Source organism: Devosia sp. Leaf420 (assembly GCF_001425445.1).
Classification (GTDB): Bacteria; Pseudomonadota; Alphaproteobacteria; order Rhizobiales; family Devosiaceae; genus Devosia.
The window spans coordinates 112,463-168,307 of record NZ_LMQU01000009.1 but is presented as its reverse complement, the minus strand read 5'-3'; the positions used below and the strand labels follow the sequence as shown (position 1 = coordinate 168,307).

Sequence of the window (55,845 nt, the reverse complement as noted above, 5' to 3'; positions counted from 1 at the left end):
TCATCGTCTTTTCGATCTTTGCCGGCGGGCTGACAGCGCGGCGCGTCCTCAAACGCATCGACACCATTCGCGATACCTCGACCAAGATCATGTCGGGCAATCTGTCCGAACGCGTGCCGATCACCAAGCGCAATGACGAATTCGATGGGCTGGCGCGCAATCTCAATGCCATGCTTGATCGCATCGAACAGCTTTTGCAGGGGCTCAAGGAAGTCACCGACAATGTCGCGCATGACCTCAAGACGCCGCTGACCCGCCTTCGCAACCAGGCCGAGGGCGCGCTGCGCGATACGGCAAGCCCCGAAACCAAAGAAAAAGCGCTCGAAACGGTTATTGCCGAAAGCGACAAGCTGATCCAGACCTTCAATGCGCTGCTGATGATCGCGCGTGTCGAAGCCGGCGCGCCCTCGGGCGCTTTGTCGGAGATCGATGTCAGCACGATCGTCGCCGACGTGACCGAGCTTTATACTCCGGTGGCAGAGGACGAAGGCATTACCATCGAGGCCACTATTGCCGAGGGCGTGACGCTGCGCGCCAATCGCGAACTGATCGGCCAAGCCATGGTGAATCTCCTCGAAAACGCCATGAAATATGCCAAGCCCGAAGACGGACGCGATGGCAAGATCACGGTGGATCTCCGGCGCGAGGGGACGCAGGTGGTGCTCGCAGTGGCGGATAATGGGCCGGGGATTCCCGAGGCGGATCGGCTGCGGGTGCTGGAGCGGTTCGTGCGGCTGGAAAAGAGCCGGTCGGAGCCGGGGTCGGGGCTGGGCTTGGCGCTGGTCAATGCCGTGGCAAGATTGCACGGCGGGACGTTCAGGATCGACGATAATGGGCCTGGAGTGCGGGCGGTGTTGGACCTGCCTGAAGCATGACGGCGACGAGCCCTTTCTCGCCTCTCTTCCCGTGCTTGACCCGAGGGTCTCTGACCACGCCACTTGGCTTTTGGCCCCCCAATAGGCCCTCGGATCAAGTCCGAGGGAAGAACGGTGATTGGGGTGACAAAGCGAAACTCAACGGAAGCGTAAGCTAAATTTGCGTCCGCGCCCGCAACGCTTGGCTCAGCGTGCCCTCGTCCAGATAATCGAGCTCGCCACCAATCGGAACGCCGTGCGCAAGGCGCGTCACCTTGGCTCCCGGCCCTAGCCTGTCGGTGATGTAATGCGCCGTCGTTTGCCCATCGACCGTTGCATTCATCGCGAGGACAATTTCGGAATAGTCCCATGCCCGTCGCGCGAGACTATCGAGATTGAGATCATCGGGCCCGATGCCATCGAGCGGGGAGAGCACGCCGCCAAGCACATGATAGCGCACCTGCCCTGCCCCGGCGCGTTCGAGTGCCCAGAGGTCGGACACGTCTTCGACGACGATCAGGATGCCGCTTTCGCCGCGGCGCGGGTCGGAACAGATCGAGCAGGGGCTGATCGTATCGACATTGCCGCAGACTTCGCAGGTGCGGACCGCCGCGACAGCGCGATCGAGCGCCGCCGAAAGGGGCAGCATGAGCTGCTCCTTTTTCTTGATCATATGTAGGACGGCGCGCCTGGCCGAGCGCGGCCCCAAGCCCGGAAGGCGGGCCAGAAGCTGGATCAGTTGCTCGATTTCAGGTCCGCCGGACATTTTTGCGACTTGGCTCAGAGGTTAAACCAGCCACGGCGTCATCCCCGCGAAAGCGGGGATCTCAGAACGGGATTCCCGCTTTCGCGGAAATGACGCTGTGGTTGGGAAAGCTTTAGAACGGAAACTTCATGCCGGGCGGGATCGGCAGGCCGGCGGTTACTTCGCTCATCCGGCGCTGGACTTCGGCTTCGCTCTTGCCCTTGGCGTCGTTAAAGGCAGCGACGATCAGGTCTTCTAGCACTTCAATCTCTGACGGATTGGCCAGAGACGGATCGATCTTGAGACCCTTCAAATCGCCCTTGCCGGAGAGTGCCACGGTGACGAGGCCACCACCGGAGCGGCCTTCAACGACCATGTCGGCAAGTTCGGCCTGCATGGCCTCCATCTTGCCCTTCATTTCGCTGGCGGCCTTCATCATGCCCATGATGTCTTTCATTCGTCGTCCTCTTCGGTGGGTGCGGGGGCGATTTCTGGCAGGGCAGCATCTTCGTCCCTGACGGTGACGTTAACGAGCTTGGCCCCGGGAAAGGTTTCCAAAATAGCTTTGACCAGTGGATCTTCGTGCGCCGCAGCCGTTGCCTCGACCTTACGCTGATCGCGCTCCTGCCGGATGGTCATGCCTTCGGGCGGCTTACTTGAGACCATGACGAGCCAGCGTTGACCCGTCCAGGTCTGGAGGCGCGCCGAAAGCGTCGCGATCATGCCGGGATCGGCATTCTCGGCCAGGGCCACTTCGATGCGGCCCTGCTCGAAGGAGATCGGGCGCATCTGAGATTCGAGCGCGAGTTTTACGAGGACATCGCGCTTGGCGGTCGCGAGAGCGATGAGGTCCTTGTAGGTCGCGACGGTCGCTAGCGCCGGCTGGGGTACGGGCTGGGGCGTGACCACCCGAGGCTCAACCGAAGCGACAGCCTGCGGCTGCGCCGTGGTGACCGCCTGTGGGCGCGTGACAGGCTGCGGTTCGGCAACGGCGATAGTCATGGGCGCTTCGACACGCATTGCCGAGGCGCCACCGCCACCGGACGGCAGGCCGCGCGGAGCGGGCGGGCTGAGCGGCGCATTGGAAAGCACCTGGCCGGAAAGCTTGGCGATGACTTCGTCAGGGCTCGGCAAATCGGCCGCATAGGCAAGCCGGATCAGCGTCATTTCAGCCGCCTGCAGGGCATTGCCGGCGCGACCGGTTTCTTCATTACCCTTGAAAAGGATCTGCCAGGCGCGGGTCAGTGCGCGCATCGGCAGGCGCTGGGCCAGATCGCGGCCACGGCTCTTTTCGTCGGGGGTCAGCGAAGCATCGTCGGCCGCCGCGGGCACGACTTTTATGCGCGTGACGAGGTGGGTGAATTCGGCGAGGTCCGCGAGCAGCGTCTGCGGATCAGCGCCGAGATCATAGAGTTCGCGCAAAGCCGTCAGCGCTTCGGCGACACGGCCACCCATGACGTCTTCGAAGAGATCGATGATGCGTGCGCGATCGCCGAGGCCCAGCATGGTCTTGACAGTTGCCGCGGTGACAGTACCGCCCCCATGGGCAATGGCCTGGTCGAGGAGCGAAAGCGAGTCGCGGGCCGAGCCTTCGCCGGCGCGGACGATCATGGCGAGCGCGTCGGCTTCGAACCCGATGCCTTCGAGCCCGAGGATTTTTTCGAGATAGGCCGTCATCACATCCGCCGGAATACGGCGCAGATCGAACCGCTGGCAGCGCGACAGGATGGTGATCGGAACCTTGCGGATTTCGGTCGTCGCGAAGATGAATTTTACATAGGGCGGCGGCTCTTCGAGCGTTTTCAGGAGGCCGTTGAAGGCCGCCGTCGAGAGCATGTGCACTTCGTCGATGACATAGACCTTGTAGGGCGCCGAAGCCGGGCCGTATTTGACCGAGTCGATGATCTCGCGGATATCGCCGATACCGGTATTGGAGGCCGCGTCCATTTCGATGACGTCGACATGCCGGCCCTCGATGATGGCGCGGCAGTGCAGGCCTTCGGTTTCGAGATCGAGCGTCGGGCGGCGGCCGTTTTCATCCTCATAATTGAAGGCACGGGCCAGAATACGCGCCGTCGTGGTTTTACCAACGCCGCGCACCCCGGTCATGATGAAGGCGTGGTGGATGCGGTTTTGCGCAAAGGCATTGCCCAGCGTCTGCACCATGGCGTCCTGCCCGACGAGGGTCGAGAAGTCGCGCGGGCGGTATTTGCGGGCCAGCACCAGATAGGGCGTGGTCTGAGCGTCAGCCATTTTTGCCCTCCATTGTCGGTGCTCGGTGGAATCTGCGTGAAGTCATGGCGCAACCATAGGGCAATGGCACGCAACCCGCAAAAGCATGGGCACGAAAACATCGGATTCAAACAGGGAATTGAAGTAGGAGGCTGGCATCGACCCGTGAGGATCTCGTTGGGGCTGCTTCCTTCCGGACCTGACCCGGTTGGCGAGGAACACGTCCGCGCCAACCTCCCGATGGGCTATATGCGGATTCTTGGTGCAAGATGCAAGAGGCGTCTACCCAGGTAAGGCCATCCCGAAGTCACCAATCGAGGCAGCAAATTTGTGATGCCGTTTGACTATGTGCGACGGCACAGAGCTTGATCAGTTCAGGAGAACTCCATCTTTGGAATATTGACGTGGCTGGTGAACGAGCGTGACCAACACAACCGAAATCAGCATCAACAGGTACCAGGAGCCAAGCTTTTCCCAACTGACCAGTGACCAACCGTCAGCTTGGCTCGGATAGATCCACGCTCTACTCCACGTGCCGATGTTTTCCGCAATCCAGATGAACAGGGCGACGAGCATGGGCATGCGGTGCCGGAAGCGAAAGACGCGGTAGTGCATGAAGCTGCGCCCGTAGAGAACCACCACCGCGGCAAAGAGCAGCCAGCGGAAATCATAAAAATAGTGGTGGGTGAAGAAGTTGACATAGATGCCGAGCGCAACGATCACCGTCATCCACACCGGCGGATAGCGCGTGAAGGTGATGTCGAAAATGCGCTGGATACGCGCCATATAGGAGCCGACGCAGGCATACATGAAGCCGGAAAAGAGCGGCACGCCGCCAATGCGGAAGAGGGCATCGTCGGGATAAATCCAGGACCCGACAGAGGTTTTGAACAATTCCATCCCGGTGCCCACGAGATGGAAGATCAGGATGACGCGGACTTCGTCGAGCGTTTCAAGCTTGAATAGGACCATGCCGACCTGAATGGCGATGGCCGCGAGGAACCACAGGTCGTAACGGTTGACCCCGATTTCTGGCCACCACAGGCGGGTGATGATGATCATGCCCAGCATCAGCCCACCGAACAGACACGCCCAGGCTTGTTTGAGACCGAAGACGAGGAATTCGACAGCGCCATCGCCGACCTTGCCGCGCGGCAAGCGTGAGAGCAAAACGCGGGCGGCCGCATCGATCCTGGCTTCCACACTCGTGAAGTGAATGGCACGCTCCGCCCTTGCCCCCTGCCCCAGCACTGGATAAGCCCTGATCAAATGCGCCGAATTGTGGCGCGCCGGCTTGGGCCGGATCGGAACGGAGAAGCTTCTTGGCCAGACGTCACCCGACACCTTTGCGCACGTCCGAACAGGATATTGCAGCCGCGAAGAAGGCTCCATCAACGCCGCAGACGGAGAATCCGGCTTATCGGCTCGCCTTTGCCGACGATGAATTCCTGACCTCGGAAGACACGCGTGGCATTCGCTTCCAGCTCGAATACCTCAAGACCGAGCATCGCCTGCGCGAGCGCGGGATTCTCTCGACGGTTGTGCTCTTTGGCGGTGCGCGCATTCCCGAGCCGGGCAAGCCGGCATGGGCGGCGAAGAACGAAACGCAAAAGCGCAATCTCGAAGCGGCTTCGCGCTATTATGAGGAGGCACGGCGTTTCGCGCAGCTGGCGAGCGAAACCTCGGCGCAGTCGGACTACAAGGAATATGTGGTGGTGACCGGCGGCGGCCCGGGCGTCATGGAGGCAGGCAATCGCGGTGCGGCTGATGTCGGCGCGCCCTCGATCGGGCTCAATATCGTTTTGCCGCACGAGCAGGCGCCGAATATTTACGTGACGCCCGATCTCTCCTTCAACTTCCACTACTTTGCGACGCGCAAGATTCATTTCCTGCTGCGCGCCAAGGCAGTGGCCGTGTTCCCCGGCGGGTTCGGGACGCTCGATGAGTTCTTTGAAACACTGACGCTGATCCAGACTGGGCGCATGGCGAAAGTGCCACTCTTGCTGTTCGGCAAGGAATTCTGGACCAGGGTGATCAATCTGGAGGCCCTTGCCGAAGCCGGGACAATCGCGCCGACCGATCCTGAGCTCTTCACTATCGTCGATACGGCTGAAGAAGGATGGGATGTGGTTCGTGCATTCTACGAGCTACCTAAGGCCGAAGGGCACAGCCAGTAGGCAAGTCGTCTGCTAGGAATATATCCCGGCAGCAGGCACTTCAGTTTAGTCTAGCTCGTCAACACGATCCGCATGAGATCGGCGGTATTCTTGGCGCCGAGCTTCTCCATGACGCGGGCCCGATGCACCTCGATGGTGCGCGGGGATATGCCGAGATTGCGGCCCGCTTCCTTGTTGGATTGACCATTGGTGATCAATTGCAGCACTTCGCGCTCACGCGGCGTGAGCTGGGAAAAGCCCCGCACCTCCACCGGCCGTCGACCGGCTTGCATGGCACCGAGATGGACGTCCAGGCGCAGGGCATCACGGATGACGGTAAGCAGATGCTCGCTGTCGATGGGTTTGGAAACCACATCAGTGGCGCCCAGCTTCATCGCCGTTACAGCCGCTTCGAGCTGCGGCGCATTGGACAGCATGACGACCGGAATACCGGCGTGGAGCGCCTTGATCCGCCGCAGCAGCGGCAGGCCACTATCCTGCCCGACGGCCAGATTGATCACCGCCACATCGATACGCCGTCGCTCGAGCATGGCAAAGAAATGGGCCGCATCGAGCGAAAACGCCGTCTGAAACCCTTCGAGCCTGAACAGAACGCTCAGGCCCTCGCAGATAACGGGGTCGTCGTCCACGATGTGGATCAACCGGTCCCGGTTTAGAAATGAATGATAATAGGTGTCGTCGTTCATCGTGCCCAAAGCCCCTTTGGCAGGTTCGAATACCTTCCGGGCCGGAGCCGCACTGGCAGGGAGCAAACGTTTCCACCGCCCTCCGTCCCAAGTCACCCCGGTATTTTGCTCTAGGTGGTGATGCCGTTCGATATGGGATGAATACGTAGGGGCCACTACCTATATATTTAGGTATATTTGCCTATTATTAATCTGTCAATGACGATATTCCTAAATTGGATGTACGGAATCTCTCCTCCGGTGGGCGGCAATCGAAAGCAGCTACCTAGCCCTGGTGGCCGATCACACTCCTGTTTCGTGCTCGGGTGCGGCGTGCATGAGTTGCACCTCCGGAGATTGCACCAGCGCGAGATATCGCTCGAACTGAACAAGCACATCTCCGATCAACTGATCGCGATTCATGCCCATGATGTTGTATCCGCGCCCGCCGCTCGAAAAATAGGTTCGGGCCTCGTAGCGCTGTTCGGGCATTTTCGCGCTCATGGGAGACAGTGTGGCCTGCGGGTGCGATACCAAGCTTACGCCGTAGACGAAATCGCGTACGCCTTCTGCCGGAGAGCGCAAGGCGATGGCACCATTGGCTTCTTCCACCACCTGCGTTTCGCGTTCACGGGAGCTCAGTTCGGCTGCAACTTGTTCGAGCGCTGGCCGCACTTGGTTGGCAATGAATTTTTCGACCTGTACTTTGGTTGGAGCATGCATCATCAGCCCCAGGCGCCTCTGCCAGGTCAGCCCCGAGGCAGGTTGTGCCATTGGAACATGTGCATTTCCGCCATGAGCTTCCTGCTGGGCAAGATCGGCCCGCATACCAACATAGAGCGACCAGACAAGAGCAAGCATCACGATGCTGAACGGCAAGGCACTGGCGACCGTCACCGCCTGTAGGGCACTGAGACCGCCGGCCAGCAACAGCGTTGCGGCAACCACGCCTTCGAGAACGCACCAGAAAATGCGCTGTCCTATTGTCGTTTCCGTTTCCCCGCCTGCCGAGATGGCATCGATCACGAGCGAGGCGGAGTCTGCCGAGGTCACAAAGAAAATAGCGACGAGAATGACGGCCAAAGTTGATGTGATCAGCGGGAAAGGCAGATATTGGAAGAACTGAAAAAGCCCAACCGAAATATCGTTTGAGATGGCAGTGCCAAGCTGGCCGGCGGCAACGCCCATGTCTACGGCAATCGCGGTATTTCCAAACACCGTCATCCAGATAAAGGTGAAACCGGCCGGGATGAAAAGCACCGCGGTGACGAATTCACGCACTGTGCGCCCGCGCGAGATGCGGGCTATGAACATGCCCACAAATGGCGACCACGAAATCCACCACGCCCAATAGAACAGCGTCCAAGCGTCAATCCACGGCGTAGGACTATAGGCATAGATGTTGAAAGTGCGCAGCACCAAGGTGTCGAGATAAAGGCCAAGATTTTGGACAAAGTCGCGAAGCAAGTCTGAAGTAGGCCCAACTGCCAGCACGAACACCATAAGCAATATCGCGACGACGAGGTTCAGTTCGGAGAGAATGCGGACGCCCGTATCAAGTCCGGTGGTGACCGACAGCGTGGCAGCCGCAGTGACGATAGCAATGACCGGAAGTTGGACTTCAGGTCCGATCGGCCAACCAAAGAGATAGTTGAATCCGGCGCTAATCTGGGAAGCACCGGTGCCGAGCGAAGTTGCGAGACCGAACATGGTGCCAACCACGGCAAAGATATCGACGGCGTGGCCGATCGGCCCGTGGATGCGCTCCTTGAGCAGCGGATAGAGGCCGCTGCGAATGGTCAGCGGCAGATTGTAGCGATAGCCGAAATAGGCGAGCGAGAGGCCGACGACCGCATAGATGGCCCAGGCGTGGAGCCCCCAATGAAAGAACGTCACCGTCATCGCTTCGCGGATCGCCGCGGCAGTGCGCGGATCGGCCGTCGGTGGCGCCATATAATGCGTCATCGGCTCGCCGACGGCATAGAACATGAGGCCAATGCCCATGCCCGCTGCAAACAGCATGGCGATCCAGGAGACGAAGCTGAAATCGGGCGTCGCGTCATCCGGCCCGAGCTTCAAGCGCCCGAAGCGTCCGAGGCACATGAGGAGGACAGCCACGAGAAAGATGCCGACGGAGAGCAGGTAAAACCAGCCGAACTGGTTGAGAATGCCTGCCTGGAGCGAGCGGAAAATCTCTTCGGCGTTGGCGGGGAAAAGCACGCCAACGGCGAGGAAGAGAAAGATGATGATCAACGCGCCGAAGAAAACCGGCGGGTTGATGATGAAGGGTTTGAACATCGACGCTCGCAAACCGGCTGCCCATCCCCCAGGGATGTCTACACCTCAGCCGATATGATCTATGTAAAACCCTGCCCTCTCTCAGAGTTCCAAGACGCAAGCGATTTTGGTGGCTTGGCCCGAACGGAATGCGCCTCCATTCGGGCCAAGCCGAAGATGACTAGATGCGTGGTGTCGCGCGCAAGGCGTCGCGAATTTCGGTGAGCAGCACTTCTTCCTTGGTTGGCGCAGGCGTCGTTTCGACCGGCTCCTTTGCGGCTTCGCGCTTGAGGCTATTGATGCCCTTGACGACGAGGAAGAGCACGAAGGCGATGATGGTGAACTTCACCACGGCATTGATGAACAGGCCGACATTGAGCGTCGAAACGCCAGCGGCCTTGGCAGCAGCGACGGACGGCACGGCAACATTGTCGGGATTGGAAAGGACAACGAAAAGATTGGAAAAATCGATGCCGCCGATGATCAAGCCGATCAGCGGCATGAAGATATCGTCGACGATGGATGAGACGATGGCGCCAAAGGCGGCGCCGATGATCACGCCGATGGCGAGATCGATCATATTGCCTTTGACGGCAAAATCCCGGAATTCCTTCAATACGCTCATGGGTTCGACCCTCCCGATCCCTCAAAGAGCCGCTTCTGCATGACGCGGCAGGAGTGCCAGCATTTCCGAGCCTGCGCCGTTTTGCAATGGTCCGTCTGTCGAACTTGCACGCTATGCTGTGGAGGCCGATAAACAGCCAGCAATTCCAGCTTCCGGTTTCCCATGACGCCTTCCTTTGCCGACAGTTCGGCCAGCATCCGGCTTGCCATCGACTATCTGCCGCAAGGCGTCGCGGTGTTTGATCCGGGGCTACGGCTCGTCGTGTCCAATCGGCGCTACAATATGCTGCTTGGCGTGCCCGAGGATCTGGTGCGTGCCGGGACAGCGCTGTTCGACATAGCGCTGTTTCTGGCAGAGCGAGGCGATTTCGGTATTGGCGATGCGGCAAGGCTCGCCATCGAGCGGATCAATGTGCTGACGTCAGCACCGATCACCGTGACCCAGCGCATGGGCAATGGCGGTCAGGTGCTAGAATTTCACTCAAGCCGCCTGCCCGATGGCGGGCTCGTCGTCAGCTTTACCGAGGTCACGGCGCGCGTCAAAGCCGAGCGGGAACTTGAAAGGATCAACCAGACGCTCGAGGGCCGCGTCGAGCAGCGCACTGCGGATCTGACCCGGCTCAATAGCGAGCTCGAAGTTGCCCGCGCCAAAGCGGACGCAGCCAATCATGACAAGACGCGCTTTCTCGCGGCCGCCAGCCATGACCTACTGCAGCCGCTCAATGCCGCGCGGCTTTACACCTCGACACTGATCGAGCGCGCGAAATCCACCGCCTTTGCCGAACTCGCGACTTCGATCGAAGCCTCGCTTACCGCGGTCGAGGAGATCATGTCGGCACTGCTCGATATTTCACGCATCGATAGCGGCAATCTCAAACCCGCACCGACGCCCGTCGCCGTCCAGGAACTGTTGCGCAAGGCCGAGGTGGAATTCGCGCCCCTTGCCCGGGAGCATAATGTGAAGCTGCGGATCGTGCCGACGCGTACGACCGTCATGGCCGATCGCGCGCTTGTTGGCCGTATCGTCCAAAACCTTGTGTCCAATGCCATCAAATATACTCCGGCGGGCGGCAAGGTTTTGGTCGGCCTGCGGCGCCGGGGCAATCGCCTCAGGCTCGATGTCGTCGATACCGGCATCGGCTTCAACCGCGACCAGCATCGCCTAGTCTTTGCCGAGTTCTCCCGGCTCGACCGGGCGGCCCGCATGGCGCAGGGGTTGGGCCTTGGCCTTTCCATCGTGCAGCGCCTCGTGACGGCGCTCGATCTAACGCTCGAACTCGACAGCCGGGAGGGTCGCGGGTCGCGCTTTTCGCTTTACCTCCCCATCGTGCGCAATGCGCGCCCGGCGCAAGGCGAGCGCCGTTTGTCCTATGAGGACCAGGTGGGCACGCTCAATTTCAAGGTGCTTTGCGTCGATAATGAAAAGGCCATTCTCGAAGCCATGCAGGGCTTGCTCGAACATTGGGGCTGCGATGTTCGCGTCGCTCTATCGCTCAAGCAGATCGACCGCGAGCGGCTCCTCGAAGGCTGGTATCCCGATCTTGTGCTGATGGACTACCATCTCGATCAAACGTCGGGACTCGATGCCATCGAGTGGCTACGGCACAATCTCGGCGGCCATCTGCCGGCGGCGCTCGTCACCGCTGATCGCAGCCCCGCCGTCCGGGCTCTCGCCGAGGATCGCGGCATTCTCGTTGTCACGAAACCTGTTAAGCCCGCAGCGCTGCGCGCGACGATCAGTGGGCTTGCCAACCAATCGGGCCGCAGCACGCGACCGACCAAATAAAAAGGCCGGAACCCAGGGGTGCCGGCCGCAATATAAATTCGGTGAAAAATCTTCAACAAAGGGACTGGTTATTAAATGGGCGAGGCGACCGGAAGGTTCCGGCCGCCAGGAGAAAAATTTAGATCCAGTATGGCGTCACGCCATAATAGTCGTAGACGCGACGGCCATTCTCTTCGGTCCAGTACTCGTCGTCTTCACGCTCATAGCGCGGTGCGCCTTCGAGTTGGTCCTTGGTCACATCGACGCGGTAGCCGCCGAGACCTTCATCATAGTTGAGCTTGGACCAGGGCAGCGGATAGTGATCATTGCCGATTCCGAGGAAGCCGCCAAAGCTGAGAACAGCGTAGGATACCTTGCCCGAGCGCTTCTCGACAAGAATGCGTTCGATAGAGCCGATATGCTCGCCATTGGGGTCATAGACCTTGGTGCCTTCAACCTTGTCCGAGGCGATCAGGTCATGGGTTTCCTTGACATTGGCGTCTGCGGTGCGAACGTCATCATAGGCCATTTTGGTCCTCCTTGGTTAGGATGAGACCGGAAAACGCGACCTACCGCGTGAAGTTGCAGACAAAAGGTTTTGTGATCACGCGACAAGCCGAGTGGGTTTGTCGCCAAAGCGTTCTTCTTCGGCAAGGAAATGGGCAAAGGCCGGCGGGTTGAGCGGCCGCGAGATATAGTAGCCCTGAGCGATATCGACTTTGCCAGTATTTTTGAGGCGAGCGAGACAAACTGCACTTTCAACGCCCTCGACAACGACCTTGCGCCCCGCCGCCTGGACGAGATCGATCGCGTGATCGAGCATATTGGCCATGACCGAGCCTTCCGGCGCCATGGCAAAGCTGCGATCGAGCTTGACGCCATCGACCGAAAGCCCGGCAAGGGTATGCATGGACGAATAGCCCGAACCGAAATCATCGATGTAGATGCGGGCGCCATAGCGGCGCAATTGCTCGATTTCGGCCTGTGCCGTGCTCAGATCGATGGCGCCGGTTTCGACGATCTCGATGACGAGATCGAAGGCGGAATCGGGCATCAGAAATGGCGCAAAGATTTCGAGCAGCAGCGCGGCGTTGAGATCTTGCGGGAAGATATTGAAATTGACCTGCAGGCGCTGGCCGGGCGCCATGATCGCCAAGAGATCGGCATAGGCGTGAGCGACGATGTTGGCTGTGAATGGCATGGTTAGCCGGTGTTTTTCGACCAGTGGAATGAACCGGTCGGGAAAGACCATCGCGCCATCGACATCGCGCCAGCGCGCGAGCACTTCGCAGCCGACGATCCGATCATCATCGAGACCATAGAGCGGCTGATAGGCGCATTCGAGCCCCTGCCCTGCCTTAAGCTGGCGGAGAAAGCGCTGTTCGAACGACCAGCGGTGCGCAAGCAACTGACAGGCCCTGCCGGAAAGCCAGGTCGCCAGAATAGCGCTGACCAAGGCGCCGAGTGCCAGCATGGGCGCACCGCGCTCAATAACATAGGTCGGCGCCGCTCGCGCGGCGATGCAGTTGAGCCCGCCAAGATCACACTGCACATCCGTCAGCCCCGACTCGATCAGCCCGAAGGGCCCGGTCTTTTCAGCCACGGCTTGAGCATAAAGCCCGTTAGTCCCGCCGATTGGCCAATAGCGGCCATCGTTTGCGTGGATGACCACTTGCATATCGAGCGCATCGGTCGAAACGCGTGCCGGCTTGCTCATGGGGAGGACGAGCCCGAAATTGCCATCCACGGCAAAAATGCCGCGCATGCCCGGAAGGCCGAGAAGTCCGAGATCCCGATCGATCCAAAGGGTCGGCATATCATCTGTAGCCGGAATGTCGGCCATTTCGAGCATTTGTGGCGTCTCAAGGCGCCCATTATTGGCCGAACAAAGGATCCGGCCATTCTCAAAATAGAAGAGTTCGTTGATGCCATCGGGCAGGAAGGCGACGCGGCGGAGCTGAGAAATATAGGCATCCGAGCAGATATCGGCCGTCAGTTCCTCTTTCATCACCCCAAGCGTCTGGGTCGAGGCAGAACGCGCACGCGTCACGCTTTCCATGGCGCGAGCCACTTCGTTTCCCATGCCCTGGCGCAGATCGCGGAAGACGAGAAGCATGGTCATGGCAAAGAGCAGCACGAAGCTCAGCACCCACAGCGCGGTTCTCACCCTGCGCTGCTGCTCCGCCGAAATCAGAAAGCTTACGAAGCTGCTCATTCTTGCGCCCCTGCCCGATCAAAGCATGCCCAAGAGAGTCTCAAAGCCCAGTTAATCCGGGCCGGCACTTTGTCCGCATGGAACTGTCCGCCACGCCAAGACATTTCCTTCGCAACACTGAAACTGTTTGCGGAGGAAGGACATGGTTCTCGGTAGTCTCATCGCCCAGATGACTGGACGCGATAACCTGACCCCCATGCAGATTGCCCAGCACAGCCTCTTCACCGCGCGTGAGAAGCTCGACCTGCTCAATCAGCTCAAGGCCGACGCGACGAGCGCCGCGGCCGAAGGCAAGGAATTCGGCTTTACCGCCGGCGAAGTAGATGAAGCCATCACCCATGTGCGCGAGGGCGTGCAGGACGGCGTTGGCACCGAAACCGTGCTCAAGGGAGATTTTTGATGGCCAGCCAGGACGTTCCGCCGGTTGCAAGCAGCGCCAATGTCGATTTTCTCGTCGATGAAAAGGGATCGCGCATCGATGTGCCCCCCGATTCAGCCATTCATGCCACTGGCGATGCGGAAGCGGCCATCGGCGGCACCAGCCCGACCAATTGGTGGCTCTATGGCCTGATCGGCCTTGGCATCGTCATCGCGCTAGTTCTCGCCATGCAGATGTTTTCGGGCGCACCGGGCACCGATGTGCAGCCGGGCACACCCACCGCCGAGCCCGTCGCGGAACAGGTTACGACGCAATAAGCACTCCGTAACCACAAACAAAAACGCGGCCCACCGGGCCGCGTTTTCTTTTTGAGTAGAACCGATCAGCCGCGGATCGGGGAAATCTGGATTTCGACGCGGCGGTTCTGCGCCTTGCCCGCTTCGGTTGCGTTCGAAGCGATCGGGCTCGAAGCGCCCTTGCCCTCGATATAGAAGCGGCGCTGGTCGATGCCCTGGCTCGACAGGATCGTCGCCACCGAAACGGCGCGGCGCTGGCTGAGCTCGTTATTGTGCTGCGCACTGCCGGTCGAGTCGGTGTGGCCGTAAACGTCGACGATGGTCTTGTCGAACTTCTTGAGCACGAGCGCCACGGAAACCAGGGTCTGGTTGAACTGTGGCTGCACCGTCGACTGGTCGGTCGCGAAGGTGATGTTGGACGGCATGTTGAGGATGACCTGATCGCCGACGCGGGTTACGGAAACGCCGGTACCCTGAAGCTGGGCGCGAAGCTCGGCTTCCTGCTGATCCATATAGGAGCCGATAGCCGCGCCGCTGAGGCCACCGACACCAGCGCCGATCAGCGCGCCAACGCGCGGATCACCGCCGACTGCCGCGCCGACGATGGCGCCCGCAATGGCGCCGCCGCCGGCACCGATCAGGCCGCCGCCTGCCGTGTTCGAAAGCTGGGACTGGCCGGTATAGGGATTGGTGGTGGTGCAAGCGCTGAGCGCCAGGGTGGCTGCAAGCGCGACGAGAACCTTGGACTTCATCTTTTCCCCCGAAGGAATCTAAATCTGGCCTTGATTGGCTGTGGAATACGGCAGGAGCGTGATGGGGCGAAGATGCTGAACATTGGATGAACGCGGGCCAAATTAGCCCGATGCACGCTTTCAGCCGAGCAACTGCCGCGTCACCTGTTGCGACCGCGCCGCATCAACGAGGGGGGGGTCAGGTCGCTGGCCTGGTCGATCGCGCCCATGATCGGCAGCGAGCGCAGCCCCAGATCCTTGATCGCTGCCATGGCCGCTTTCAACGCGTCGTCGGTATTGATGGTGACGAAGGGGCGCTCGTGATATGGGCCGATAACAGGCGCAAAGGGCGCGATCCCTCGCTCCTTCTGGACAGTGGCGAGCGTGAGATAGGCTCGGGCCAGCGCTTCGCCGCGTTCATTCCACGCCATGGCCTGCAATGCCGCGTCAAGGTCCGGCGTCAGCACAGCAGCGATCGGCAGGCGTGAGAATCCTGTGCCGAACCATTTGGCATAAGGCGCATAGCGCCGCTCAAGGAGAAAACCCAGCGCCATGACATCTCGGACCAACCGGCCCGCGACGAGGCGCGAGCCCAGATCATCGCCCGCTTGCCCCGCGCGCCCGACAAAGGCCTGCTCCTCGGCAATCCGCCGCCACTGGCAGGCGATACGATAGTACCAGACATCGTGGGGGAAATAAGCGAGCGCCTGCCGCGCCGCCGTCAGCCGGCCATCGCTATCGTGAAAAACTGCGCCAGCCGTAAAGGCGAGCAACTTTTGTTCGGGAAAGCCGAGCCAGTCGAACGGCGTCAGGTTTTCGAGCGAACGCCGATCCAAATGGGCTTCGAGCTTGCCCTCGATCGTATGAAACTCCAGCCCGTGCTCGAAATCCCCCGCGGCATCGGGGCCACTCGCAGCCGGATGTGGACGCGCCCGCCAACCGATAGGCTCGCCGGCAAATGTCTCGAGCACTACATCGGCAAATGCAGCGAGCAGCGGCTGGGCTTGAACGCGAAAATCCGCTTCCGAGAGATGAATGTGCACCCTCGGACCCCAGTTGTGGTCCTTCGATTGCTCATCATCAAAACCCAGCAATTCCGAGCCATAGCCGATCAGCGCCGCCGCATAAGACAGGCCCGGCGCCGCCGTTGCCAGAAAGGGCGCGACGATCTCTTCGTAAAACGCCCGAGAAAGCGCGATGCCTTGCATTGTCTCCGCTCTCTCTAGCGTTCCGACCAGCCGACAGCCACGGCATAGCTGATCAGCGCGAGTGGAAGGCCGCCGAGGATCGGCGTGAGATAAATGAACTCAAATCCGTAAGTGTGATCGATAACGCTGCGCCACGTCCAGAAGACGGCTTGTTCAATGGCGAAGATTAAAACGCTTAGCCCGACGACCCAGAGCCATTCGTCGAACCGGTCGGATGCCGCGACGAAAAGTGTTACGACGGCGGCCGGCAGCAAGGCCGGACCAAGCATTGGCACCAACACTTCCGGCCTGAAGATGATGGCCGGCCCTGGGAACCAAAACCATAGTGCGAAATGAACGAAGACGCCAATGGCGACCGCGACAAGAAAGATGCGCAATGCCAACGCCACCCTTCCTAGTTCCGCTCTCCAATCCTGCAAATGCTCTTCCTTTCTAAACCAAGCCCTCAGCGCAACCGCTCGACACTCGGGGCCATCTGATGCGGCGTCACGTCTCGCCGCTCCACATGATCGAGCACCGCCAATATCTTCTCCACATTCGCCAGGTGGCGCTGTTCCATGGAAAAATTGAGCGTCACATAATCCCGGCCGGGGCAGAAGGTGCAGATATTGACCGCCGCATGCCAGGCGCCGCAATAGAGTGGCTCGATCATGCCGTGGGTCATCGGGCCATAGGTGCGGTGCGGGGGCACCAGCGTCAGCACGATGTGCATGCCGCCGTTAAAGCGCCAGAAGCGCTTGTTAGGCAGCGCGGGAATGAAGCGATTGAGCGTGCGCATGGCCTTGAACATAGCCATGATCATCACCTGGAAAGAGGTGATATCTTTCTGCTCGATGCCGGCGACGGTATTGTCGACGGCGCGGACATAGTCGACGAAATCGTCCATGACCTGGAATTTGGCTTCGAGCGCGCGGACGCGGAAGAAATCGTCGTCGGTATTGTTCCGCTTGGTATCGAGCATGGTGTAGGCCGCGCCGATCACCTTCTTGCTCATCAGCTTTTCAGCGCCCTCGCCATTGAGCGCCTGGGTGACGAGCGCGAACATCAGCGAGCGCTGGCGCACGCCGAGCTTATTGGCGAGAAGCCGCAGCCGGTGCCGCTCGATGGCGAGGGTTTTGAAACCCCAGGGCTGTTCCTTGGGCGCGAGGATATTGGCGAGGACCAGATAGATGAAGGCGGTCATGCCACCGCGCAGCGCGCTTTTGAGCCGGGTCCCAAAGGGCAGCTTGTTGGTCTTGTCCGATTGCACCCCGTGCCCGGCGGCAGACGAGCGGGTCAGGAGCGCTGAATCCGAGCCTTCGAGCAGGGCGTGGCTCGATCGCACCTGCAATACCGCCGCGCGGCCTTGCGCATCCGGCCCATCACGGCGCACCGCCGCCATGACACGGAACAGTGGCAGGTCGTCCCGCTCGAAAATGTCGGTCGATTTGCTGAGCCATTTGTCGGGAAAGCCGTCGAAATCGTCGACGATTTCAAGCGAGGTGATAGCATCGAGCAGATGCTTTGGGAAAGGTTGGCCGGGCTCGGCGCCGACAAAGCCGTGGGTCAGTTGCGGTGCCAGCGCCACCATTTCGGCGACCATATTGGCAAGGCCGTCCTTGTCGTAAGTCTCGGTCGAAAAGGCGGTGAAAAACACCGTGTCGCGGCCCTCGTACAGGAACCACTGAAAGTCGGTGAATAGGGCCTGCGGATCGCGTCTGACTGCGGCATGAGCCAGTGTCAGTGCATCGGCATGCTGGCCGGCAAAGCTTGACGACGAGAAGCTTTTCACGATGTCCCCTCCGTGCCGTTCCCCCTTGGCACAGAGGGGATTTAAGCGCAGTCCGGACGTTCCTGCAACGGGGTGGCTGGAGCACCATAAAAGGAGTGATCGCATCGCGAAAAAGCGCTCTGGCCAAACTGCGTCAACGGGGCAATTCACCAGTTGGCAGATCACCCTCAAAACTTTAGAATGGTTCTCGAATAGCGGACATGTGTCTTTAGTCCGCGCGTCGAATTGACCTATGTCAAATCGGGCTTGCCGCTTCTAGTGAAGGTGCGACGGAGCCAGAATGGCATTCCTGCCGACCCCACCGGCAGGCGTAAAGGAACGACCCATGGACTATCGCGGTATTTTCGAGGATGCAGTGGACACGCTGCGGGCGGAAAAGCGCTATCGCGTTTTTGCCGATCTCGAGCGCATCGCCGGTCGCTTCCCCAAGGCGCTCTATCGCGACGATGCCGACAATGCCCGCGAAATCACCATCTGGTGCTCCAACGATTATCTCGGCATGGGCCAGCACGATAAAGTCGTGAAGGCGATGCAGGAAACGGCGGGCAAGCTCGGCGTCGGCGCCGGCGGCACGCGCAATATTTCGGGCACCAATCGCCCGCTGGTCGAGCTTGAGCGGTCGCTCGCGGACCTTCACCGCAAGGAAGCGGCCCTCGTCTTCACCTCGGGCTTCGTCTCAAATGAAGCAGCGCTCTCGACCATTGCGCGGCTTCTCCCCGATTGCGTAATCTTTTCCGATCAGCTCAACCACGCCTCGATGATCCAGGGCGTGCGCCAGTCCGGTATGGAAAAGAAGATTTTCCGGCACAATGATGTCGCCCATCTTCGCGAACTGCTCGCCCAAGTCGATCGCAAGCGGCCAAAGCTGATCGCCTTCGAATCCGTCTATTCGATGGATGGCGATATCGCCCCGATCAAGGAAATCTGCGATCTCGCCCAGGAATTCGGCGCGCTGACCTATATCGACGAAGTCCATGCCGTGGGCATGTATGGCCCGCGCGGCGGCGGCATTGCCGAACGCGACGGGTTGATGGAGCGCATCGACGTCATCGAAGGCACATTGGCCAAGGGTTTTGGCGTCATGGGCGGCTATATCGCTGCCAATAAGGCCATTATCGATGCCGTGCGCTCTTATGCGCCCGAATTCATTTTTACCACCGCCCTGCCCCCCGCGCTCTGCGCCGCCGCGCGCGCCTCGATCGAACACCTCAAGGGCAATGGCCAGGAGCGCATGATGCATCAGCGTCAGGCGCGGCTGACCAAGGCGATCTTGGCCGATGCCGGCCTGCCCGTGATGGAAACCTCGACCCATATCGTGCCGCTGATCGTGGGCGATGCGCGGGCTGTGAAGGCTGCGAGCGACATGCTGCTCGACAAGCACAATATCTATATCCAGCCGATCAACTACCCGACCGTCCCCAAGGGCACGGAGCGCCTGCGCATCACGCCGACCCCGCTCCACACCGACGAGATGATCTTCGAGCTGCGCCATGCGCTCGTCAGCGTCTGGACCAGCCTCGAATTGCCGCGCGAAAAGGCCGATGCCGCGATCACGGCCAGCAAGCTGACCTCGGGCGATCTGACCCTGCCCAGCCTTGGCGGCTAACAGCCTCCACGTCTCTCCAGTCTGCAGCAATCCCCGCGAAAGCGGGGATTTTCTTTTGGGCTGCTAGTCTCGAATCCCGCGGTGCCGGGACGACCCGAACTCCGGTCAAGCCCTCAAAACTGCAAAAACATCAACTGAAACAAATATTTGTCAACATGCATCCGGTTTGGAACTTCGGCGTTTTGTTTGCGAGTTCAAGTCGAACTAAGGCGCGTGCAGGCGCGAATGGGCGGGGTTCGTCACCCCGTCATTCGACTCATGCATAGAGGCGCCAACCGTTCGGCAGGTCGTTAGTTTTCGGAATTTGCTTTATGCCTCCTCAGTTCGTCGCCTTCAGAACGGCCACCCCGGAAGACGCACCGGCTATTCGCTCGCTCGTTCGGGCTGCCTATGCCAAGTGGACACCCGTTATCGGCCGCGAACCGCGTCCAATGCTCGCCGACTATAGCGAAGCCATCCATGATTTCCGCTTCGATCTGCTGACGGTCGATGGTCAGCTTGCCGGCCTTCTCCAGACCTGCCCCTGCGCCGATCATCTCTGGATCGAAAACCTCGCCGTTCATCCGCACCACCAGCGTCGCGGCCACGGCCAGTCGCTGATGATCCTTGCCGAACAGCTGGCGCGCCACGCCGAGCTCGATACCATTCGCCTGCTGACCAATGCCGCCTTTACGAGCAATGTCGCGCTCTATCAAAAGCTCGGCTATGAGGTGGAGCAGACCGAAGCCTTCATGGGCGGCACGACGGTCTATCTCAACAAGCGCCTCGCGCCCTCCGGTTCTTTCCCCATTCGCCCAGCGCATAGCTGGACTGAGGTTAGCCGCACTACCGCTTGAGGCCATCAAGGCTCATTTAGGTGTCATGGAAGCGGCCCGGGATGATCCAGGGTCCAGTACAGGAGACCACCATGAGCACCCCGCGCAAGAACAAGTTCTTTGCGACCCTCGACACCTTCGTCACCGTTTTCGGCAGTGCCGTCGCGGTTTCGGCTGCCGTCGAAGGAGGCCGGGCGCCCAAGGCCAAGCACCTGCGGACCCTCGGCATCAACCCGACCGACTTCCCATCGAACGGCCACTAAGCTGCGCAGGGCGCCAACCTCCTGGCTTTTACTCCGGTAAAACGCCAGGCGACCTGCAGCGCAAGTAGCCGACACAGAAAGCCCGGATGCCAGTCTCCCTCCCTGGCCTCCGGGCTTTTGTTTTTTTCGGGTATTTGGGGTAATTCGTCCATGCGTCAGGTGCATGGCGGGGAAGAGATCGTAGAAGCCTTAGCGGGCCACCGCTGTCATCTTGGCTTTGAGCCGGGATCCATCCTGAGATCTCAGGATGGGCCCCGGGTCGAGCCCGGGGTGACAATAGGGGTTTAGGGGACGTCAGCGCACGTCTAAGAGAGCCCGGCCATGAAGGCCGAGCCTAAGTGATCAATCTTCGTCGCTCGCCAACTGATTCAGCACATCACCCTTACCGCGCATGCGGAGGATGAAGGGCAGTGCCACGGCGATGATCGCCAGGGCATAGAGCACCAGCGAGATCGGCGAGTGGAAGAGAATGCCGGGATCACCCTGGCTGATCGAGAGCGCGCGGCGCAATTGCTGCTCGGCCATGGGCCCAAGGATCAGTCCCACGACCACCGGCGCGATCGGATAGCCAAAGCGGCGGAGGAGATAGCCGAGAATGCCGAAGACCAGCAGCAGCACCAGTTCAAACGAAATGCGCACTGGGCCAAAACCCATGGACATGGCCCCATTGGCGCCCAGCGTACCGAGCGTCGCAAAGACCAGAATGCCAGCATAGAGCCAGGGTTTTGGAATGGTGAGCAGCTTTACCCAAAGTCCGATCAGCGGCAGGTTGAGCACCAGCAACATGAAATTGGCGATGAGCAGGCTCGCGATCAGCGACCAGACGAGCGGCGCATTGTTGGCGAACAACAATGGTCCGGGCTGGAGGCCGAACTGCTGGAAACCGGCGAGCATGATCGCCGCGGTTGCCGTCGTCGGCAGGCCGAGGGTCAAGAGCGGCACGAGCGTCCCGGCGGCCGAAGCATTGTTGGCGGCTTCCGGACCTGCGACGCCTTCGATGGCGCCATGGCCGAATTCCTCTGGATTCTTGGCAAAGGTCTTTTCGGCCGAATAAGAGAGGAAGCTTGCGACATCGGCGCCGCCGGCCGGCATGGCGCCGATCGGGAAGCCGATGAAGGTGCCGCGCAGCCAGGAAGCCCAGGAGCGTTTCCAGTCGTCGATCGTCATCCAGACCGAACCCTTGACCGCCATGACCTCGGCCTTGATCTGCTCGGGATCGGTCGCGGTTTTCAGCGTTTCACCGATGGCAAAGAGCGCCACGGCGAGCGTCGTCACTTCGATGCCGTCGAGTAGATCGAGCACGCCAAAGGCCAGGCGGGTCTGGCCCGTCTGCTGGTCGATGCCGATGAGCCCGAGGCCAAGCCCGATAAAGAGCGCAGTCAGGCCGCGCAGCGCGCTGTCGCCGAAGGCAGCAGAGACGGTGATGAAGGCCAAAACCATCAGCGCGAAATAATCTGCAGGGCCGAAAGCCAGCGCAAATTTGACGACGAAGGGCGCGACGAAGGCAAGGCCAAGCGTGGCGATCAACCCGGCGACAAAGGAGCCAATGGCCGCTGTCGCCAGCGCAGGACCTCCCCTTCCCCTGCGGGCCATCTTGTTGCCCTCGAGCGCGGTGACGATCGAGGCGCTTTCGCCCGGCGTGTTGAGGAGGATCGAGGTCGTCGAGCCGCCGTACATGCCGCCGTAATAGATGCCGGCAAACATGATCAGCGAACCGGCCGGATCGAGCTTATAGGTGACGGGCAGAAGCAGCGCCACGGTCAGCGCCGGCCCGATGCCGGGGAGAACGCCGACGGCCGTGCCGAGGGTCACGCCAATTAGCGCATAAAGGAGGTTCTGCACCTGCAGAGCCGCTATAAGGCCCTGGGCGAGAAGTTCGAAAGTTCCCATTTTTTTCAGAAACTCCCCGTGGTCAGCAAGCGCTCGAGCGGACCTTGCGGCAGCGAGAGCTGCAGCCCGCGAGCAAAGAGAAACCAGACGATAAACGCAAAGACGACGCCGATCGGGATGGTCTGCCAAAGCGGGGCGCGGCCAAAGCCTTTTGCGGTCAGCGCGAACAAGACGCCAGTGGCAATCGAGAAGCCTGCGATCGAAAGCAAGAGAATCTGCGCGACGAGGCCGCCGACGATCCAGGCGATGGGGCCGAACTCATCCTTGCTGCGCGCCGGAAAACCATTGCGGAAAGCGGAGAAAACCGTGCCGATGGCAAGGAATGCGAGACTGGTCGCTACCACATAGGGAAACACTGTCGGGCCGACGCGCTGCTGCACGGGGGGCACGCGCATCTGGCTGGTTTGCCAGAAGATGATGATCGAAATGGCGGCCAGAATGACCGCGATGACGAGCGCCGCCCCATCGGGGCGGCGCGTGCTGTTGATTTCGCCAGCGCTCATTGCACCAGGCCAATGTCTTTCAGGATAGCCTCGGTGGCCGAGATATCCGCTGCCAGCTGCGTGTCGAAGGCTTCGCCATCGAGGTAGGTATCGACCCAGCCCTTGGTTTCGAGCGTCTTCTTCCAAGCGTCCGATTCAGCCATCTTCTTGATGTCTGCGGTGATCGACGCCTTCTGCTCGTCGGTGATCCCGGGCGCAGCAGCGACCATGCGCCAGTTCTGCACAGCGAGATCAACGCCGGCTTCCTTGAGCGTCGGGCCATCGATGCCCGGCACGCGATCTTCGGAGGAGACGGCGAGGAGACGCAGTTCGCCGGCTGCGATCTGCGAGGAGAATTCGCTGATGCCGGAAATGCCAACCGTCACCTGATTGCCCAGGATCGCGGCCAGCGCTTCGCCACCACCGGAATAGGCGATGTAGTTGACCTGAGTCGGATCGACGCCAATGGTCTTGGCGATGAGGCCAGCCGTGATGTGGTCGACGCCACCAGCCGAACCACCGGCCCAGGAAACGGCGCCGGTATTTTCCTTGAGCTTGGCGATGAGATCATCAAGCGTCTGGATGTCGGAAGCGGCGGGCACGACGATGGCGACGGCTTCGCCGGTAAGGCGCGCAATCGGGGTCACGTCGTTGAGGGTGACGGGGGCCATATTGGTCAGGATGGCGCCAACCATCACATAACCACCGACGATCAGGGCGTCGGGATTGCCCGCGTCCTGCGTTGCGAACTGGGCGAGACCGATGGTCCCGCCGGCGCCAGGAACGTTGGTCACCTGCACATTGCCCGAAATGCCATCGGCCGTCATGGCCTCCTGCATGGAGCGGGCGGTCTGGTCCCAGCCGCCGCCGGGGGCCGCAGGGGCCATGATGGTATAGTCGGCCGCGAATGCGGACACGGACAGGGCGCCGGAAACCAGCGCCGCGAGAAGCAGCTTGTTCATAGATCCTCCCAGAACAAAGGCGAACGACGTTGCGTTCGTGAGAGGCAGTCTATGCGCTGCTCCCTGTCATCGTCCTGTCACCAGCTTTGGGAGGACAAGTTTCCCGCTTCAGGCAGTCTTGCGGCTGTCGCCCGGCGTTTGCCCATAGGCTTCGAGCATGCTGGTGCAGACCCGCGCCGGGACCGGCCTTGCATAGAGATAGCCCTGTGCCAGATTGCAGCCGAGACGGCGGAGCATCTCGGCCTGCTCCTCACGCTCGACCCCTTCGGCCACGGTGCGCATATCGAGCTTGTGCGCGATATCGACGATCCCCGACACCAGCGCCTCGCTCGGTCCATCGACCCCAAGCCGCGTGACGAAGGACCGGTCGATCTTGATGATATCGACCGGAAAACTGAGAAGATGCGTCAGCGACGCGAAACCGGTACCGAAATCGTCAAGCGCCACGAGAATGCCGCGCGCCCGCAAGGCCTCGACGGCATTCGGCACGATCTTGTCGCTGCCGCCCATGAAGACGGCCTCGTTGACCTCGAGCACGATATGGCTGAGCGGCACCGAAGCGCGGCCGAATATGTCGATGATGCGGTCGGCAAGATCGCCGCGGAGAAAATCCCCGGTCGTGACATTGACCCCGACATGCTGGAAATTGAGCCCGACATCGAGCCAATGGCGCATGTCGCGCGCCACCTGGGTCAGCATCTGTCCGGTCATCTCATAGGCAATCCGCGGATCGCTGAGCGCGGTGTGAAACTGACCCGCCGAGATCACAGCGCCATCCGGCATGCGCAAGCGCGCCAAGGCTTCAAGGCCGACGATCTGATTGGTCGTGATGTTGACGATGGGCTGATAGTGCGGCTCGATGCGGTTCTCGAGCAGTGCCTGATCGACCTCTCGCACCATCGCATGGCGATGCGTCATCTGGGTGCGGAGATCGGAATGGAAAGCCATATAGCCGCCGCGGCGGGCTTGCTTGGCGTGATAAAGCGCGAAATCGGCATTCTGGATCAGCGTGCTGGCCGTAATGCCATCTACCCCGAACAGCGCGCCACCCATGGTGACATGCGCTTCAAAAGTCTGCCCGCCCATCTCCACCATGCCGGTCGCCGCGTCGCATAGTAGACTGCCCCAGTGTTCAAGCAGCTCATGGCTATCGCAACCGCGCACGATAACGGCGAATTCGTCGCCGCCGAGCCGGCACGGCACCAGCTTGTCGTTTACAGAATTGAGGCGCGCCGCAACCGTCGCGATCAGCCGGTCGCCTGCGGCGTGGCCAATCGTGTCATTGACCGATTTCAGGTGATCGATATCGAGAAGGATCAAGCCAAAGGGCTGTTCGTCGTCGATCACGTCGGAGAGAAGCTGGTTGAAACGGCCGCGATTGGCGAGCCCGGTCAAGACATCGAAATAGGCGAGCCGGAAATTGCGCTCGCGGATACGCTCATGTTCGATTGCGAGTGCGCAAAGATGCACGCAGGTCGCAACGATATCGCGCTCCAGATCGGATGGCCCGCGCGGCTCGCGATAGTAAAAGGCAAATGTCGCGACGACGCGGCCGGCATGGTTGATGATGGGGTTCGACCAACAGGCGCGCAAACCATGCGGCTCGGCATGGGCACGAAAACTGTCCCAGAGCGGATCTATCGCAATGTCGGAAACGACAACTTCCGTCTTGTGATAGACCGCCGTGCCGCACGAACCGGCCTTGGGCCCCGCCTTCAAACCATCAATCTTATCGGTATAGACCTGTGGCAAAGTAGGCGCCGCCAGAGGCCGAAGCACCACACCATCTTCGACCAGCAAAATCGAGCAGATGACACCGGGCGCCAATTGCTCGGCGCGCAGACAAAGCATCCGGGCAATTGCAGGCAAAGTCTCGCCTTGCGCCACCGCCTCCAGAACCTCGGTCTGCAGCCGCAAAAGCTGCTCTGTTTCCCCGCCCGTCATTTCAGCACCCCAGCCTCAGCCAAACAATGCGGCAAGGATGTAAATGAGATGTTCAGCAGCCACCCTCAATTACATCAATTTCTATTTTTCTTCTCTTGCTGTCAGGAGGATAGTGACTTCGATATCTCTGCGGGACGTCACCTCAAGCTAAGTAATTTTGCAGTGGCCTCGCATCATCGTGGTGCCTTGACGACAAATAGTCGCGGAGCTATGAATAATCCATAGCCAAATGGATATGTATTTTGCAGCTCGCGACCGACACTCTCTTCAAGGCCTTGGCGGATCCGACGCGGCGCGCCCTTTTCGAGCGCCTCTGCCGTGAGGGCGAGTGCACGGTCGTCGTTCTGACCAGTGGTGCAGGCGTGTCCCAGCCGGTGGTCTCGAAACACCTTGGAATTCTGCGTGATGCCGGCCTCGTCGAAGGACGCGTCAATGGGCGCCAAACCCACTATCGCGCCCGAACCGCTGCGCTTAGCCCCCTCGCCGATTGGACGCGCGAGATGAATGACTTTTGGCACAAGCGTTTCGATGCGCTCGAGGATCTGCTCGGAAGGATGGACCAATGAGTGCCACCTCAGGCGTCAAACTGCTTGCGGGCGACAACCCGCAAATCCCCAAGGGTTTTGGTGATGCACCGGTCGCGGCCTATATCGCGGCAGTGCCCGGTTGGAAGCAGGGTATCGTCCGCGCGGTCGATGAGTTGGTCGTCTCCACCATCCCTGGCGTCAAGAAAGCCGTCAAATGGAACACGCCGCTTTATGGGCTCGATGGCAGCACCTGGTTTCTCAGCATGCACTGCTTCAAGACCTATGTGCGCCTGACCTTCTTCAACGGCACCGAACTCGACCCCATGCCTGAAAAACCATCGAAAGTGCCGGGGGTGCGCTATCACGATATCGGCGAAGCCCAAGGGATCGATACCGATCGCCTGACTGCCTGGATCAACCAAGCCGTGCTCCTGCCCGGCGAAAAGCTGTGAGAGAGACCATGGCGGAGAAGCCAGACCCGGCCGCTGCCGGCGCGCTGATCGACGCGCGTATTGCAAACCTTGGCGGCTGGCGCGGCGACACTCTCGCCCGCCTCCGCGCCCTCATCAAGCAAGCCGATCCGGACGTCGTCGAAGAGTGGAAATGGGATAATCCCGTCTGGTCGCATGGTGGCATCATCTGCACCGGCGAAGCGTATAAGGCAGCCGTCAAAACCACCTTCCCCAAAGGCGCATCGCTCCCCGATCCCAAGGGCATCTTCAATTCGAGCCTCACCGGCGGCACGCGTCGCGCCATCGATTTTCGCGAGGGCGATCCGATCGACGAAGAGGGGTTTATCGCCCTGATCCAAGCCGCCCTTGCCGCCAATCTTGCCAAGTGAGATGAGATGACCGACCCCGTTCCCGAAATCCGCACCGTCATCCTTGAACGCGACTTCGCCCATGGCCCCGAAAAGCTCTGGCGCGCCTTGACCCAGCCGCATCTCATCGAAGAGTGGCTGATGGCCAATAATTTCGCTCTGGCAGTGGGCCACAAATTCCGCTTCACCGCCGATTGGGGCGGTGTCGATTGCGAGGTCCGGGAGATCGAGCCCAACAAGACCCTCTCCTACACCTGGGATGCCTACGGCCTTGAAAGCACTGTGACGTGGACCCTGACGCCGATCCCATCGGGCACTCAACTCCGCATGGAACAGACCGGTTTCCGCCCGGATCAGGACCAGGCCTTCCATGGCGCGCAGGCTGGCTGGCGCAATTTCTTCAGCCAACTTGACGCCCTGCTCGATCGCACTGACTGAAAGAGCAAATCCAACAAAAGTTCGGGCTTGGAAGCGGACGGCGATTCACACATTATCCCCGGTGAAACACCCATCGCAGTGGTGATTGGCCGGGGGGAAAAGTGGGGGTCGAAGCAGGCTCCAATCAAGGTCTCGCCATCAAGCTTGCCATAGCATCCATGCTGGCGGCGGTGGGGCTTTTCGTCGCCCTGTTGGCGCTCTTCATTTATATCGGTGCCGAACAGACCCGCGCGCGGCTTGAAGAGCGCTCGATGGCCGCGGCGCAGGTTGTTTCGACCAATGCCTATTGGATCACCGAACTCGCCGACCAGACCCTGCGCCGCGTCGATGCCGCGCTTGGCCCGGCCTTGACCGGAAGCGACGCCAGCATCGAATCCGTGCTCGATGGCCTGCCCGATGCAGCCGACACTTATGTCATCGACGCTGCCGCCAATACGATCTTTGCCACCGTGCCGGGCGCTGCGCAGGTTTCGGTGGCCGATCGGGAATATTTCACCGCTCTCAAGGCCGGTGCGCCATCCTACGTGTCACCACTGCTGATCAGTCGCACCACCAAGAACCCGATTTTCGTCTTCAGCCGACGGGTCGAGCGCAACGGCGTCTTTGCCGGCGCGATCATGATCTCGTTTCCCGAATCCCTTCTCACGACGATTCTCGACGCGCTCGACCTGCCAGAAGGTTCGTCGGTCAGCTTCATCCGTGGCGATGGGCAATTGATGGGCCGCAGTCCACCCTCCGATACTGCGCTCGACCTCAGCCAGCATGCGCTCTTTACCCAATACTTGCCGCAGAGCGACCGCGGCACCTATGCTTCTGTGGCCTCGCCCATCGATGGCATTGCCCGCATCGTGAGCTACCGCAAGGTCGAAAGCGCCGATATCGTTGCGCTGGCCGCAATTGCCTCAAATCCCTCCTGGCAGACCTTCCACGGCGCCATTCTCGCGGTACTCCTGATCGTGTCGCCGGTGCTGATCGGGCTGATCCTTGCCTGCGTGTGGATCGTCAAACTTCTGCGTCGCGGCGCCGAGCGCAATCGGCTGCTGCAACAATCAGCCGATCTCAACACCATGCTGCTGCGTGAAATCCACCATCGGGTGAAGAACAATCTCGCCTCGATCCAGGCGCTGGTGCGGATGCAGGACATTCCCGAAGAGGCCAAGCGCGACCTCGAAGGGCGCTTTGCCGCCATGACCGCGATGCACGAGCATATCTATAGTCAGGACCGCTACGAAGATATCGACGCTGCCGAGTTCATCCCCGCCATTATCGGCAAGGCGCTCGAAACCTATGGCTCCTCGGCGAGCGTCCACTACGCGCTCGATGCGATCCCCGTCGATCGCGACCACGCGACACCCCTTGCCCTGCTCCTTACCGAGCTCGCCGCCAATAGCTGCAAATATGCCTTTGCCGATGGTCGTCCGGGTGAAATCCGCGTGTCACTGTCGCGCGACGCCAGCGGAGTTTCGCACCTCGTCTTCCGGGACAATGGCAAGGGCCTCGATACCGAGCCAAGCCCACGCAGCATGGGCATGCGCATCATTCGTGGTGCGGTCGCGCAGATGGATGGCACCTGCAAATTCAGCTCGGACAATGGCCTGGTGTTCAACGCCGAAATGGCCCTCTCGCGCCAGGCGACTGAGGAGCCCGCACCCGAAACCGAGTTGGCCTAGCGCTCAGGCAAAAAGCTCTGCTGGTCTCACGACGAAGGCCCTAGCCAGAACGTCGATATCGTCGAGTGCAAGCGCAGCGGCATCGCCTGCTTCGATAGCTGCGATCCGCGATACCGCCCAACCCGTCCGCAGCGCGAGGATAGAGGCGGACATTTGCCGCTCATCGCGGAGGCGCACTATATTGCGGGCGATCAGCGTAGCAGTGTTCGATTGGCTGGATGGCGTCACGGCGCCGCGGGGGGATGCGGTCATGGCTCAACCCACCAGCTTGAGCTTGGCGCGGGTTTCGGTCAGCTCCGGATTGGACAAGACTTTTAAAAGCTTGATCGCCTTGTAGCTCGATCCGCTGATCAGCAGACCATTGACCTCAGCCACCAACCCCGCATGCTGGGGCGCCTCGGCGAGGAGCGCCTGGGCGGCCTCGAAATAATCGATATGGTGTCCCGGAATATCGCCCGTCAGATACATCTGCTGCACGGCATAGCGCAGGCGCATGGCGGGGGACGTCGCCTCTTTGGCGGCAACATGATCGTCGGAACGCAAAATGGGCGCATGACCGCCCACCAGAACATTGACGATCGCATCGCACTGCACGCTGATTTCGGCGGTGCCGATAAAGAACGTCTCGCCGGGTTTGACAGTGAGTTTGAGCGCCATTGTCTTTCCTTCTGGGTAAGACCGGGGGCGACATCGCCGCCCCCGAAATGCTTGCTTTGTTGCGATTAACGTAGGAGCTGCAGCACAGCCTGGTCCTGCTGCGACGCCATCGACAGAGCCGAAGACGACAGCTGCTGACGGGTCTGAAGAGCCAGAAGGTTGGCAGCTTCTTCGTTCGTGTCAGCCAAGGTCAGGTTCGCGGCGCCGGTTTCCAGCGTGTTGATCATGTTCTTGGTGAACGACTGACGGTTTTCGACAGACGACAGGTTCGAGCCGAAGGACGAAGCCTGCGAGCGGAGTTCAGTCAAAGCCGAAGACAGCTTGGACAGGAATGCGTCGATCTTTTCGTCGGTGTCGAGGTCTTCGGCCACGAGGCTGTCGACGCCGAGGTTCGAGGCATTGATACCGCGAACGTTGCCGTTGGCATCCTTGGCCTGAATGTCGATCGAGGACGTGCCGGACTCGTTGAAGGTGATCTTCAGCTTGTCGCCACGGAGCAGGTTGATGCCGTTGAAGGAAGCGTCATCCGAGAGCTTGTCGAGCTGGTCACGCAGCTCGTTGAACTGCTTGGACAGGTTGGCGCGGACATTGTTGCCATCAACCTTGAGCGACTGTACGGCGCCGGCAGTGTCGATGCCGATATCAAGTTCCTGGGTCGACAGGTTCTCGAGACGCAGCTTGCCGTTGTCGTTCGAAGCACGGACCTTGCCGCCAAAATCGCGGTTGATCAGTTCGACGAACTTGTCGACAGTCTTGGTTGCGTTCAGTTCGCTCTTCTCGGCCTGACCGGTGTGCACACCATCGGTACCGAAAAGGGCGACAGCGTCGGAGCCGGAGACGGCGAGCGTCTTCGCTTCTGCAGTTTTGGCAACGAAGGTCAGCTTGTCGTTGTCGTCAAACTTTGCTTCGACATCCAGGATACCCTGGTTGGCAAGCTGGTTGTTGACCGAAGCGATGGTCGCATCCTGCCAGTTCTTGATTTCCAGGGCATTGGCTGGAACAGCAGCGCCACCGATGCCACCCTTGACGGCAAAGATGCTGATGTCGGCTGTCTTGCCACCATAGGAAACCGTGAACTGATCCTTCTCGGCTTCTACTGCTTCAGTGTAAGCACGCGGGATACCAACGGTCTGCGTTGCGCCGCCGGTAACGACGTTCTGGCCCTGGGTGAAATCACCAGCCGGGAAGCCCGCAAGATCAGTCGAGGTGATGGTGGCGGCGGAACGCCCGGCGCCGGTGGTGTCGTCGGTTAGCGTGACGAGGCCGGTGGCGTTGTCGTAGGCTGCCGTGTACTTTGCAGCAAGGGTGGCGTTGCCGTTGATGGCGGCTGCGATCGCGGTACCAAGAGCATCTGCGTCAGCAGTAGCCGCGCCCAAATCGAGCGTGATGCCGTCGACGACGATTTCGTCGTTCGCAGCGCTACCCGTGGTGTAAGCACTAACATCGAACTCGGTGGTAGCAGCAGCCGTCGGCTGGTTCACCGGAATACCGGTAACCGACGGAGCATTGGCGCCCGAGTTGACGTTGGTCAGCGTGATATTGCCAGTGACTTCGTCAGCAACGACGCTGTAACCGCCGGCAGTCTTGTTGGCTTCGAGGCTCGACACGAAGTCGGTGAAGTTTGCGCCGGTATTAATCGTCTGACCGCCGACGGTGATGGCACCGGAAACGGCAGTATAGTTGAACGTCGTGGTGCCCTTGACGTCGCGGTCGCCAACAGCGAACGCGACTTCAGCAGCAGGGGCGCTTGTGTCAACCGTCTCGATGATGATGCGGCCGGCATTCGCACCGGTACCGGCAGTTGCCGTGTACTTACCGGTCATGCCCGGGGTCAGATCCAGAGTGTTCTGGATAGTCGTGGCAAGGCCAGCGTCGGTTACGTCGGCGCCCGCAGTGATGGTTACGCCTGCAACGGTGAAGGATTCACCATTTGCAATGGCACCATTGGTGACGATCTCAGTACGTGCGCCAGCGCCCGATGCAGTGGCGGCAGTGCCGGTTGCGCCGAGATACGGCGTTGCAGAAGCAGTGGTGACCTGCGACTTGATGCCAGCAACCGTGGCATCGGCCAGGCTGATCTGCGAAGCGGCGTCGAACTGACCGCCGTTGAGGGTCAGAACGGTGTTATCGCTGACTTCAAACGACTTGGTCTGGAACGACTTGTCCTGGCGAGCCTGACGCAGGGTCGACTGCATGGATTCAAGGTTCTTGGTCAGTGCGGTGATGCCGTTATTGGCGGCTTCGATGACCTTGATGCCCGAAGCCATCGAGTCGAGCAGATTGCTCATGTCGGCGGCGCGGCTGTTGAGTGCCGAGGCAGTGAAGAAGCTCGAGGGATTGTCGAGGGCAGAGTTTACCTTGTTGCCGGTCGCAAGACGGTTTTGCGTCTTGTCCATCATGCCGGCGGTATTCTGGAGGCTCAGAAGGTTCGCGCGAACGGCCTTCGAGAGAGAAACATCGGAACCCATGTGTGGTGCTTTCCTTCTGGAAAAATGGACCGCTTCATGCAGCCCTTCACAAATCAGAGGATTGTACGCATCACATTAAAACCGCGTTAATGATGCCCATAGACCTACAATTAAGCAACAAAATTTCGGGCGGTGAGAGGATTAACCGCTGCAGACGCTTGCGATGGAAAGATGAACTCAGAAGCGGTAGCGCAGCGCGAACTGGGTGCGGTTTTGGGCGCCGGTCTTGCGCAAAAGGTTCTTGACGTGAACCTTGACGGTTCCCGGTTCGATGCCGAGGGAAGTGGCAACCTGCTTGTCCGTCATGCCCTGCCCCAAAAGGGCAGCAACCTGCTTTTCCCGCGCCGTCAGCGCGGTTGCATCCTGACGCGGCATCAGCGCGCTCGGTACGAAGCGCTCTCCAGCGAGAAGCAAATGCAGTGCACTGACCATTGCCCGGCCGCCCATGGATTTCGGCAGCCAGCCCACCGCTTGCATCTGCATGGCTTCAGCAACGAGCAAGGCATCATCCTGACCGGAAAGGAAGGCGACAGGCAGGTCCGGACGTTTCTGCCTGATCCGTTCCAAGCCCTGAAGTCCGGTCTCGCCGGGCATGGCATAGTCGAGCAGAACGAGATCGACAGGCCGTCCATCATCCAGTAGGTCGAGAGCCTCTCCCACCGATGAGCAGGCCACACACTCAATCGCCTCGTCGAGCGTATCGAGAAGGTAAATCAGTGATTCTGCGAACAGCACATGATCGTCGACGATGAGAAGTTTCTTGGACAAGGGCTACCGAAATCTCGACTGCTTTTTTCAAAAATAGAGCTGTGAAACGTCTGGCGCGCGAGGTCTTCGCAGGCGTGCTGCTTGCAGCACTATGCCTCCTTTCCTTCCGTATTGCCAACATCCTGCCTCTATTTAAAACTTATTCCAGCATCTGGTTCTTGCCCTCAGGCGTCATGCTGGCCATCGTTTTGGCCGCTCCAGGTTGGCTCAAGCTTGTTCCGCTCCTTGCCGGATTATCGCTCTATTTTCCCGCCGTACGCGACAGTTTTGCCCTGTCAGACGAAGTCTCCATCACCCATGTCATCCGGGCAATTCGGCTCTACCTGATCTATGGCGCTGCCGCCTGGATCTTGTTGAAGATCACGAGGGTCAGCCTTCCCATCAAGAGTTGGAGAGATGTCCAAGCCTTTCTTGGCGTCGGCCTCGTCGCTTCGCTGATCGCCGCCCTGACCAGCATAACATTGCAGGTTGCCGGTAATCGGCTTCAGCTCGCCGATGGGCTCAGCCTCGCCCATCTCTGGTGGCTTGGACACGCCTTGGGGGCCGTGATGGTGCCGCCCATTTTGGTGCCCCTGCTTATGGTCTGCTTCCGGCAACCGCTCGGAGAGTGGCAGTGGCCGCCGCCGCTGTTTTGGTTGGGCCAAAGTGTGATCATCACACTTGCGGTAACGCTTGGAATCATCGGACCGAATTTTGGCGTCGCGCTTTGGTATCTGATCATTCCCGTTCTGATCATTGTCGGGCTCTATGGCGGCTTTGAAAAATCGGCGGCAACCGTGCTGCTTGCCGGCGTGATCACGCCGCTGCTCGGAACGCTTTTTGAAGGCCCACTGCCGGTCTCGGACCTTGCTGTTCCGCTGGTCACTGCCGCCGCCGCTGCGCTTCTCATTGGCGCCGCTACGTCAGAACGTCAGCGCACCGCGCAACGCCTGATCGAACTCGTCGCCCAACGTACACATGAGCTCGAAAAATCTCACGAGATGCAGCGCCACCTGGTGCGCTCGCTCGGTCATGATCTGAGGCAACCGGTCGAAGCTATAAACCTCACAATCGAGGGCCTCAGCATGAGGATCACCGATCCGCAGGCCAGCAAAGGCCTTGATCGCGCGCGCGAACTCGGCGAGGCCGCCTCGCGCCTTCTGACGCGCATCCTGTTCTACGCGCGGCTCGATGTCGGCGATGTGCAGGTGCATTCCGAGGCTTTTGAGATCGTCGCTCTCATATCTCAATTACGGGCGATCTTCGGTCCGATTGCCAGCCGCAAGGGTGTTGTCCTTCAATGGGATTTTCCCGAAGCGGAATTGAAGTCGGATCGCGAACTTTTATTTCAGGTGCTTGGCAATCACCTCGATAACGCCATCCGCCTCAGCCGCAAGGGCGATCGCGTCACCGTTCGGATTGCTGAAGAAGCTCAAGGCACGGGTCTTTTCGTTATCGACCAGATCGCCGAAAACGCAGCCCAAAAACCTGGAGCGGCCGGGCTTGGCCTCAGGATCGTCACCCAGATCGCTGACCTTCTCGGCGCAGACAACATTATCGAAGCCAATCAGCGCGGCATCATCCTACCCTACCCCGAAAGAGGTATTTAACGCTACCTTAATAGACGGACCGCGAAGCCCGCATGCCGCTATCCTCTTGCCAGCTATTAAAAACGATTCGAGGTGCGGCGTGGGCGCTATTGCAGCGAGCACAATTCTTGGTCTCAACAGCAAAAGCCTGCGCATTGCTCGTGGCTGGAGTGCTGCCGGCCTTGCCGAAAAGCTCGGGTGGTCCGTCGACGCGGTTACCGCACTCGAAGCTGGCCGGCTCGAGATTACCCTCGATGAGCTCGATAGCGTCGCAAAATCCCTCTCGGTCTCGTTGCATAGCCTGATGCTGGCGCCCGAAGCCCACGCGGACTTCCGAGAGACACGCCGCTCAGCTTGATTGTTTCCCTATTGCCGATTGTGTAGGTTGCCCCCGCGAATCTGGCGGGAGGGGCCATGGACAGTCGTGAGCTCGTTGCATGGAATATGCGACGCCTGAGAGTTGACCGAAAGCTGTCGCAGGACAAGCTTGCCGAGCTCGCCGGGGTGGATCGCACCTATGTCAGCCGGCTCGAACGCATGATGGAAAACCCCTCCATCGGCATCCTCGATAAGGTCGCCGTCACCCTCGGCGTCTCCATCGCCGAACTCTTCGCCCCGCCCAGCGCCGAAGACCAAAAGCCCAAACCCCTAAAAGCCGGCCGCCGGCCAAAAGTCGTCGAGTAATTTCGGACGACTAGGCAATGTTGGATGTTGGTACGCGGCTTCAGGCAAACGCCCTAGTCACCATCCGCGACGATCCCGCATGGCAGCGACAAACTCGTTGGAGTCGCTTTGCGATCTTAAAACCAAAAATACTGAGAAGAAAAATGGTGCTGCCGGACAGGATTGAACTGTCGGCCTCTCCCTTACCAAGGGAGTGCTCTACCACTGAGCTACGGCAGCATCGTCAAAATGTCGCTGGCGGTTTTCTGCGGCGACGGGCGCTCTACTGCCATAGGGATTCACTCGACGCAAGCGCAAAAACCGCATATCAACGGACCCGTTGTGAATCACCGTTAGCCAGGAAGGCGATGAGTAAATCTGCGCAAGCTGAGGCCCGTGAGCAAAGATTGGCCGCAAAGCTTCGCGAGAATCTCAAACGTCGTAAGGATCAAGCCCGGGCGCGCGCTGCCCAGGACGATGCTCCGGCACCCGAAACGATCGCGGTCAAGAAACCGTAAATCATTTTCGGGCGACATAGGAACGTCACATATTCGCAAGAGCGCGGCTGGTCTGGCTTACGTGGCAACGAAGACCTCGCCTACCTCCCTTCAAAGGTAGAAGGCCCTTTCCGGGCCGGTTCAGAGGAACCATTTCATGGATCGTATTCGTTTGGTCGGCGGCAACCCGCTTCATGGTGACATCACCATTTCGGGCGCCAAGAATGCCGCCCTGCCCCTGATGATCGCGTCACTGCTCTCCGATGAGCCCTTGGTGCTCACCAATGTGCCGCGGCTCGCCGACGTCAAGCAGCTCGAGCGCATTCTCGAAAATCACGGCGTCGATATTGCCGTGCATGGCCGGCGTCGCGGCGAATCCGATGATGGCGGGCAGCGCATGACCTTTCATGCCGCCGATATCGTCGACACCACAGCGCCTTATGATCTCGTTTCGAAAATGCGCGCCAGCTTCTGGGTCATCGGACCCTTGCTCGCCCGCTGCCACGAGGCCCGCGTTTCCCTTCCCGGCGGCTGCGCCATCGGCACGCGCCCGGTCGATCTCTTCCTTTTTGGATTGAAGGAGCTCGGCGCCGAAATCGACATCGACGATGGCTATGTGGTCGCCAAGGCGCCCAAGGGTGGTCTCATCGGCGCGCGGATCGTGTTCCCCAAGGTGTCGGTCGGCGCGACGCATACGCTTCTCATGGCGGCAACGCTCGCCAAGGGCACGACGGTGATCGAGAATGCGGCGCAGGAGCCCGAGATCACCAATGTTGCCGAATGTCTCGTCGCCATGGGCGCGAAAATTTCGGGCATTGGCACGCGGACGCTGACCATTGAAGGCGTCGAAAAGCTGCATGGCGCCAATGTGGAAGTCATTCCCGACCGTATCGAAACCGGCACCTTCGCCATGGCTGCGGCCATGACCGGTGGCGACGTTTTCCTCCGCGGTGCGCGCGCTGACCATCTGCAGTCGGCGCTCGATATTTTGGCCAAGACCGGTGTCGATCTGACAACGGAAGCCGGTGGCATTCGCGTCACGCGCAATGGCAATGGCATCCAGCCTGTCGATGTCGAAACCCATCCGTTCCCGGGATTCCCGACCGATCTCCAGGCCCAGTTCATGGCGCTGATGACCATGAGCCAGGGCACGAGCCATGTGCGCGAGACGATCTTTGAGAACCGCTACATGCATGTGGCCGAACTTGCCCGCTTTGGCGCCGATATCGCCGTCGATGGCCAGCTCGCCACCATTCGCGGCAAATCTCAGCTCAAGGGTGCCCAGGTGATGGCGACCGATCTGCGCGCTTCGGTGTCGCTGGTCATTGCCGGCCTAGCGGCCAAGGGCGAGACGATCGTCAACCGCATCTATCACCTTGATCGCGGCTTTGAACGGCTCGAAGACAAGCTCAGCCGCTGCGGCGCGGAAATTGAGCGTCTGGCTGGCTAGCGCGCTAAGCCATGAAAGCTACGCTCGAATGGCAGGCATGACCAAGAACCGAAGGCCCGGCACCACCGGGCCTTTTCTTTTGCCCAAAAACCTTGCGGCAATGTCCCGCAGCTCGCATGATCGGGCAAAGCGAGGAGACGCCGCAATGACCGCAGATCTCACAATCTGGACCTATGACTGGGTGCCCGAGGGCCCACGCGGCTTTGTCCGGGATTTGCGACTGCGCTGGGCCTGCGAGGAAGCGTGCCTGCCCTATTCGGTCAAATCGGTAAAGTTCGACGATCGCAGCCCCGAGCATTATGCGCGCCAGCCTTTTGGGCAGGTGCCGGTATTGCAGGATGGCGATATTACGCTCTTTGAAAGCGGCGCCTGCCTGCTCCACCTGGCGCAAAAGAGCACCGCGCTGATGCCGACCGATCCCAAAGGCGCTGCGGAAACGCTCGAATGGGTAATTGCCGCGCTCAATTCCGTCGAACTTGTCTCGGTCTCCTGGTGGTTTGTCGGCCTCTCGGACCCAGCCGAAAATCCGCTGGAACCGTGGCTCTTGCAACGCCTAAGACACCTCGACGCCGTCCTTGCCAAACGCGAATGGCTCGCCGGCGGGCGCTTTACCATTGCCGATCTCCTGATGGCCGACGTGCTGCGGGTGCCAAAGTTCCGGCAGTTCAATCCCCATCCAGCACTTGAAGCCTATGTGGCGCGAGCCACGTCGCGTCCTGCGTTCAAGCGCGCTTATGATGCGCAGATGGCTCATTTCGCTGCCGGCAGCATTGCCCGCGACAAGGCGAGCTTGTAGATCGGTCCGGCCATGACCAAATATGGCGAAAATGTTTGACCAAGGCCCCGCCATGACCGATCTCAAGCTGCTTGCGCTTGATAGTGAAGATCTCGACGTGCTGTCCGCCCATGTGCAGGATGCCGTCGTGCGCGTCGTCGATATGGGCTATGCCCGTGCCGATCGGCGCTTTGCCCTGCTGATGAACCGCTATGATTGGTCGAGCGACCAGCCGCGCTCAAAAGGCCTGCGCAAGCGCGCAGGGCTCCATTTTGATCGCGTCCAAAATGTCGCCTATGCGGGCTTTGATCCGGCTGCCCCCGAGGGCGTGCTCAACCTTCTGGCGCTCACCTTCACGCCCACACCCGATGGTGTTTCCGGCGTGGTGGAACTGACCTTCGCCGGCGGCGGCACTGTCCGCCTCACCGTCGAATGCCTCGAAGCCCGTCTTGGCGATCTCGGCTCCGCCTGGGCGGCAGCGGCCAAACCGGCCCACGCGCTAGACTGAGCCAACCCTTTCGCGCCTGATGCGTTGCTCTTCTCCCAATTGAACAGGAGAAGAGCGATGCGGATCGGCGTTTTGGGCAGTGGCGATGTCGGCGGCAAGATCGCCAAGAAATTGGCGTCGCTCGGGCATGAGGTGATGCTGGGCTCGCCCCATGCGAAAGATAAAGCCGATGAATTCCCGGGTATTGCGCTCGGCTCTGCGTCAGATGCGGCGCAGCATGGCGACTGGGTCGTCAATGCCATGGAAGGAGCGATCGCCCTCGAGGCGCTGAAAGATTGCGCCATTGACGGTAAGATCTTCGTCGATATCGGCAATTTCGAAAGCTCGATCGAGGGACCGCTCGAAACGCCTCTCGGCGAGGCGATCCAGGCGGCTCATCCCAAAACGCGGCTCGTCAAGACGCTCAACAATATCAGCGCCCATCTGATGGTCGATCCCGGCAGCCTGCCACGGCCGACCACCGTCTTCATCGCCTCAAACGATGATGAGGCAAAGGCGGAAGTCAAAGATCTGCTGAAGACTTTCGGCTGGACCGACATTGTCGACCTCGGCGATCTCAAGGCCTGTCGTGCCATGGAAAATATGGCCGCAGCCTGGATTTCGATCGAAAAGGCCGTCGGCGGCCCGAACTTCAATTTTTCCCTGGTGCGGCGATAAAGTCGCCCTCGCGCGCCTGCCTAGTCGGCGCGCGGCCCGGCGGCTTCCTGGAACATTTCGAGCAATGCCTTGGCCCGCTGCGCGCCCATGCGGTCTTCCTCTAGGCAGCCATCGAGCCGAAGCGCCTGGCGCAGCAGCATTTCCGCCGCCTGGCTCGTGGGCACGTCGAGCCCATTGATGTCCTTCCAGCGCTCGATCGCATCGATCAGATGCGCGTCGACAGCCAGAATAAATTCGCCGGTTTCAACCGGCTGCATCGGCAGAAAAGCAATAGCCATGACCCTGCCTCCAAGGGATTTACTGGCCATTCTGCCTTTTCTCTTGCCACTAGGCAATATTTGCCTATGCGAATCGGCACTGCGCCAAACACATGGCGCAACTGACTTGCAGCCAGCACCTGTTCACAACATGCCGCCGGCCCAAGCAACGCCCCTCATGTGGGCCCGACCATCACCTGAGGAGCTTTCGAGCTTTCGAGTTCCCGACATTCCCACAAGAACCGTGCTTCCCTCGGGCCTGACCCGAGGGCCTGTGCGGGAGCCACGATCACCTGTGCACACGCGACTGACCCTCGGGTCAAGCCCGAGGGAAGCATCGTGGGTGGGGGAAGCATGTAGGTCCAAAGAAACAATTGCCCACGCGGGACGAGCAGATGCTCCCCAAGCAACGAGAACCACAGCCCTCTCCCTCCCCCAAAACCCCATTCCCCCTTGCGACCCACACGCCCATCGGGATAGATCGGACCATCTTTCCTGCCCAAGTTCGGACCGCACATGCCCCTTCGTCTCGATAGCGCCGCAGCCGATTTCGAGGCCAGCTTCACCGACCTCCTCGGCAGCAAGCGCGAGGCCTCGCAGGAAGTGGGCGACATCGTTGCCGGGATCATTGCCGATGTCCGCGCCCGCGGGGACGTAGCGGTGGCCGAACTCACCAACAAGTTCGACAAGGCCGGTGTCACCCCGCAAACCCTGCGCTTTTCGTCTGAGGAAATCGCTGACGCTGCCGCCCGCGTCTCGCCCGAAGTCCGCGAAGCCCTCCAGACCGCCCATGATCGCATCAAGTCGCACCACGAGCGGCAGATGCCCAAAGATGATCTCTATACCGATGCCCTCGGTGTCACCCTTGGTTCGCGCTGGACGGCCATCGACGCCGTCGGCATTTATGTGCCCGGCGGGCTCGCCTCTTATCCCTCCTCGGTGCTGATGAATGCCGTGCCGGCCAAGGTCGCGGGGGTTCCGCGCATCGCCATGGTTGTGCCGACCCCCAATGGCCAGTTGGCCGCCGCCATTCTCTGCGCCGCCCAGATTGCCGGCGTCACAGAAATCTACCGCGTCGGTGGCGCGCAGGCCGTTGCTGCTCTCGCCTACGGCACTGCCGCCATTCCGCGCGTCGACAAGATCATGGGCCCCGGCAATGCCTTCGTTGCGGCCGCCAAGCGCCAAGTATTCGGTCAGGTCGGCATCGACCTCATTGCTGGCCCCTCCGAGGTCCTCGTCATTGCCGATCGCTCCGCCAACCCCGCCTGGATCGCCGCCGATCTCATCGCCCAGGCCGAGCATGGCGGCGGCGCGCAATCGATCCTCGTCACGACAGAAGAAGCCATCGCGGACGCCGTCGAGGCCGAAGTCGATCGCCAGCTCAGCCTCCTGCCTAAAGAATCCATCGCCCGCGAAGGCTGGGACGAATTCGGCGCCGTCATCACCGTCGATACACTCGACACCGCCACGGCCCTCGCCAATCGCATCGCCTCCGAGCATGTCGAACTTGCCGTCGATGATCCCCAGGCGCTGGTGCCAGCCATTCGCCACGCCGGGGCAATCTTCCTTGGCCACCACACGCCCGAAGCCATTGGCGACTATGTCGGCGGCTCCAACCACGTCCTGCCCACTGCCCGCTCGGCACGCTTTGCCTCGGGCCTCGGCGTCCTCGATTTCGTCAAGCGCACGTCGATCCTTGGATGCACGCCGTCCTCGCTGTCGGCGCTGGCCGATGCTGCCGTCACCATCGCCGAAGTCGAGGCGCTCAATGGGCATGGCCGCTCGATTTCGATTCGGCTTAATCGGTGAGTATCACCATGGGGACCGAACAGGCGGCGCCCAGCACCAATCGCCTGGTGACCGTCACGCTCGACCCCAATACCATCACCTCGATCAATCCCGACGAGGTGCATGAATGGCGGATCGCCATTTATGACCTCCTTGAAAACAACACGTTCCGCCCGGCTCGCGTCAGCGCCGAAGGGCCCTATGCGCTCCACGTTTCGATCATCGGCAATTTCATCGTGCTCGACGTCCGGCACCCCGAAACCTTCCAGCCGATCGCGGCGCATTATCTGTCGCTGACGCCGTTTCGCCGCCTGATCCGCGATTATTTCCGCATTCGCGACGCCTATTATGAAGCGATCCGCTCGGCCCAACCCTTCCAGATCGAAACCGTCGATATGGCGCGGCGCGGCCTCCACAATGAGGCGGCCGAACTCCTCCGTACCCGGCTCAACAACAAGATCATCATCGATCTCAATACGGCTCGGCGCCTCTTCACCCTCATCTGCGCCGTGCAGCCCTATGCAAGCCGCATCGACGAGGCGACGAGCGAATTGCCGACGGTGCTGTTCGTCTGTTCGATGAATTCGGTGCGCTCGCCCATGGCCGCGGCTCTTGTTCGCCAAGCTTTCCCCGGCCGCATCATTGCGCGCTCGGTCGGGGTCAATGGCGGCAAGGCCGATCAGTTCGTCCATGAGGTCATGGAAGAAATCGGGATTGATATGAGCGTTCATACGCCCCATATTCTCGATGAGCTCGTGGCCAACCGCTTCGATCTCGTTGTTACCCTGTCCGACGATGCGCCGGAGGCTGTGGCCCGCAAGGGCCTTGAGGCTGGCGAAGTCGAACAATGGACGGTTACGGATCCCTCACTTGTCGAGGGAAGTCGGGACGTGGTTCTGTCGGCTTATCGCGAGCTTCGCGATGGCCTCAGGCGCCGCGTTCGTAATCGTTTGGAACCACTGGTTTCCGGTAGTTCACAAAGCCACTGATTTGCAGTAGGTTCCGCCAAAATTTACGGCCACCGCCGAGCAATTTCGCACGCGGGGGTCTTCCCAGGAGAAAGTATGGCCAAAGAAGAAGTGCTCGAATTCCCGGGCGTGGTCACCGAATTGCTTCCCAACGCGACCTTCAGGGTCAAGCTGGAAAACGAACACGAGATCATCGCTCACACTGCTGGTCGCATGCGCAAGAACCGTATCCGTGTTCTCGCCGGCGATAAGGTGCTGTGTGAAATGACTCCCTACGACCTGACCAAGGGTCGCATCACCTATCGTTTCAAGTAAATAGCTATGGCCAGCCGTCCGGACCTGATCCTGGCCTCCGCCTCGCCGCGTCGGCTTGCATTGCTCAATCAGATCGGCATCGAGCCCCAGCATCTGGTGCCCGCTCATGTTGATGAAACGCCCGAAAAGGGCGAATTGCCGCGCAAGCTCGCTGGCCGCCTCGCCGAACTGAAAGCACTTACCGCCCAGCACAAGGCGCGCGTCGCCGGCTTTGGCGAAGAAGCGCTTGTCTTGGCTGCCGATACGGTTGTCGCCGTTGGCCGGCGTATCCTGCCCAAGGCCGAGACCATGGAAGAGGCATCCGAATGTCTCCGCCTTCTCTCGGGGCGCGCGCATCGGGTCTATACCGGCGTCACGCTCCTGACGCCGTCGGGCGCCAAGCGCAACCGGATCGTTGAAACCCGCCTGCGCTTCAAGCGCCTCTCGACGCGCGAGATGGAAGCCTATCTCGCCAGCGCCGAATGGCGCGACAAGGCCGGCGGCTACGCCATCCAGGGCATTGCCGGCTCATTCGTCGTCAAACTCGTGGGCTCCTATTCCGGCGTCGTCGGGCTGCCGCTCCATGAAGTGACGCAACTTCTTGCTGGCGAAGGCTATCCGGTTCACTTCAACTGGCTCAATCAGTCGAGCCTGTCGGGGGTCTGATGGCGCCCGAACGCAAGTGCCCGATCTGCGGAAAACCGACCGTGGATAAGTTTAAGCCGTTCTGCTCGAAACGCTGCGCCGATGTCGATCTCAATCGCTGGCTGACCGGCTCCTATGTCATCCCCGCACGGAACGACGAGCCGCTCCCGCAGGACGATGACGAATAATGCCCTAACCCGCGCTCGATGTTACCGGAATGCTACCGAAGTCACGCCGGATTGCGGCTCTCCGGGCGCAACACCAGAGTACAATCACCGGGCAGGATCCAGAACTTTTCCGGCTCCACCGGACGCCGCCCTGCCCCGCCATATTTAGGGTGCTCGCTCGACCATTGGAGCGCCCAGCGCTGCCCGTCGGGTGGCGCCAGCAGCGGTTCAGGCGTCACGGCCATATGCAAGTCGCGTCCAAGATTGCAGAGCAGAAGCCGGTGTTGGCTCGGGTCAGCCATGAAAAAACGCAGCGCAAAAGCACACTCGCCCAACACCGCGCCATCAACCCGCCGCGCTGATATTTGCGAGAAGGCAGCGTCGGTTCTGCGGAGCGCTAGCAGCTCCTTGTGTAGCGCCAAGATACCGGAATTGCTCGACATTTCCGACCAGTCGAGCTTGCTGAGCGCGAAGGTTTTGGGGTCATCGGGCCGCGCCAGCGTTGCTTGCATTTCTGGGTCGGTGACCGACGGAAAATCCATCAATCCCTTCTTCCGGCCCTCCGCCACCGCCTCGGCTTCTTCGCCCGTGCGTCCGGCAAAATAGAGGAATGGCTTGCGCGATCCGAACTCTTGCCCCTGAAACAGACACGGCGTCTGCGGTCCAAGCAGTAGTAGCGGTGTTATCGCCCGCAGCCGCGCTGGCGACATAAGCTCGGAAAGCCGTAAGCCCTTGGCCGAATTGGCAACTTGGTCGTGGTTCTCGAGGAAATGCACGAAGTGCTCTGCGGGCGTTTCAAGGTTATATGTGCCATAGGCCTTATCGCGCATGTCCGAGCGCTGACCCTGATACAAAAATCCGTATTTCAGGGCCGAGACGATCTCCTGCGGCGAACCCAAATAGTCTCGATAATAGAAGTCGTTATGCCCGGTCGCCGCCACTCGTATGGCGTGCTGGAAGTCGTCGCTATACATGCCATCGAGCCCAAAACCGCCTTCCTTCGGGTCAGCAATCATCCGCCGTTCCTGCGGCTGGTTTTCGACCACCATGTAGGCGCGCCGCGGTTTGGCCGCTTCGCGGACAGCGTCGGTCAGCTCGGCGATGATGTGCGTTTCGCTCGTGTCGAACATGGCCTGCGCCGCATCGATCCGAAGTCCATCGAGATGAAAATCTTCGATCCAGTAAACGGCGTTGCCGATCATGAAATCCCTGACGGCCCGCGAATTTTCGCCGTCATAATTAAATCCGCTGCCCCACTCATTCTCATGCGTGTGGGTAAAAAAGTGCTCGCTATAGGCATGGTAATAGTCTCCCATGCCGGCGTGGTTGTAGACGACATCGAGGATGACCCCGATCCCCAATCCGTGCGCCGCGTCGACAAAGCCGCGAAGGTCGTCCGGCGTTCCGTAGGGGGCATAGGGTGCATAAGGAAGCGTCGTGTCGTAGCCCCAGCCGAATGTTCCTTTAAAGCACCCAACCGGCATGACCTGAATCACGGTCACGCCCAAGTCTTTCAAATGCCGAAGCTTTTCGCGCGCGGCATTCCATGTCCCCTCGGATGTGAAGGTGCCGACATGGAGTTCGTATATAACCTGATCCTGCGCCACCGGCCCCGCCCAGCCCGCATCCGTCCAGATATACTCTGGCGACACGACGACTGATACGCCATCGCTACCCTCAGGCTGCCAGCGCGAGCCGAGGTCCGGCATGGGCAAGCCATCGTCGAGCCGAAATTTGTATTTTGCGCCCACGCCAACATTGGGCACAAGGGCGCTGAAATAGCCCTTTTCTTCAGGGGTTAGCGCAAAACTCCCCGCGCCCTCGACATCGACGGCCGCGCGGCTTTTTTCGGGCGCCCAAAGTCTGAAATGGGTGCCTGCAGCGGTCGGCTTGGCGCCGAAAAAACTGGATTTGGACATGGAAGCCCTATGAAAGAGGAGGCTTCCCATAACGACGCAGCCGCAAACGCGTTGCCGCCTCATAACCCAGCATGGCAAGTTTGATCCTGGCCAGGCCAGGCGAGACCGCGCTCATGGCGCGATCCCGCAATAGTCTCGATCAGTCGGTAAAGCTGAAATCGGCCAGTTCGCAGACATTGTTGTCTGTCGAGGTGACCTTATCGCCATCTTCGAACACAGCCAGGAAGTCATATTTGCAGTAACCAGAGCCGTCATCGATGTTGATCATGACGCTATGGCCTGCGGGCAGGATGTCCTTGCCCAAGATATCTTCTTCCCACGAATTTGTGCCCGTGTTCGAGGCATAGAATTCGACGATGTCGTATGACGATTTATTGTTGATCTGGACGCGACGATCCAGCGCCGAAGCGTTCACGACGCTGGCGGCCAAAAAGACAAGCGCAAGGCCTGCCACAGTCTTGTTCATGATAGTCCCCCGGGAAATATCTTCCCGTTCCGGAGGTAATTCCAAACTCAGGATAAGAGCAAGGGGCCGTCGAAAATTATCTTAATTTCGAGTACAGGCTCCGTTTGCAACAACGCGACGGATCGCGTCAGCCTTTTGCTGTACCAACCTTGAATGGCGGAAGTTCAACAACCGTCTCTTCAACAGTCGCAGCGATCGGCTTGGTTCGCGGCATACGGTTCCAGGCGTCGAGCGCGGCGATCTTGTAGGCTTCGGCAAGTGTCGGATAGTTAAAGGCATTTTCGACAAAATAGTCGAGCGTCCCGCCCAGGTTCAGCACGGCCTGGCCGATATGGATCAGTTCGGTCGCGCCTTCACCGACGATGTGGACGCCGAGCAGTTTTCGCGTATCGAGCGCAAAGATCATCTTCATCATGCCCGACTGGAGGCCCATGATGTGACCGCGCGACGTCTCGCGGAAGCGGGCAATGCCGGCTTCATAGGGAATGTTCTGCGCCCTGACCTGTTGCTCCGTCAGGCCCACGGTCGAAATTTCCGGCACGGCATAAATGCCATAGGGGAAGAATTCAGGAGCCGGCGGCATCTGCGCGCCGCACGCATGGAGCGCGGCGATGCGGCCCTGTTCCATCGAGGTCGAAGCGAGCGACGGCCAACCGATGACGTCGCCAGCCGCGTAAATGTTGCGGACCTCGGTCTGAAAGGTCACTGGATCGACCTTGAGGCGACCCCGATCAACCGGCGTCAGGCCGGCATTTTCAAGGCCGAGATTGGCGGTCGCGCCGGAGCGGCCAGCCGCATAAAGCAGCATATCGGTTCGGATACGCCGGCCATCGGCGAGGATGGAAACTGCCCAGCCCTGTTCGTCGATCTCGACTTTTTCGACCTTGGTGCCGAGCCGCAGCGTCACGCCGCGCTGGCGCAGATCGTGAGTGAATTCTTCGATGATTTCGCGATCGATGAAATCGAGGATGGTGTCCTTGGGTTCGACGATGGTGACAGGCACATCGAGTGCCGAAAAGATCGTCGCATATTCGATGCCGATGACGCCTGCACCCACAACCGTCAGGCTGCGTGGCACGCGTGGCTCGGAAACGAGGCTATCGCTATCGAGAACCGAGTGGTCGTTGAACGGAATATTGGCGGGGCGATAGGGCGCGGTGCCCACCGCGATGACCGCGTGGTCAAACCCAAACCGCGTCTCGTCGCCATCGGGCGCCACGACGGCAATGTGGTTCTGATCGATAAAGCGCGCCATGCCGCCAAAGGTGCGCACGCCGTTGCGGTTGAACTGGTGTTCGAGAACTTCGATTTCGTGGTTGAGCGTCATCCGCAGGCGGGCGCCGAGATCCTTGCCCTCGATGTCCTTTTTGACGCGATAGGAGAGGCCATAGAAGCCGCGTTCGCGCCAGCCGGAGAGGTTGAGAACCGTTTCGCGCAGGGTCTTGGAGGGGATCGTACCGGTGTGGACGGAAACGCCGCCGAGACGCAGGCGATTTTCCACCACGAGAACGGACCGGCCGAGCTTGGCTGCCTGCACGGCAGCACGACGGCCGGCTGGCCCAGAGCCGATGACGATGAGATCAAAATGTTCCAACGATAGACCCCTGGATCCGACGGGTACAGACTATTAAGCCGCAGATATGACAACACGAATGCACCGAATCGGACAGCGCCGCTAAGGGCTGGCAGACATGCACTTTCGGCACATTAGCCGAGATGTATTACCAATCGCTTCGGAGCGAGGACTTGGGATCAGACCTGCTCGGAGGCGGGATAGACCCCGAGGATCTGGAACCGGTCGGTGAAGAATTTCAGCTCGTCAAAAGCGTGCTGAACGCTGACATCATCGGGATGCCCTTCGATATCGGCATAGAACTGCGTGGCCGTGAAAGCGCCGCCGACCATGTAGCTTTCGAGCTTGGTCATGTTGACACCATTGGTCGCAAAGCCGCCCATGGCCTTGTAGAGCGCGGCAGGCACGTTGCGCACGCGGAAGATGAAGGTCGTTTTCACCTTGCCCGCCTGAGGCGCTAATTTTGCGGTGGTCGAGAGCACGAGGAAGCGCGTTGTATTGTGGTCGGCGTCCTCGATATTGCTCGCGAGAACATTGAGACCATAAATCTCGCCGGCAAAGCGCGACGCGATGGCTGCAACGGACTTGTCGGCCTTTTGCGCAATTTCGCGCGCCGAGCCGGCGGTATCGACGGCATTGATGGTGCGATAGCCGTTTTCGGAGATGAAGCGGCGGCACTGGCCAAGTGCGACCGAGAGCGACTGGACGGCCTTGATATCGTCAAGCGTCGCGCCGGGCACGCCAAGCAGGTTCATTTCGACGCGAAGATAGGTCTCGCCGATGATGAAGAGACCGCTTTCGGGCAAAAGGTGATGAATGTCGGTGATGCGCCCATAGAGCGAATTTTCGACCGGAACGACCGCGAAATCTGCCTTGCCCGACTGAACCGCATTGAGCGTTTCTTCGAAGGTCACGCAGCCCACGAATTCTTCGCCGGGAAAAACATTGGCCGCTGCGGCATGGCTGAATGCGCCAGGTTCACCTTGAAAGGCTATCTTCATGCTCATGGGAGGTCCGTTCATCTGCCTGCTGCGGGCTTTAGACGCGGCACCAGAGGGTGTCAATCAGAGGTTTCTGGGGCTAAAACGACATGAGATTGGGGGAATTGTCGCCAAGAGGGATTGTCCTGTTGCACCCTACGAGGCGTAATACTATCTTCCGCGCGCGTCGAACCGGGTCAGTTGAGGCAGGTTTCCCTCGGAAACCGATTGTTGGACCCAGTTCGTTTATTGTCCACCGGGGATGGACCGGCAGAGAGACCAAATGGATTCGTTTGAGCTAAACAAGATCATGGGCGCCGTCCTTGGCACACTTATGTTTGTCATGGGCGTGGGCTTTCTGGCTGAGGCCATCTACCACCCGAAAGAGGACAATGGTCCGGGCTATGCCCTGCCCGCGCCGGAAGTCGCGGAAGCTGGCGCTGCCGCTGATGCCGCACCGGAAGTGCCGCTTGCCACGCTGCTGGCCAGCGCGAGCGTTGACCGTGGCGCTGCCGCTGTCCGCAAGTGCCAGTCCTGCCATAGCTTTGGCGAAGGCGAGGCGGCCAAGCAGGGTCCGAACCTTTATAATATTGTGAACAATACCAAGGCTCATATGGAAGGCTTTGCCTATTCGGACATTCTGCAGCAGCAGAAGGCCGAAGGTCAGGTCTGGTCCTATGAGAACCTCAATGCGTTCCTGACCAATCCCAAGGCATATGCGCCGGGCACCAAGATGACCTTTGCCGGCGTCCGTTCGCCCGAAGAACGCGCCGACATCCTGGCCTATCTCCAGACGCTGTCGTCGAACCCTGTTCCGTTCCCGACCGCCGAAGAAGCGCCAGCGACCCCAGAAGAGGCTGGTACGCCGGTTGAAGCGGCTCCCGATGGCGCCGTTGCCCCGGCTGAAGTGACCGCGCCGGCGTCGGACGCAACGCAGACCGCACCAGCCGCACAGAATGAAACGCCGACCACGACCGAGTCTGAAACCGCTGTCGAGGGCACCCCGGCCGCTGGCGGGGACGCCACCCAGGTTGCGCCTGCAACACCGGCGACCACACCGACAACGGCCCCGACCACCGGCAACTGAGCTGGTTTCGATAAGGCATTGATGAGCCGCGCCCCAAGGCGCGGCTTTTTTATTGAAAGATCCTCCGCCCATGCTCCTTCTCCATCTCAATGACGTCAACGAAGCCAGTTGGGCCGAAGCCTTTGCCAAGGCGCTTCATCCCTATCCCGTGGTGCGGCGCGGCAATGATTTCGATCCCACCGATATTCGCTATGTTTTTGTCTGGAAGCCCAAGCCCGACGCCTTTGATGGGCTGACAGGGCTGGAGGCGGTCTTGTCGCTCGGCGCGGGCGTCGATGCCTTGATCAAGCATCCAAAACTGCCCGATGCACCACTGGTGCGCTTTGTCGACAGCGACCTCAGCCAGCGCATGAGCGATTATGTGGTTGCCCATGTTACCATGCATCACCGGGTCTATACCCGTTTCCGCGCCGACCAGAAGGCGCGCCGCTGGAGCCAGTTCTATCCCCCCTCTGCCGCCGAAAGCACCGTCGGGATCATGGGCATGGGCGTTCTCGGCCAGGATGCTGCGCGCCGATTGGCGCCGCTTGGGTTTACGCTCCGAAGCTGGAGCCGCACCCGCAAGGAAGTCGAGGGCGTCGCCTGTTTTGCGGGAGATGAAGACCTCGATGCGTTTCTTTCGGGCACCGACATTCTGGTCAACCTTCTGCCGTTGACCCCGGAAACGACGGGCATTCTCAACTACGAGAATTTTGCCAAGCTGCGGCTTGGCAATCTCCAGGGTGGCCCCGTGATCATCAATGCCGCACGCGGCGGGCATCAGCGCGAGGCCGATATCGTCAAAGCTTTGGCGGATGGCACGCTTGGCGCAGCGAGCCTCGATGTTTTCGAGCAGGAACCGCTGCCGCAGGAGAGCCCGCTCTGGGATATCGAGAACTGTTATATCACCCCGCATATCGCGGCGATTTCAGACGAAAAAAGCGGCGTGCGCTATTTCTCAAAGATTATTGCCGATCATCGCGCCGGAAGGCCACTGATCAACGTCGTCGATCGCAATCGCGGTTACTGACGCAAATTTCACTGGCCTGACAAAGTTTTCCGCATAATGGTGCTAGTGCACTGCCCAGACAAAAGAGACCAATGACCGACACCGCGCCCGCTGCAAAGCTCAGCTTTTATGACCGTCTCAAGCTCGCCACGAGACATCGCCTGGCCGAGCCCATCCTGGCCCTGCTGTGCTTTCTCGAGGCGATGATCCTGCCGATCTTCCCCGAAATCATGCTTGCGCCAATGATCATTGCCGATCGCATGCGGGCGTGGCGGCTGGCGGCGATCTGCACCGTGGCCTCCGTCACCGGCGGTCTTGCAGGCTATGCGATCGGTTACTTTCTCTTCGATACGCTTGGCCGCGGCATCATCGATTTCTATGGGGCAGGCAACGGCTTTGACTCGCTGCGCCAGAGTTTCAATGAAAATGGGCCGCTGATGATCCTGATCGGCGCGCTGTCGCCCATCCCCTATAAGGTCATCACCATTACGAGCGGCGTTGCCGGGCTCGATATTTGGACCTTCGTCGTCTACGGCCTAATCGGTCGGGGTCTTCGCTACTTTGTGCCCTGTGGTCTCTTCTACTTTTTCGGGCCTATCGCTGGCGAGTTCATCGAAAGGCACAAGAAATGGGCCGGCTGGGGCATGATCGTTCTGGTCATTGTGGGTTTTGCCATGGCGCCACTGCTGTTTCCAAAATCAGACGCAGTAATCGACCAGGCACCCAACCACGCCGAGATCGTCGATCCGAACCCAGAGGGTTAGGAGCACTTCTCGAGCTTAGCTCCGGCAGCCATCACGCTGATTGCCGGAGCCGTCTGTCTTTATGCGAACCGCTGCTTGATCGCCGCAAAGACAGCTCGGATGCCCTGGTCCGTTGCGCCAACCGGCCGACCCGGTCGCGCTTCTGGCGCCCAGGCAAGAATATCGAGGTGGACCCAGGCCTTTGCACTGCTGACGAAGCGCTTGAGGAAGAGCGCTGCAATGACCGAGCCGGCATAGCCGCCTGCGCCGGTATTGTTCATATCGGCGATCTTCGAGTTCAATTGACCATCGTATGAAGACCAGAGCGGCATCTGCCAGAAGGGGTCTTCGACTTCAAGACCGGCTTCGGTGATGGCCTTGGCAAAGGCATCATCGGTCGAATAGAGCGGCGGCAGTTCAGGCCCGAGCGCCACCCGTGCGGCGCCAGTCAGAGTCGCCATATCGACGATCAATTCGGGCGATTCTTCATCGGCGAGCGCTAGCGCATCTGCGAGGATCAAGCGACCCTCGGCATCAGTATTGCCGATTTCGACCGTAATACCCTTGCGCGAATGAAGGACATCGCCGGGCCGGAAGGCGTCGCCCGCGATGGCGTTTTCGACGACGGGGATGAGCACGCGAAGACGCACCGGCAGTTTGGCAGAGACGATGGCGCTGGCCAGACCCAGAATATTGGCGGCGCCGCCCATATCCTTCTTCATCATCAGCATGCCCGCCGCCGTCTTGATGTCGAGGCCACCGGTATCGAAGGTGACACCCTTGCCCACCAGCGTCACCTTGGGATCGCTCGCCTTGCCCCATGAGAGGTCAAGCAAGCGCGGCTTCTGGGTGCTGGCGCGGCCAACGGCGTGGATCATCGGAAAATTCTGCTTGAGCAGATCATCGCCGACGATGGCCTTGAATTCCATGCTGCGCTCGGCGGCAAAACGTTCGATCTCCTTATGGAGATTGTCCGGGCCGAGATCGCTCGAGGGCGTGTTGATGAGGTCGCGGGCAAGGCTTGCAGCTGCCACCTGGCGGTCGACTTCGGCGCTGTCCGCGCCACTCGGCAGTTCGAGTGTGGGCGTCGCCTTGGCGTCGCGATAGCGATCAAAGCGATAGGCGCCGAGACGGAATGCGATCGAAGCGAGCGTTGCGTCGCCAAGTTCGCCTTCGAGACGATAGTGGGCCGCTGGAAGCGAGACGGCGGCTAGGCCGGCGACAAAGACGGGCCGGCCCTCCGCAGGACCGACGCCGAAGAGATATCCATCAAGCCCACCGTCTGCGCTCGGGAGCGGCAAGAGCTTGCCGCGCTGGCCGGAAAAGCCATTGGCTTCAGCCCAGCCCTTTTGTGCTCCCGATAAGCCCAAAGCTCCCAACCCTCCTTCGCCAACGAGATAAACTGGGGTGGTGGTCAAGGCGAACATGGGCAACTCCGGGGTGTGGTCGCCACCATACCTAGCCCCCTCGCCTCGCTTGCGCAACGCACTGGGGCAGCGATCTTTAACCGCCTATTAGGGTTAATGATTTATTGCTTGGCCTGAGGGGAAAGTCCCCCGAGGAGTCGTGCCGTGCTGCGTATCGTTGCTACCAATCGGACCTGGCACATGCTGCTGCTGGCCGGCGTTGCAGCTCTCGCGCTATCGGCTTGCGCTTCCAATCGCGGACAGCTTGGCGCGACCGATTATTCGAGCCTTCCGGCGGAACAGCGCCAGCAGACGCTTGCGGAACTGACGGGGCGTTACAAATCCAATCCGCGCGACCGCGATACCGTCATTCTTTATGCCGCGGCCCTGCGCGCAGCCGGCCAGCCGCAACAAGCAGCAGCCGCGCTCGAGCAGGCGATCGGGCTCTATCCAAACGACGTCGAACTATCCGTCGCCTATGCCAAGGCTCTGGTCTCGATGGGCAGCTTTGAGCAATCGGTGGCCGTCATCGACCGCACATTGCGGCCAGATGCACCAGACTGGAATGCGCTTCTCGTCAAGGGCGCGGCCTTTGATCAGATGGGCCGCAATGCCGAGGCTCGTGCGCTTTATGCGCAGGCGGCAACCGTTGCGCCTGGCGAGGCGGCGATCGAAGCCAATATGGGCCTTTCCTATGCCATGACCTCCGATCTGGCATCGGCTGAGCAGCATTTGCGCCGTGCAGTGCAGATGCGTGGCGCAACAAGCCAGACGCGCCAGAACCTTGCCCTTGTCGTCGGTCTCCAGGGACGCTTCGATGAAGCGCGCGCCATCTATGCCGCGGAATTGCCGCCGGAACAGGTCGAAGCCAACATGACTTATGTGCGGGCCATGCTGACCCAGCAAAATCGCTGGGATCTCATTCCCAACGGCTGAACCGAAGCTTGCAACTGTTTGACGGTCAGCCGCCGCTCATCATGCCGTTGCCCATCACCTTGATGATGGCGGGAGCCATGATGACGATGAAGAGCACCGGAAGGAAGAACAGGATCAGTGGCACGGTCAGCTTCGGTGGCAAAGCCGCAGCCTTCTTTTCCGCTTCCATCATGCGCGATTCACGGCCTTCTTCGGCCATGACGCGAAGTGCCTGACCGACCGAGGTGCCATAGCGGTCAGCCTGAATAAGTGCGGTCATGACAGCGCGAACATTATCGAGACCGGTCCGGCGGCCAAGATTTTCATAGGCGCGGGTGCGGTCTTCGAGGAATGACAGTTCGGCTGTGGTCAGCGTCAGCTCTTCGGCCAGTTCGGCGCTCTGCTGGCCGATTTCGCGGGCCACGCGCTTGAACGCGTGTTCCATCGACATGCCGGCTTCGACGCAAAGCAGCAAGAGATCGAGACAATCAGGCCAGGAACGGCGGATAGATTGCTGGCGCTTCTGTGTCGCGTTCCGCAGCATCAGTACGGGTAGATAGGACCCGACGAGCGCAGCACCGATCGCGTACACCAAATTCAAGAAAACCGGCCGGTCACCGGGAATAACGATCAGCAGATAAAACGCCGCGATGATGAACACGCCAAAGGGCGTGGCGAAGCGTTGGAACAGGAACGAGGTCAGGTGACCCTGGCCGCGATAACCGCCCATGGCGAGCTTGTCGACGGTGTTGTCGTCCTGGAACGCCTTCTTGAGGTCGAAGCGCTCCACCGCGGTCTTCATATAGGAGCGCGCTTCCTTGGTGCGCCGCATGCTCGAGCGGCTATCGATCGCCCCCCCGCCCCGCAGACGCGCCATTTCCTCGGCACGCATCCGATCGCGCTCAAGCGCGACGCGTTTGACGCGGGTCTTCATGTCCTGCTTGACGATCATCGAAGAGCCGAAGGTGAACACCACGGCGGCGGCCGAAATCGCTGCCAGAACGGCAATCAGGAATTCGCGCGATGTCAGCATTTCGACCATGTGCGATGCCCTGCCCTAAAACTCGAACTGAACCATGCGGTTCATGACGAAAACGCCTAGGCACATCATGATCGCTGCGGCGCCCAGCCAGATCTGGCCCAATGGCGTCGTGATCAGCGGCGACAGATATTGGGGCGAGACGACCGAAACCATGATGGCGACGACGATAGGCAAGGAGCCGATAATGCCCGCGGAGGCCTTCGCTTCCGAGGACATGGCAGCCACCTTCTGTTTCATCTTCTTGCGGTTGCGCAGCACGCGCGCCAGGTTTCCGAGGGCTTCCGAGAGGTTACCGCCCGCCTGTTGCTGCACCGAGATGACGACGACAAAGAAGTTGACTTCAGGAAGCGGCACGCGCTGGAGCAGAACCTGCACGGCTTCCGTCATCGAGAAACCGAACGCCTGCTGATCAAGCACGCGCTGGAATTCGGACTTCACCGGCTCCTTGGTATCCTTGGCAACGACGCGCATGGAATCGTTGAGCGGAAGCCCCGTCTTGACGCCGCGCACGATGGCTTCGACGGCGTTCGGCAGCTCGTCGAGAAACTTGTTTTGATACTGCTTGCGCTTGCGCATCACATACATGCGCGGCAGCAGATACCCGCCGGCAACGGCGAAAATTGCCGCGAAATAATATGGCACCTGAGTGATGAGTAGAATGAGGAAGAGCACGACACCAAATATGACGCTATTGCGGATAAAAGCCGCTGGCGTGATGGTCATGCCGGCCTGAAAGATCATGTCCGATACGGTCAAGCGCTTTTTGGCATTGAGCTCATCGGACTGGGCCTTGAGCGCCGATTGCACCGTCTTGCGGCGCGCATCGCGCGTACGATTGGCATCGAGCTCCCGACGATTGGCGCGAATGTCGCCGCGATAGGTTTTCAAACGCTTCTGGGCTCGGCTGCTGCCAAGGGCCGATGGCACGAGCGCAAAGCCGGCCGCGCCAACCGCGACGACCGCCAAGATCACAAGCAGGATAGGCATGAGCATGGTCAGCGACCCATCAGTTCGTGTTGCTCGGTATTGGATTTTTCGAGCGCCTCGATGAGGTTGGCTTCCTCGTTGAAATAGCGGGCCCGCTCGGTGAACTGCGGCTTGGTGATGCCGGTCGAGCGATGCTTGCCCATCAGCATGCCGTTCGCGTCTTCGCCCATGATGTCATAGACGAAAATGTCCTGGGTCACGATGACGTCGCCTTCCATCCCGAGCACTTCGGAAATGTGGGTGATGCGGCGCG

58 protein-coding genes, 1 tRNA gene, 1 other RNA gene and 2 pseudogenes (2 of these 62 only partly in view) are annotated in these 55,845 nt (G+C 60.2%); 30 read left to right on the top strand and 32 right to left on the bottom strand.

The genetic code is table 11. The features are described 5' to 3' along the window. A protein-coding gene (locus ASG47_RS05355; protein ID WP_061907703.1) for a sensor histidine kinase crosses the window boundary here: on the top strand, positions 1-875 show its 3' portion. Its footprint begins 559 nt before the window's first position; only the last 875 of its 1,434 coding nucleotides appear in the window; the start codon falls outside the window, past its left edge; it ends in the stop codon at positions 873-875. A gap of 154 nt (positions 876-1,029) precedes the next feature. On the opposite strand, the gene recR is transcribed toward ASG47_RS05355, so the two are convergent. The 5 genes and pseudogenes from recR to ASG47_RS05330 form a co-directional block, all read right to left on the bottom strand. Beyond that, positions 1,030-1,620 carry a recombination mediator RecR gene (gene recR / locus ASG47_RS05350; RefSeq protein WP_061907702.1) on the bottom strand — a complete coding sequence of 197 codons (591 nt, stop codon included), beginning with the start codon at positions 1,618-1,620 and terminating at the stop codon, positions 1,030-1,032. Between the two features lie 112 nt (positions 1,621-1,732). Then, positions 1,733-2,056, bottom strand: a complete 324-nt coding sequence (locus tag ASG47_RS05345; protein ID WP_061907701.1) for a YbaB/EbfC family nucleoid-associated protein — start codon at positions 2,054-2,056, stop codon at positions 1,733-1,735. Further along, positions 2,053-3,864, bottom strand: a pseudogene (locus ASG47_RS05340) (DNA polymerase III subunit gamma/tau); the annotation flags it as partial. The pseudogene ASG47_RS05340 and the gene ASG47_RS05345, both read right to left, overlap by 4 nt. Before the next feature lie 110 nt (positions 3,865-3,974). After that, an RNA gene (gene ffs / locus ASG47_RS05335) (signal recognition particle sRNA small type) lies at positions 3,975-4,070 on the bottom strand. A gap of 130 nt (positions 4,071-4,200) precedes the next feature. Further along, complete coding sequence (locus ASG47_RS05330; protein WP_244487043.1) at positions 4,201-5,034, bottom strand: DUF817 domain-containing protein; 834 nt, start codon at positions 5,032-5,034, stop codon at positions 4,201-4,203. A gap of 119 nt (positions 5,035-5,153) precedes the next feature. Between ASG47_RS05330 and ASG47_RS05325 the strand changes: the two genes are divergently transcribed. After that, positions 5,154-6,008 carry an LOG family protein gene (locus ASG47_RS05325; RefSeq protein WP_061907699.1) on the top strand — a complete coding sequence of 285 codons (855 nt, stop codon included), beginning with the start codon at positions 5,154-5,156 and terminating at the stop codon, positions 6,006-6,008. Between the two features lie 50 nt (positions 6,009-6,058). On the opposite strand, the gene ASG47_RS05320 is transcribed toward ASG47_RS05325, so the two are convergent. The 3 genes from ASG47_RS05320 to mscL all read right to left on the bottom strand — a co-directional run bounded on the left by ASG47_RS05320 (position 6,059) and on the right by mscL (position 9,575). Next, positions 6,059-6,694, bottom strand: a complete 636-nt coding sequence (locus ASG47_RS05320; RefSeq protein ID WP_061907698.1) for a response regulator transcription factor — start codon at positions 6,692-6,694, stop codon at positions 6,059-6,061. 282 nt (positions 6,695-6,976) lie between these two features. Next, the gene (locus tag ASG47_RS05315) at positions 6,977-8,971 is read right to left on the bottom strand and encodes a BCCT family transporter (RefSeq protein ID WP_061907697.1); all 1,995 of its coding nucleotides are present in this window, start codon (positions 8,969-8,971) and stop codon (positions 6,977-6,979) included. A 160-nt stretch (positions 8,972-9,131) separates the two neighbouring features. After that, entirely contained in the window at positions 9,132-9,575 is a 444-nt protein-coding gene (mscL, locus tag ASG47_RS05310; protein ID WP_061907696.1) for a large conductance mechanosensitive channel protein MscL, read from the bottom strand. A 162-nt stretch (positions 9,576-9,737) separates the two neighbouring features. Here mscL and ASG47_RS05305 point away from each other — a divergent pair, with 162 nt between their 5' ends. Next, positions 9,738-11,360 (top strand): hybrid sensor histidine kinase/response regulator, encoded by a 1,623-nt coding sequence (locus tag ASG47_RS05305; RefSeq protein WP_061907695.1) that lies wholly within the window; start codon positions 9,738-9,740, stop codon positions 11,358-11,360. A 118-nt stretch (positions 11,361-11,478) separates the two neighbouring features. Here ASG47_RS05305 and ASG47_RS05300 read toward each other — a convergent pair whose 3' ends face one another. Both ASG47_RS05300 and ASG47_RS05295 read right to left on the bottom strand, forming a co-directional pair. Further along, entirely contained in the window at positions 11,479-11,868 is a 390-nt protein-coding gene (locus ASG47_RS05300; protein WP_061907694.1) for a PRC-barrel domain-containing protein, read from the bottom strand. A gap of 75 nt (positions 11,869-11,943) precedes the next feature. Further along, complete coding sequence (locus ASG47_RS05295; RefSeq protein WP_061907693.1) at positions 11,944-13,554, bottom strand: EAL domain-containing protein; 1,611 nt, start codon at positions 13,552-13,554, stop codon at positions 11,944-11,946. A 142-nt stretch (positions 13,555-13,696) separates the two neighbouring features. Between ASG47_RS05295 and ASG47_RS05290 the strand changes: the two genes are divergently transcribed. Then, the gene (locus ASG47_RS05290; RefSeq protein ID WP_061907692.1) at positions 13,697-13,954 is read left to right on the top strand and encodes a hypothetical protein; all 258 of its coding nucleotides are present in this window, start codon (positions 13,697-13,699) and stop codon (positions 13,952-13,954) included. Continuing rightward, positions 13,954-14,250, top strand: a complete 297-nt coding sequence (locus tag ASG47_RS05285) for a hypothetical protein (protein ID WP_061907691.1) — start codon at positions 13,954-13,956, stop codon at positions 14,248-14,250. Before ASG47_RS05290 ends, ASG47_RS05285 begins: the two co-directional genes overlap by 1 nt. Positions 14,251-14,315: 65 nt before the next feature. On the opposite strand, the gene ASG47_RS05280 is transcribed toward ASG47_RS05285, so the two are convergent. From ASG47_RS05280 to ASG47_RS05265, 4 genes are all read right to left on the bottom strand, one after another. Next, positions 14,316-14,981 carry an OmpA family protein gene (locus tag ASG47_RS05280; RefSeq protein ID WP_061907690.1) on the bottom strand — a complete coding sequence of 222 codons (666 nt, stop codon included), beginning with the start codon at positions 14,979-14,981 and terminating at the stop codon, positions 14,316-14,318. A gap of 140 nt (positions 14,982-15,121) precedes the next feature. Next, positions 15,122-16,168 carry a DUF4037 domain-containing protein gene (locus ASG47_RS05275; RefSeq protein ID WP_244487042.1) on the bottom strand — a complete coding sequence of 349 codons (1,047 nt, stop codon included), beginning with the start codon at positions 16,166-16,168 and terminating at the stop codon, positions 15,122-15,124. Between the two features lie 14 nt (positions 16,169-16,182). After that, entirely contained in the window at positions 16,183-16,551 is a 369-nt protein-coding gene (locus ASG47_RS05270) for a hypothetical protein (RefSeq protein WP_061907689.1), read from the bottom strand. Positions 16,552-16,613: 62 nt separating this feature from the next. Next, positions 16,614-17,939, bottom strand: coding sequence for a hypothetical protein (locus ASG47_RS05265; protein ID WP_061907688.1), 1,326 nt, complete (start codon positions 17,937-17,939; stop codon positions 16,614-16,616). 325 nt (positions 17,940-18,264) lie between these two features. Between ASG47_RS05265 and hemA the strand changes: the two genes are divergently transcribed. The 3 genes from hemA to ASG47_RS20910 all read left to right on the top strand — a co-directional run bounded on the left by hemA (position 18,265) and on the right by ASG47_RS20910 (position 20,623). Beyond that, positions 18,265-19,545 (top strand): 5-aminolevulinate synthase, encoded by a 1,281-nt coding sequence (gene hemA / locus ASG47_RS05260; protein ID WP_061907687.1) that lies wholly within the window; start codon positions 18,265-18,267, stop codon positions 19,543-19,545. A 311-nt stretch (positions 19,546-19,856) separates the two neighbouring features. After that, on the top strand, positions 19,857-20,381 hold the full coding sequence (locus ASG47_RS05255; RefSeq protein ID WP_061907686.1) for a GNAT family N-acetyltransferase: 525 nt from the start codon (positions 19,857-19,859) through the stop codon (positions 20,379-20,381). A 71-nt stretch (positions 20,382-20,452) separates the two neighbouring features. Next, entirely contained in the window at positions 20,453-20,623 is a 171-nt protein-coding gene (locus tag ASG47_RS20910; protein WP_200940860.1) for a hypothetical protein, read from the top strand. A 342-nt stretch (positions 20,624-20,965) separates the two neighbouring features. On the opposite strand, the gene ASG47_RS05245 is transcribed toward ASG47_RS20910, so the two are convergent. The 4 genes from ASG47_RS05245 to ASG47_RS05230 all read right to left on the bottom strand — a co-directional run bounded on the left by ASG47_RS05245 (position 20,966) and on the right by ASG47_RS05230 (position 25,901). Beyond that, entirely contained in the window at positions 20,966-22,513 is a 1,548-nt protein-coding gene (locus tag ASG47_RS05245; RefSeq protein ID WP_061907684.1) for a tripartite tricarboxylate transporter permease, read from the bottom strand. A 5-nt stretch (positions 22,514-22,518) separates the two neighbouring features. After that, positions 22,519-23,016, bottom strand: coding sequence for a tripartite tricarboxylate transporter TctB family protein (locus tag ASG47_RS05240; RefSeq protein ID WP_061907683.1), 498 nt, complete (start codon positions 23,014-23,016; stop codon positions 22,519-22,521). Then, positions 23,013-23,957, bottom strand: a complete 945-nt coding sequence (locus ASG47_RS05235) for a Bug family tripartite tricarboxylate transporter substrate binding protein (RefSeq protein ID WP_061907682.1) — start codon at positions 23,955-23,957, stop codon at positions 23,013-23,015. Before ASG47_RS05235 ends, ASG47_RS05240 begins: the two co-directional genes overlap by 4 nt. A 108-nt stretch (positions 23,958-24,065) precedes the next feature. Then, positions 24,066-25,901 carry an EAL domain-containing protein gene (locus ASG47_RS05230; protein ID WP_061907681.1) on the bottom strand — a complete coding sequence of 612 codons (1,836 nt, stop codon included), beginning with the start codon at positions 25,899-25,901 and terminating at the stop codon, positions 24,066-24,068. A gap of 242 nt (positions 25,902-26,143) precedes the next feature. Here ASG47_RS05230 and ASG47_RS05225 point away from each other — a divergent pair, with 242 nt between their 5' ends. The 5 genes from ASG47_RS05225 (at position 26,144) to ASG47_RS05205 (ending at position 29,356) form a co-directional block, all read left to right on the top strand. After that, a complete protein-coding gene (locus tag ASG47_RS05225; protein ID WP_061907680.1) occupies positions 26,144-26,467 on the top strand; it encodes an ArsR/SmtB family transcription factor in 324 nt (107 codons plus the stop codon). Beyond that, entirely contained in the window at positions 26,464-26,880 is a 417-nt protein-coding gene (locus tag ASG47_RS05220) for a DUF1801 domain-containing protein (RefSeq protein WP_061907679.1), read from the top strand. Before ASG47_RS05225 ends, ASG47_RS05220 begins: the two co-directional genes overlap by 4 nt. Before the next feature lie 8 nt (positions 26,881-26,888). Then, on the top strand, positions 26,889-27,269 hold the full coding sequence (locus tag ASG47_RS05215) for a DUF1801 domain-containing protein (protein ID WP_061907678.1): 381 nt from the start codon (positions 26,889-26,891) through the stop codon (positions 27,267-27,269). Between the two features lie 6 nt (positions 27,270-27,275). After that, positions 27,276-27,686 (top strand): SRPBCC family protein, encoded by a 411-nt coding sequence (locus ASG47_RS05210; protein ID WP_061907677.1) that lies wholly within the window; start codon positions 27,276-27,278, stop codon positions 27,684-27,686. 101 nt (positions 27,687-27,787) lie between these two features. Then, positions 27,788-29,356 (top strand): sensor histidine kinase, encoded by a 1,569-nt coding sequence (locus ASG47_RS05205; RefSeq protein WP_061907676.1) that lies wholly within the window; start codon positions 27,788-27,790, stop codon positions 29,354-29,356. Between the two features lie 3 nt (positions 29,357-29,359). Here ASG47_RS05205 and ASG47_RS05200 read toward each other — a convergent pair whose 3' ends face one another. The 4 genes from ASG47_RS05200 to ASG47_RS05185 all read right to left on the bottom strand — a co-directional run bounded on the left by ASG47_RS05200 (position 29,360) and on the right by ASG47_RS05185 (position 33,249). Continuing rightward, positions 29,360-29,608 carry a helix-turn-helix domain-containing protein gene (locus tag ASG47_RS05200; protein WP_061907675.1) on the bottom strand — a complete coding sequence of 83 codons (249 nt, stop codon included), beginning with the start codon at positions 29,606-29,608 and terminating at the stop codon, positions 29,360-29,362. Between the two features lie 3 nt (positions 29,609-29,611). Beyond that, entirely contained in the window at positions 29,612-30,013 is a 402-nt protein-coding gene (locus ASG47_RS05195; RefSeq protein WP_061907674.1) for a flagellar biosynthesis repressor FlbT, read from the bottom strand. Between the two features lie 65 nt (positions 30,014-30,078). Further along, complete coding sequence (locus tag ASG47_RS05190) at positions 30,079-32,481, bottom strand: flagellin (protein WP_061907673.1); 2,403 nt, start codon at positions 32,479-32,481, stop codon at positions 30,079-30,081. A 177-nt stretch (positions 32,482-32,658) separates the two neighbouring features. Beyond that, positions 32,659-33,249, bottom strand: a complete 591-nt coding sequence (locus ASG47_RS05185; protein WP_061907672.1) for a response regulator transcription factor — start codon at positions 33,247-33,249, stop codon at positions 32,659-32,661. A 41-nt stretch (positions 33,250-33,290) separates the two neighbouring features. Here ASG47_RS05185 and ASG47_RS20840 point away from each other — a divergent pair, with 41 nt between their 5' ends. The 3 genes from ASG47_RS20840 (at position 33,291) to ASG47_RS05170 (ending at position 35,501) form a co-directional block, all read left to right on the top strand. Beyond that, positions 33,291-34,838: a histidine kinase dimerization/phospho-acceptor domain-containing protein gene (locus ASG47_RS20840; RefSeq protein ID WP_061907671.1), complete on the top strand. Its 1,548-nt coding sequence runs from the start codon at positions 33,291-33,293 to the stop codon at positions 34,836-34,838. Between the two features lie 79 nt (positions 34,839-34,917). Further along, positions 34,918-35,175: a helix-turn-helix domain-containing protein gene (locus tag ASG47_RS20835; protein ID WP_061907670.1), complete on the top strand. Its 258-nt coding sequence runs from the start codon at positions 34,918-34,920 to the stop codon at positions 35,173-35,175. A gap of 56 nt (positions 35,176-35,231) precedes the next feature. Continuing rightward, positions 35,232-35,501: a helix-turn-helix domain-containing protein gene (locus tag ASG47_RS05170; RefSeq protein WP_061907669.1), complete on the top strand. Its 270-nt coding sequence runs from the start codon at positions 35,232-35,234 to the stop codon at positions 35,499-35,501. 144 nt (positions 35,502-35,645) lie between these two features. Here ASG47_RS05170 and ASG47_RS05165 read toward each other — a convergent pair. Continuing rightward, positions 35,646-35,720, bottom strand: a tRNA-Thr gene (locus ASG47_RS05165). A 414-nt stretch (positions 35,721-36,134) separates the two neighbouring features. Between ASG47_RS05165 and murA the strand changes: the two genes are divergently transcribed. From murA to ASG47_RS05145, 4 genes are all read left to right on the top strand, one after another. Further along, entirely contained in the window at positions 36,135-37,427 is a 1,293-nt protein-coding gene (murA, locus tag ASG47_RS05160; RefSeq protein ID WP_061907668.1) for a UDP-N-acetylglucosamine 1-carboxyvinyltransferase, read from the top strand. A 145-nt stretch (positions 37,428-37,572) separates the two neighbouring features. Further along, positions 37,573-38,223: a glutathione S-transferase family protein gene (locus ASG47_RS05155; RefSeq protein WP_061907667.1), complete on the top strand. Its 651-nt coding sequence runs from the start codon at positions 37,573-37,575 to the stop codon at positions 38,221-38,223. A gap of 52 nt (positions 38,224-38,275) precedes the next feature. Then, positions 38,276-38,710: a DUF2948 family protein gene (locus tag ASG47_RS05150; RefSeq protein ID WP_061908071.1), complete on the top strand. Its 435-nt coding sequence runs from the start codon at positions 38,276-38,278 to the stop codon at positions 38,708-38,710. Between the two features lie 57 nt (positions 38,711-38,767). After that, entirely contained in the window at positions 38,768-39,367 is a 600-nt protein-coding gene (locus ASG47_RS05145; RefSeq protein ID WP_061907666.1) for an NADPH-dependent F420 reductase, read from the top strand. Positions 39,368-39,387: 20 nt separating this feature from the next. Here ASG47_RS05145 and ASG47_RS05140 read toward each other — a convergent pair whose 3' ends face one another. Continuing rightward, entirely contained in the window at positions 39,388-39,645 is a 258-nt protein-coding gene (locus tag ASG47_RS05140; protein ID WP_061907665.1) for a hypothetical protein, read from the bottom strand. A gap of 495 nt (positions 39,646-40,140) precedes the next feature. Between ASG47_RS05140 and hisD the strand changes: the two genes are divergently transcribed. The 6 genes and pseudogenes from hisD to yacG all read left to right on the top strand — a co-directional run bounded on the left by hisD (position 40,141) and on the right by yacG (position 43,507). Next, entirely contained in the window at positions 40,141-41,433 is a 1,293-nt protein-coding gene (hisD, locus tag ASG47_RS05135; protein WP_061907664.1) for a histidinol dehydrogenase, read from the top strand. 8 nt (positions 41,434-41,441) lie between these two features. Then, a pseudogene (locus tag ASG47_RS21050) lies at positions 41,442-41,915 on the top strand (UPF0262 family protein); the annotation flags it as partial. 6 nt (positions 41,916-41,921) lie between these two features. Continuing rightward, complete coding sequence (locus tag ASG47_RS21045) at positions 41,922-42,401, top strand: protein-tyrosine-phosphatase (protein WP_274532521.1); 480 nt, start codon at positions 41,922-41,924, stop codon at positions 42,399-42,401. Between the two features lie 75 nt (positions 42,402-42,476). Continuing rightward, positions 42,477-42,695 (top strand): translation initiation factor IF-1, encoded by a 219-nt coding sequence (gene infA, locus ASG47_RS05125; RefSeq protein ID WP_035082742.1) that lies wholly within the window; start codon positions 42,477-42,479, stop codon positions 42,693-42,695. Positions 42,696-42,701: 6 nt separating this feature from the next. Then, positions 42,702-43,340 (top strand): Maf-like protein, encoded by a 639-nt coding sequence (locus ASG47_RS05120; RefSeq protein WP_061907663.1) that lies wholly within the window; start codon positions 42,702-42,704, stop codon positions 43,338-43,340. Continuing rightward, positions 43,340-43,507, top strand: a complete 168-nt coding sequence (gene yacG / locus ASG47_RS05115) for a DNA gyrase inhibitor YacG (protein ID WP_061907662.1) — start codon at positions 43,340-43,342, stop codon at positions 43,505-43,507. The genes ASG47_RS05120 and yacG overlap by 1 nt, the downstream gene beginning before the upstream one ends. 41 nt (positions 43,508-43,548) lie before the next feature. Here yacG and treZ read toward each other — a convergent pair whose 3' ends face one another. The 4 genes from treZ to ASG47_RS05095 all read right to left on the bottom strand — a co-directional run bounded on the left by treZ (position 43,549) and on the right by ASG47_RS05095 (position 48,451). Further along, complete coding sequence (gene treZ, locus ASG47_RS05110; protein ID WP_061907661.1) at positions 43,549-45,405, bottom strand: malto-oligosyltrehalose trehalohydrolase; 1,857 nt, start codon at positions 45,403-45,405, stop codon at positions 43,549-43,551. A gap of 139 nt (positions 45,406-45,544) precedes the next feature. Next, positions 45,545-45,871, bottom strand: coding sequence for a hypothetical protein (locus ASG47_RS05105; RefSeq protein ID WP_061907660.1), 327 nt, complete (start codon positions 45,869-45,871; stop codon positions 45,545-45,547). Positions 45,872-45,998: 127 nt separating this feature from the next. Beyond that, the gene (gene sthA / locus ASG47_RS05100) at positions 45,999-47,465 is read right to left on the bottom strand and encodes a Si-specific NAD(P)(+) transhydrogenase (RefSeq protein ID WP_082511584.1); all 1,467 of its coding nucleotides are present in this window, start codon (positions 47,463-47,465) and stop codon (positions 45,999-46,001) included. Between the two features lie 158 nt (positions 47,466-47,623). Further along, positions 47,624-48,451, bottom strand: coding sequence for a prephenate dehydratase (locus ASG47_RS05095; protein WP_061907659.1), 828 nt, complete (start codon positions 48,449-48,451; stop codon positions 47,624-47,626). Between the two features lie 256 nt (positions 48,452-48,707). On the opposite strand from ASG47_RS05095, the gene ASG47_RS05090 reads away from it, so the two are divergent. From ASG47_RS05090 to ASG47_RS05080, 3 genes are all read left to right on the top strand, one after another. After that, complete coding sequence (locus ASG47_RS05090) at positions 48,708-49,511, top strand: c-type cytochrome (protein ID WP_082511583.1); 804 nt, start codon at positions 48,708-48,710, stop codon at positions 49,509-49,511. Positions 49,512-49,581: 70 nt separating this feature from the next. Then, complete coding sequence (locus ASG47_RS05085; protein WP_061907658.1) at positions 49,582-50,520, top strand: 2-hydroxyacid dehydrogenase; 939 nt, start codon at positions 49,582-49,584, stop codon at positions 50,518-50,520. A gap of 71 nt (positions 50,521-50,591) precedes the next feature. Continuing rightward, entirely contained in the window at positions 50,592-51,263 is a 672-nt protein-coding gene (locus ASG47_RS05080) for a YqaA family protein (RefSeq protein ID WP_082511582.1), read from the top strand. 59 nt (positions 51,264-51,322) lie between these two features. Here ASG47_RS05080 and ASG47_RS05075 read toward each other — a convergent pair whose 3' ends face one another. Continuing rightward, complete coding sequence (locus tag ASG47_RS05075) at positions 51,323-52,669, bottom strand: leucyl aminopeptidase family protein (protein ID WP_061907657.1); 1,347 nt, start codon at positions 52,667-52,669, stop codon at positions 51,323-51,325. A 144-nt stretch (positions 52,670-52,813) separates the two neighbouring features. Here ASG47_RS05075 and ASG47_RS05070 point away from each other — a divergent pair, with 144 nt between their 5' ends. After that, a complete protein-coding gene (locus ASG47_RS05070) occupies positions 52,814-53,584 on the top strand; it encodes a tetratricopeptide repeat protein (RefSeq protein ID WP_061907656.1) in 771 nt (256 codons plus the stop codon). Positions 53,585-53,609: 25 nt separating this feature from the next. Here ASG47_RS05070 and ASG47_RS05065 read toward each other — a convergent pair whose 3' ends face one another. The 3 genes in view from ASG47_RS05065 to ASG47_RS05055 are tightly spaced (at most 15 nt apart) and all read right to left on the bottom strand, a layout consistent with a single transcriptional unit that may run on beyond the window. Beyond that, on the bottom strand, positions 53,610-54,605 hold the full coding sequence (locus tag ASG47_RS05065) for a type II secretion system F family protein (RefSeq protein ID WP_061907655.1): 996 nt from the start codon (positions 54,603-54,605) through the stop codon (positions 53,610-53,612). Between the two features lie 15 nt (positions 54,606-54,620). Continuing rightward, positions 54,621-55,598, bottom strand: coding sequence for a type II secretion system F family protein (locus tag ASG47_RS05060; RefSeq protein WP_061907654.1), 978 nt, complete (start codon positions 55,596-55,598; stop codon positions 54,621-54,623). Between the two features lie 2 nt (positions 55,599-55,600). Then, positions 55,601-55,845, bottom strand: partial view of a CpaF family protein gene (locus ASG47_RS05055; RefSeq protein ID WP_061907653.1) — the 3' portion only. It continues 1,249 nt past the right edge of the window; 245 of the gene's 1,494 nt are visible here — the last part of the coding sequence; the start codon falls outside the window, past its right edge — the gene reads right to left on this strand; the stop codon is at positions 55,601-55,603.

Coding starts and splice junctions, on each gene's coding strand:
- recR (WP_061907702.1), bottom strand. CDS start 1,620: ATGTCCGGCGGACCTGAAATCGAGCAACTGATCCAGCTTCTGGCCCGC.
- ASG47_RS05345 (WP_061907701.1), bottom strand. CDS start 2,056: ATGAAAGACATCATGGGCATGATGAAGGCCGCCAGCGAAATGAAGGGC.
- ASG47_RS05320 (WP_061907698.1), bottom strand. CDS start 6,694: ATGAACGACGACACCTATTATCATTCATTTCTAAACCGGGACCGGTTG.
- ASG47_RS05315 (WP_061907697.1), bottom strand. CDS start 8,971: ATGTTCAAACCCTTCATCATCAACCCGCCGGTTTTCTTCGGCGCGTTG.
- mscL (WP_061907696.1), bottom strand. CDS start 9,575: ATGAGCGTATTGAAGGAATTCCGGGATTTTGCCGTCAAAGGCAATATG.
- ASG47_RS05305 (WP_061907695.1), top strand. CDS start 9,738: ATGACGCCTTCCTTTGCCGACAGTTCGGCCAGCATCCGGCTTGCCATC.
- ASG47_RS05300 (WP_061907694.1), bottom strand. CDS start 11,868: ATGGCCTATGATGACGTTCGCACCGCAGACGCCAATGTCAAGGAAACC.
- ASG47_RS05295 (WP_061907693.1), bottom strand. CDS start 13,554: ATGAGCAGCTTCGTAAGCTTTCTGATTTCGGCGGAGCAGCAGCGCAGG.
- ASG47_RS05290 (WP_061907692.1), top strand. CDS start 13,697: ATGGTTCTCGGTAGTCTCATCGCCCAGATGACTGGACGCGATAACCTG.
- ASG47_RS05285 (WP_061907691.1), top strand. CDS start 13,954: ATGGCCAGCCAGGACGTTCCGCCGGTTGCAAGCAGCGCCAATGTCGAT.
- ASG47_RS05280 (WP_061907690.1), bottom strand. CDS start 14,981: ATGAAGTCCAAGGTTCTCGTCGCGCTTGCAGCCACCCTGGCGCTCAGC.
- ASG47_RS05275 (WP_244487042.1), bottom strand. CDS start 16,168: ATGCAAGGCATCGCGCTTTCTCGGGCGTTTTACGAAGAGATCGTCGCG.
- hemA (WP_061907687.1), top strand. CDS start 18,265: ATGGACTATCGCGGTATTTTCGAGGATGCAGTGGACACGCTGCGGGCG.
- ASG47_RS05255 (WP_061907686.1), top strand. CDS start 19,857: ATGCCTCCTCAGTTCGTCGCCTTCAGAACGGCCACCCCGGAAGACGCA.
- ASG47_RS20910 (WP_200940860.1), top strand. CDS start 20,453: ATGAGCACCCCGCGCAAGAACAAGTTCTTTGCGACCCTCGACACCTTC.
- ASG47_RS05245 (WP_061907684.1), bottom strand. CDS start 22,513: ATGGGAACTTTCGAACTTCTCGCCCAGGGCCTTATAGCGGCTCTGCAG.
- ASG47_RS05240 (WP_061907683.1), bottom strand. CDS start 23,016: ATGAGCGCTGGCGAAATCAACAGCACGCGCCGCCCCGATGGGGCGGCG.
- ASG47_RS05235 (WP_061907682.1), bottom strand. CDS start 23,957: ATGAACAAGCTGCTTCTCGCGGCGCTGGTTTCCGGCGCCCTGTCCGTG.
- ASG47_RS05230 (WP_061907681.1), bottom strand. CDS start 25,901: ATGACGGGCGGGGAAACAGAGCAGCTTTTGCGGCTGCAGACCGAGGTT.
- ASG47_RS05220 (WP_061907679.1), top strand. CDS start 26,464: ATGAGTGCCACCTCAGGCGTCAAACTGCTTGCGGGCGACAACCCGCAA.
- ASG47_RS05215 (WP_061907678.1), top strand. CDS start 26,889: ATGGCGGAGAAGCCAGACCCGGCCGCTGCCGGCGCGCTGATCGACGCG.
- ASG47_RS05210 (WP_061907677.1), top strand. CDS start 27,276: ATGACCGACCCCGTTCCCGAAATCCGCACCGTCATCCTTGAACGCGAC.
- ASG47_RS05200 (WP_061907675.1), bottom strand. CDS start 29,608: ATGACCGCATCCCCCCGCGGCGCCGTGACGCCATCCAGCCAATCGAAC.
- ASG47_RS05195 (WP_061907674.1), bottom strand. CDS start 30,013: ATGGCGCTCAAACTCACTGTCAAACCCGGCGAGACGTTCTTTATCGGC.
- ASG47_RS05190 (WP_061907673.1), bottom strand. CDS start 32,481: ATGGGTTCCGATGTTTCTCTCTCGAAGGCCGTTCGCGCGAACCTTCTG.
- ASG47_RS05170 (WP_061907669.1), top strand. CDS start 35,232: ATGGACAGTCGTGAGCTCGTTGCATGGAATATGCGACGCCTGAGAGTT.
- murA (WP_061907668.1), top strand. CDS start 36,135: ATGGATCGTATTCGTTTGGTCGGCGGCAACCCGCTTCATGGTGACATC.
- ASG47_RS05155 (WP_061907667.1), top strand. CDS start 37,573: ATGACCGCAGATCTCACAATCTGGACCTATGACTGGGTGCCCGAGGGC.
- ASG47_RS05150 (WP_061908071.1), top strand. CDS start 38,276: ATGACCGATCTCAAGCTGCTTGCGCTTGATAGTGAAGATCTCGACGTG.
- ASG47_RS05145 (WP_061907666.1), top strand. CDS start 38,768: ATGCGGATCGGCGTTTTGGGCAGTGGCGATGTCGGCGGCAAGATCGCC.
- ASG47_RS05140 (WP_061907665.1), bottom strand. CDS start 39,645: ATGGCTATTGCTTTTCTGCCGATGCAGCCGGTTGAAACCGGCGAATTT.
- hisD (WP_061907664.1), top strand. CDS start 40,141: ATGCCCCTTCGTCTCGATAGCGCCGCAGCCGATTTCGAGGCCAGCTTC.
- infA (WP_035082742.1), top strand. CDS start 42,477: ATGGCCAAAGAAGAAGTGCTCGAATTCCCGGGCGTGGTCACCGAATTG.
- ASG47_RS05120 (WP_061907663.1), top strand. CDS start 42,702: ATGGCCAGCCGTCCGGACCTGATCCTGGCCTCCGCCTCGCCGCGTCGG.
- yacG (WP_061907662.1), top strand. CDS start 43,340: ATGGCGCCCGAACGCAAGTGCCCGATCTGCGGAAAACCGACCGTGGAT.
- treZ (WP_061907661.1), bottom strand. CDS start 45,405: ATGTCCAAATCCAGTTTTTTCGGCGCCAAGCCGACCGCTGCAGGCACC.
- ASG47_RS05105 (WP_061907660.1), bottom strand. CDS start 45,871: ATGAACAAGACTGTGGCAGGCCTTGCGCTTGTCTTTTTGGCCGCCAGC.
- ASG47_RS05095 (WP_061907659.1), bottom strand. CDS start 48,451: ATGAGCATGAAGATAGCCTTTCAAGGTGAACCTGGCGCATTCAGCCAT.
- ASG47_RS05090 (WP_082511583.1), top strand. CDS start 48,708: ATGGATTCGTTTGAGCTAAACAAGATCATGGGCGCCGTCCTTGGCACA.
- ASG47_RS05085 (WP_061907658.1), top strand. CDS start 49,582: ATGCTCCTTCTCCATCTCAATGACGTCAACGAAGCCAGTTGGGCCGAA.
- ASG47_RS05080 (WP_082511582.1), top strand. CDS start 50,592: ATGACCGACACCGCGCCCGCTGCAAAGCTCAGCTTTTATGACCGTCTC.
- ASG47_RS05075 (WP_061907657.1), bottom strand. CDS start 52,669: ATGTTCGCCTTGACCACCACCCCAGTTTATCTCGTTGGCGAAGGAGGG.
- ASG47_RS05065 (WP_061907655.1), bottom strand. CDS start 54,605: ATGGTCGAAATGCTGACATCGCGCGAATTCCTGATTGCCGTTCTGGCA.
- ASG47_RS05060 (WP_061907654.1), bottom strand. CDS start 55,598: ATGCTCATGCCTATCCTGCTTGTGATCTTGGCGGTCGTCGCGGTTGGC.